The organism is Bacillus coahuilensis m4-4 (assembly GCF_000171615.1).
In the GTDB taxonomy this organism is placed as follows: Bacteria; Bacillota; Bacilli; order Bacillales; family Bacillaceae_K; genus Bacillus_T; species Bacillus_T coahuilensis.
Window position 1 is genome coordinate 1 of record NZ_ABFU01000065.3, and the last position, 48,603, is coordinate 48,603.

Here is a 48,603-nt window from a genome sequence, read left to right on the forward strand (position 1 = left end):
TTCATGTCCAGCTCCGCCTCCTAGGGGCTAATGGACTTCCGGTCTTGTCATCTTCAATAAGTCAACATCGAATCGCTAGCGCTCTCCGTGTTTCCTTTATTTTGATGCCAAGCCCTCCAGTCCATCCGCCCCTAACCAGTCGGCTCCGCTTTTCTTTATGTCCAGCTCCGCCTCCTAGGGGCTAACAGGCTTCGGTCTTTTCCCCATCAATAAGTCAACATCCAATCGCTGACGCTCTTGGTGTTTCCTATATTTCTGGGGAGAAGCCCTCCACCCTGTACGCCCCTGAACAGTCGGCTCCGCTTTTCTTCATGTCCAGCTCCAGCGGCTAGTCCCTCGAGAGTAGTGGGACCTCCCAAAAGGCAAAGAGCGCCTTCCGGGATGCCCCCACTACTCTTGTCGGGCCTAAGCGAGCCGCTTCCGCTTTTCTTTATGTCCAGCTCCGCCTCCTAGGGGCTAATGGACTTCCGGTCTTGTCATCTTCAATAAGTCAACATCGAATCGCTAGCGCTCTCCGTGTTTCCTTTATTTTGATGCCAAGCCCTCCAGTCCATTCGCCCCTAACCAGTCGGCTCCGCTTTTCTATTCAAACGGTGTCTCACTTATTTCCAGTGCTACGGCGAGTTTGCCGTCGTGGTCGTGGCCGGCCATGAGGAGGCGACCTTTGGTGTCAAGCTCGTAGTGAGTGAGGCCTTCGGCGTAGATCCAGCCAATCGCTAGCTTTAACCCCACACGAAATGGTCCATCGCCCATAATTTTTCCGAGTTCGTATTGCACTTGTGCGTTGCGAATATAGGCTCCAGCTGAGAAAAAGCCTTCGTTGAAGTGGGAAGCGTACGCTCCGTTCGTTGTTTCTAAGTGAATGTAGACAGATTTATGTTCAAAGGAATGTATTAATTGTTCTACTTCAAGTTTTTTAATCGGTTCCATATGTTCCTCCTATTATGGCAATACATCTACCCTTATCTTACTAAAAACAGAAAGAGAAAGCGAAAGGTCTGTTTATCGTCTATCATTCCAAAAATTGAAACTTTTTTTCTAGCTTGTCCGTATGGAAAAGAAGAGAGAGAAGGAGTGGTTAAATGGAAATCATCGTCATGTTACTCGTCATAGCAGGTATTATAGGAATCATCTTTTTAAACGTGTACTTTTTAGGGACAACGTATAAAACGTCGGATGAGGGTGTGATGATACGTTCGGGTTTGGCAAAAATTGAAATTCTTTATAATGATATTATTGAAGTAAGAGAATCTGAAGCATTTGCTGGGGAGAAAGGAAGTCAGATGATTGGTCTTCCGATGGGAAATCCAGATCGACTGGTCATTAAAACAAACGAAAAAAAGCTATGTAGTGTCAATGTCTGGTTCTAAAACCCTTGCCAGAAAGATAAAGGAGAACAATCCAAAAGTAGAAGTGGTAGGGTCATTTTAGTAAACAAAAAGAGCAACGGCTAGTTCCGTTGCTCTTTCCTTACCTTAATAGGTTTTTGTATTGTTTAATTCGCCGACTTCTTTAGAAGCCACGACGACTAGCTTTCCTTTATCAAGTTCTTCCTCATATTGTTCTGCCTCTGTTTGAGTCATTCCAACCGCGCGCATTTTTGAACGAAGCTCGTCACCGCGCTTTTTGAAGTAGTTGCCGAACGTTTCAAAGAAGCCTTGTTCTTTAATACCGATGTCTTGTGTGTGAGTTGCTTCTGTTAAATGACTAGAGCGATTGCTATCGTGAGCAAAGATATAAACTTGCTCGCGCGTATATCCTTCCATTTCTAATTGATTAACTAGCTCTTGTGCTTGTACACCATTTTCTACTACATCAATTTTATACATGAACAGTTCCTCCTTTAAATTGTAAAAAGTTCTACACTCCTTTTTTACCCGATCTAACGTCTAGTAAACTACTACCTTTATTTCCCATAGAATTAAAATAAGAATATTTTACTTTGCTACCTTATAATAGAAATAGAAGGGATGTGTCTGTATGAAAGAAGAAAAAATAATAGAGTTAGAGAAAAAAATAGATGAATTACAAGCAGCTTTAGAGCAAACAGCAGCGACCACCATGATGGATAGAAGATTACCTAAAGCAGGAGTGGGGAAATGGCTTCAATCTTTTGTTAAATGGAAAATCATCCTTCCTTTTATTCTAGCTATAGCGGTTATATGGAGTATTCCTCTAGCATGGTCCTTTATATTCTCAGGTTCTACTTTTAAAGAGAATTCTACGGGTATTGTCGAACAAATTCGTGATCTACAGTCTCTTGCCACAGCTGAGGCCACTTCAAAAGCAGTGATAGGTCAGGAAGACAATCAGCTGTTTGGAAAAGACATAGGACTTGATATTCCAGGGACGAAACGTGAATTCCTTGTCATTTTTACCGGTACTGTCCTAGCTGGAGTTGATTTAAATAAAATGAATCAGAATGACATCACCATAGATGAAAAAGAGAAAACATTAGATATTCGATTACCAAAGGCAGAAATTTTAGAGACACCTAGTATCAATTATGATGATGTTCAAACCTTTTCAGTGGAAGGGTTATTCCGAAGTGAAGTAAACTGGGAAGAAGGATATGAACTTGCTGAAAAAGCTCAAGCTAAAATAGAACAAGAAGCTATAGAACAAGGCGTGTTAGAAACAGCCGAAGATAATGCGATTAAAACATTTACTCAGTTTTTTAACGAGCTCGGCTATGAGACCACAGTAGTAATAGAGGACTAGGAGGGATTCGCCATATTCCATCAAGTTAACAATGACTGGACGCCTTTTCTAAAAGAAGAAGCAAGAAAAAAAGTACTTTCAAACACTTCAACAATTTGTACAAGAAGAATATGAACACCAGACTATTTATCCAGCCTATGAGGATATATGGAATGCTTTTCTCCTAACTCCTTACCACCAGGTAAAAGCAGTGATCATAGGTCAAGACCCCTATCATGGTGCTGGACAAGCGGAAGGATTAAGCTTTTCTGTAAGGGATGGAGTGAAAATCCCACCATCCCTTCGAAATATTTTCAAAGAACTAAGAGAAGATATGGGTTATGCTCCACCTCGTAACGGTTCTCTTGTAAAATGGGCAAAAGAAGGYSTCCTTCTGTTAAACACGGTATTGACGGTTAGAGAAGGACAAGCTCATTCCCATAAAGGGAAAGGGTGGGAAATACTAACAGACCATGTGATAGGGCATTTAAATAGTAGGGATGAGCATATTGTCTTTATTTTATGGGGAAAGCCTGCTGAGAAAAAGGCAACACTTATTGATGAGACGAAGCATACGATCAGTACCTCTCCCCATCCAAGCCCACTTTCAGCGAGGAGAGGCTTCTTTGGCAGCCGTCCTTTCTCCAAAGTGAATGAGGCGCTACAAAAGCATGGCCAACATCCGATTGACTGGCGATTGGAGGAACATGGATGGAAAAGCCGATAAATTGCTTACAATGTCAGTACTTCTATGTTACTTGGGAACAGCATCATTCAAGAGGGTGTAAAGCTCACGGGTTTAAATCGAAGCAGCTACCTTCCTTGGTGGTAAAAAAAGCATCAGGACAAGCGTGCCATGCGTTTACAAAAAAGAATACGGTGAGGTCCTAATTATGTTAAATCATCGTTTGATGGAAAAGGAAGAAAACGCCTATCGCAGAAGCATGCGGTACCATCATTTAGTACGTAGTATTGTTCTCATGAACCTCATTATTGTCGCCGGAACAGTAGGGTTTATGATAATTGAAGAACTGAATATATTTGATGCTCTGTGGCTTACAATGATAACGGTCTTAACCGTTGGATATGGGGACGCGGTTCCAGAGAGTGGAACTGGTAAATTATTTGCTCTCATTATTATACCGGTTGCCATCGGCATTGTTTCCTATGCCATGGGTTCTATTGCCTCCCTTCTTTTAGAGGGAGAGTTTTCTGAATCAGTGAGGCTGAAACGAATGAAAACAAAAATTCAAAAGCTAGAAGATCATATTATTGTGTGTGGGGTAGGTCGAGTCGGGGAGCAAGTGCTTGAACATTTTAGAGAAAAGGGTGTAAATGCGGTATACATAGACGAAAATGTGGATCAGTTAAAATCCATTATGCGCGATGAGGAAGTCTATCTAGTTGGGGATGCAACGGATGATAAGATGCTTGTTATGGCAGGTCTTGAGAAGGCAAAAGGAGTTATCGCAACCTTACCAAGCGATGCGGATAATGTATTTATTACGTTAACCGCAAAAGGAATCATGCCAGACATTCATGTTGTGGCTCGAGCAGAAAAGCCATCCTCCGTTGATACACTAAGAAGGGCTGGGGCAGACAAGGTCATCAATCCATCTTCTTTAGGTGGAAAGCAAATGGTCCTTTCCATGTTAAAGCCCGTTAGTGTAGAATATGTAGACATGATGTTTCACTCAAGCGACCATGACTTTGGGTTTGAAGAAATTATTATTAAAGAAGGTTCAACATTAGAGGGAACTACATTAGGCGAGGCAGACATTCGCGCGAAATACGGGGTGACGGTAGTGGCTATTCACCGAGAAGCTAACTTGATTACAAACCCCCAAGCAGATGTACAACTAAAATCAGGAGATAAGCTCGTGGTCTTCGCCTCAGATGAAGACCTCACCCAGTTTGAACATCTCTGTAGCGGACCGGAGGATAGATAAAATGAATATTAGTCACCATGGAATATTACAGCAAGTTGAAAAAGAGCTTCAAGCTGCCAGGCAACAGGACGGCCCTGCTTTAAAATCTCATATTTATGCGATAAAAGCACTATGCGAAGTGCTTTTACAAGAAGAGGGTTCTCCTATTACGACATCTCCGTCACCACAATACACTAAACGAACAGTGCTTGAAGCACCTCCAGTTACGGCTTCAAAGCAGCAAAGTACGATTGTGAACGAGGCACAAAAAATACCAACAGATGATGGAGCCAATGGAAGCTCGTTATTTGATTTTTAAAAGGGAGTGGAACACATGAAAGTTTTATCTTACTAGGTGCCATTAACGCCTTTCTTTCCGTTGCTTTTGGGGCATTCGGCGCTCATGCATTAGAAGGAAAGCTAGAAGCAAAATACATAGAAACTTGGCAAAAGGCAGTTCAATATCAAATGTTTCATGCTGGTGGTCTCTTTGTTGTTGGCCTTCTAGGCCTGCATGTAACGGGCAACAGCCTATTAAACTGGGCAGGCTGGCTATTGTTCGCTGGTATTCTTTTCTTCTCAGGCAGTTTATATATTTTAAGCTTAACCAAAATAAGCGTTCTTGGCGCCATTACACCGATTGGTGGAGTACTCTTCCTAGCCGGCTGGGTATTAATTGGAATTGCTAGCTTAAAATGGTTGTAAATCAGATAGAATTTTAGAAGGCACCCCATTTGGTGGGGTGTCTTTTTTGATCGGTGGAATGTGGTTAGGGACGCGGTGGAGGTAGAAGGGAGGAGTGCACGCAAAAGCTGAAGAGCCGCACGTAAAGCCCCGGAAACCGCACGCAAAAGCCCAGAGCCGCACGCAAAACCCCGGTAACCGCACGCAAAAAAGAGAAGTGCACGCAATCCCCAGTCCCCCCACGTCCCCCCACGATATAACCCTCCCCTCTCCCCAACAAAAAAAACCCCTCACCGCCCCGTCAAAACGAGGCAATCAGAGGTTTTATCATCATTCTTTAAGGCCTAGGTGAATACATAGCCATTTGTCCACCGCCGAACTGAGGTAAATACTCAATCTCTTCGTCAAATGTAATATAGTTTAAGTAAATCATTGGTAATAAGTAGCGCATGCCTGTTTGAGGATCACTCAAGATTAAGTGGTCACGGCCAGCAGCTTCAATGATACCTTTAAACACTTTGGCATTCCATTGCGTATTATTTTCAAATGTCATATACACCGTAGCGAGTTTGCCTTTGTTCAATCGTAAAATATTTTCAATGTAGGACTCTTCAATCGGTAACTGACCAGGAACATTTTGTGATGGAGCCGGTACATTGGTTGGAGCAGGAACCTGTAAGCCCTGACCGTAATAAGGAATTTGCCCAGCTTGCTGCTGCCCCCCGTACATTTGTTGACCATATCCATATGGATTTCCATACTGTGAATAATTCATTACCTTTTTCCCCCTTAAGCAATCATTTTAAAATACAGATGCACAATTTGAGCGTGTTGGCGAAAAGAAACAATGAGATTTGTAGCGACCAGAATTGTATTGATTAAACCACTGAGCAGGGCAGTTGCCTTCTGGTCGAAAGAACCATAGTGAATATTGAGCAGGATGATAGCGTCCACCTTTAATGGCCTTTCTAGCTAAATCAATATCCTTCTGCCTTGCTGCTTGATAGAAATAACCTTTTTGCGTAGCCTCAAAACCACCGGGACTTTGATACACCATGTCACGAATACTTCTAATATTCTTGAAATCAAGGCAATCTGCTCGTGCGCGGTTTACTCCAACATTTCCAACCATTAGCATCCCAAGCTGCCCGTCACCTTCTGCTTCTGCTCTCATTAATCGAGCTAGAAGCTTTACATCTTCTTCTGTATACGGAACTACTCCCATCATCTCACCTCTTTTGGTGTACTGATTACTTTAGTTTGTACAGATGATTCTTCCCGCTGTTAAAAACATATGAAGGTACAGGAGGGGATATGCCTAGACATTCTCTACAGCTTAATCCGAAAGGCGAGAGTGGGATGCAGTTGTGTCGAATGTTAAGGATATTTGTCGATACAATCAATCTAGTATTTTTAGAAAATTCTGCTAAACTATTCTAGTCGATAGAAAAAAATGACAATTAATTAGTGAAGCGAGGGAAATGCATGGGGAAGATGAATAAGGTAGCTCAATCTGTTCTACCAATTACCCTATCAATGCTGTTAGTTACTCCACCGGTTGTTGGGTCTGCGCAAAGCTCTAATCAAGCAAACATCACGTATAAGGACTGGACGAATTTACTTTCAAAGGAAAAACAACAAGAGATTTCTTTTACCAACATAAAGCAAGAGAAAGAACAAACGACAAAGAATGAATACATTATTAAGACAGATAAACCGATTGCCTCTTCTGTCCATAAAAAAGCGGGGGCGACGGTTGTTAAAAGCTATTCAAAGCTTGGATTTGACGTCATTCGTGTAACAGATGAGAAGAAGTTAGAAGCTGCGATTAAAGTTTATGAAAAACCGCGGGTGTTCGTTCTATTTCAAAAAGTGTTTCATATGAGAAGCTAGCAGTAAATGATCCTAAAGTGGACAAGCAATATCATGTAGAACAGTTAGGGTTGCTTCAAGCTCAGGATCAAGCTTCAGATTCAGAAGTAACGGTAGCCGTCATAGATGGTGGTGTGGATTTAAAGCATAAAGATTTGAAGAATAATATAGTTGGAGCAATCAACATTTTAGATCCTATGAAAAAACCGGTGGCTGATGCTCATGGAACTCACGTTGCAGGAATTATTGCGGCTGAGAAGAACAATGGGATAGGTGGAATTGGTGTAAATCCTTCTGCAAATCTATTAGCCATTGATGTGTTTAATGGTACTCCTTTTACTAGTGATTACCATATTGCTGAAGGAATCATTTATGCGGTGGATAACGGTGCGAATGTCATTAATATGAGTCTTGGTGGAGGTTTTCCTTCAGATATTTTAGATTCTGCTATTCAATATGCAGTAGAATCTGGTGTAGTGGTGGTAGCAGCTGCAGGGAATACTGGGTCTAATCAAAAGGAATATCCAGCTAGCTATGATTCTGTTATTTCTGTAGGTGCAACCAATGCAGATGAGGAGCTTGCGAACTTTTCAACCTACGGACCATCAGTCGATGTGGTAGCTCCTGGTCAGGACATTTATAGTACAGGTTATTGGAATAAATCGACGTATATGAATATGAGTGGAACATCCATGGCATCCCCTGTTGTAGCGGGAGTGGTATCGTTACTGCTTGCGGATAATCCAGATCTTACGCCAAGTGAAATTGAGTATATCCTAAAGAATACGAGCAAAGACCTTGGAGAAAGTGGCTATGATTTAAAATATGCACACGGCCTAGTAGATCCAGGTGAGGCTCTAAGCTTTGAAGGAGACATTCCTGTAAGCTATGAATTATATCCAGAAGAGGGACTAGAAGTAGCAGAATCCTTAACATTAAAGGATGATCAGGGGTCGGCAAATGGCTTGTTGACATTGGAAGAGTCCCAACGCTTCTATACCGTTGATGTAAAAGAGGGAGAATACGTCCAAACTCTTTTACAAGGAGATAAAAATGTGGATTATAAACTAGGAATCTATTTCTTTGACCAAGATGGTGAATGGATGGATATGCTAGAGCTTGATGACGCAAGAGAGGGAAGCAAGGAAGGGTACCTATATCAAGCTATGACGGATGGGACAATTTTACTTGAAGTTAAAGATTCAAATAAGAATTTAGGGGTCAACGGGAAGGCTTCTTTTACCCTTGATGTAATGGTAACGGAGGAGCTTCTTGATGAAGGGAATTCTGAGAGTACGCCAACGTTAGTCGAAGAACTTCCTTATGTGTTAGAAGAACCAGCATATTTAGCTGGAGAGGATGGAGATTCTGATTTTTATACGTTCTCTGTTAGCGAAGAACAAACAGTAAAGGTAGAGCTTGATGGCGTTCCTGGAATTGATCCAGCCATCAAACTTTGGATAACTGAAGATGGCACAGAAGAGAAGTTTGAAATGTTATGGGAAGATCTCGGATACTCCGGTGAGGGAGAGACGCTTATTTTTGATGCGATTCCGGGTTATACCTATACAGCTGAACTGATGAGCGCTCCTTATTTAAGTGAAGATGAGGAAATCTTTGAAGATGAGTTCTTTGAGATTGATTTTGGTTTCTACGGTGGCATGTCCTCTTTGCTTCCGTATACAGTAACAATTGACGGAAAAGTAATTCCAGAGGATGCTGATGGGTTTCCAGAGGAATATATGGAAGAGGAAGAACTATTATTAAGCGGGAACTTGAGCTTAAAAGAATATGCTAAGAAGTCTATTTCCAAACACGATGAAGAAGATGAATACATGGATGAAGAAGAGTACGAAGAAGAGCTGTACAATCCGTTTAGTGGAGCACATCCTATCACACTTGGAGATGACGTGACAGATTACCTGCAATTTGGTGGAGATGTCGATATCTTTTCTTTTACAGCAACTGATAACGTATCAGCAAAGCTTGCTGTAACATCTAAAGGGAAGATAAACCCGTTAGTAGAGTTGTATGCGTTTGATGAGCAGTTTGGTGAGTGGGCTGTTGTTCAAATGAACATAGGTCTATACTCGATGTCAGATCAAATTATGGCTAACTTAGTTGAAGGCACCGACTATGTAGTAGCAGTAAGTGACTTGGACTGGACGCCTTCATTTGATAGCTACACGGTTTCAACAGAAATCATGGGATCATATGAACAGGATGAATTCGAGCCGAACAATTTAGATGTGCATGCGTATGATCTAGGAGAGGAAACGGTTAGTGGTAACCTAACAGCAAGTGGAGATATGGATTTATTTTATTTACCTCCTGGTGAAAGCGGCGTGTGGGGCTTCCATACTTCTGTTACTCCAGATCCAAGCTCTAAGCTCCCACTTGACCCAGTTGTTATCGTGCTAGCTGATATAAATGGTGACAAGGTTCTTGATTGGGAAGAATTCGAATCACAACAGATGTATGATACAGGGTTTGAAAATGAGAGTGAATCCGGTTCCTTTATGAGAAAAGAAGAAGCGGGACAGTTTATCGTAGTGCTTAACTACTTCGGTGGAGCGAACGTGAACAGCACGTCTACGTATGAGTTAACAACAAGTCCAATCGCTACAGAGGATGAGGATGAAAATTCAGTTGTAAAAGGAAATGTTCCAAGTCATCCACTTGCTCTAAAGAAGCAAGGTCAAACATGGAGTGCCAAAGGCTACTTTAACAGCAAGTCACTGAGTGATGATATGGATTGGTACGTGTTACCAACATGGGAAAATACACGAGCAACCCTTTCGTTAAAAGCACCTGGTACAGATGCAACTATGAAGGTATATGATAGCAAAGGTCAACAAATAGCATCGGTAGATGACTACGGAAAAGATGATCATGAAGTTCGAGCCTTCACACTTGGGAAAGGTCCTTACTATGTGTCTGTTACAACGTATGATGGAAACGGAAGTCTTTTACCATACGAATTAAACGTAACTTCAAACGTAACTCCTAAAAATGGAAAAGAACGCATTTCAGGAAATACACGATATGAAACGTCCTTAGCCTTCGCAAAGAAAATAGCGGATCATTCATTAGATACCGTAATCCTTGCTTCTGGTGAGAACTATCCAGATGCATTAGCGGGTGGTCCTTTAGCAGAAAGCTTAAATGGTACCGTTATTCTGGTGAATGAAAAACTTCCGTGTTGGAGGCGGCATCTAAAGAAGCGCAGAGACTTCTAAAATCAAATGGTAAAATTGTGATTTTAGGTGGAACGAAAGCCGTATCAAAAGAGGTTGAATCTCATTTGAAGAAGAAATTTACGGTGACGAGAATCAGTGGGTCCGATCGAACGGACACTAGCCTTCAAATTGCTTCAAAAGTGAATAAGGCACCGACTGAGTTATTTCTAACGTCGGGCTCTAGTTTCGCGGATGCTCTAAGCGTTTCTAGTTATGCCACAACCAAACAAATTCCTATTTTGCTTAACTCAAGCAAAGATCAGCTTCACAAGGACATTAAAGAGTATGTAAAGATGAGCAAGGTGAAAACTGTCACCATCGTTGGTGGAACCTCAGTTGTTAGCGACCAAGTGAAAAAGGAATTACAGTCACTTGGCGTAACAGTGAATAGAATTGCAGGTAAGGATCGTATTGAAACATCCATTAAAGTAGCAGAAACTTACTATCCAAACGCAACATCCATTGCGGTAACAAATGGTTGGAAATTCCCAGATGCTCTTAGTGGAAGCCACTTTGCATCGGTAACGGGCTCTCCGGTTGTATTAACAGATGGTAAAAAGCTAGGAAGCCAAGTAGAAGCTTATGTGAAGAAAAATAAAATTTCTTTCTACTATATTTACGGCGGAACGGCTGTTATGTCAGATACGGTTGTGAAGTAAAGAAAAATCCTTAAGGCCTTGGCCTTAAGGATTTTTTACTTCCTTACTGAACATGTAAAAATGTCGCAATTCTTTCTTCTTCCAGTAAGTTTCCTACATAGAATGCACCAAACTCACCGTAACGAGCACTTACTTCGTCAAAGCGCATTTCGTATACAAGCTTCTTGAATTGAAGTACATCATCAGCAAATAAAGTGACGCCCCACTCATAATCGTCAAAGCCCACAGAACCTGTGATGACTTGCTTCACTTTTCCAGCGTATTGGCGACCAATCATACCATGGCTGCGCATCATTTCTTTACGATCTTCCATAGGTAGCATATACCAGTTGTCATTCCCTTGACGGCGCTTGTCCATTGGATAGAAACACACATGCTTGGCTTTCGGAAGTGTTGGGTATAGTCGTGCAATAACGTGAGGGTTTGAATAAGGATCCTCTCCGCCAGGTAAGTAGTTACTTAACTCTACAACAGACACGTAGGAGAATGTTGGAATCATGTACTCTGTGATCTTTAGCTTGTTGAACTCTGTTTCAAGCTCGTTTAACTCTTCCATCGTTTCACGTAAAATCATCAGCATGATGTCAGCTTTTTGACCAACAATGGTATAGAGAGCGTGGCTCCCTTTTTCTTCTTCTTGAGTTTGATTTAGCTTATTTAAAAATTGGTGGTATTCTTGGATAGCTGCAGCACGTTCTTCGCTCGGAAGCATCTTCCACGTCGTCCAGTCAATTGCACGGAAATCATGAAGAGAATACCAACCATCTAATGTTTGAGCCGGTTCACTCATGGGAATCACTCCTTTATGTAATATCCATTTTACTATATCACAGTTTTGCCATAACTTTCTCCTTTAAGCCATTTGTCGTTTTATTGTCATTTGAATAGCAAAGAACGGGAAGGATACAATAAAAGTGAAATAGTAGGGTGATTTTTCAGAAAAGAAAAACTTTAAGTTTGTAAACGGATACAAGAGGGATTATCCTTGAAAATCAGTGGGATAAGAGTATGCTGAAAATTAGTAGTACATAAAGGAGGAACAAAAATGAGCGATTTATTTCAGTCATTAAAAGACAAAGTGTCTGGACAAAACTTGAAGATAGTTTTTCCAGAAGGCTTAGATGAGCGTATTTTAACAGCGGCCAGCCGTCTAGCTGCCGATAAAATAGTGACACCTATTTTAGTTGGAGCAAAAGAAGATGTTGAGAAGAAAGCAAAAGAATTAAATGTCATAGTAGATGGGTGTGAAATTTACGACCCTGCTACATATGAAAAAATGCCAGAACTGGTAGCAGCTTTTGTAGAACGGCGTAAAGGAAAAGCAAGTGAGGAAGATGCAAAGCGTATTCTCCAAGATGAAAACTATTTTGGAACGATGCTTGTGTACACGAAGCTTGCTCACGGTCTTGTGAGTGGTGCTGCACATTCAACTGCTGACACTGTTCGTCCAGCACTTCAAATTATTAAAACAAAAGAAGGCGTACGCAAAACGTCTGGTGTCTTCATTATGGTACGTGAAGAGGAGAAGTACGTATTTGCAGATTGTGCCATCAACATTTCTCCAGACAGCCAAGACCTTGCTGAAATTGCTATTGAAAGCGCAAAAACAGCGGAAATGTTTGATATTGACCCACGCGTTGCGATGCTAAGTTTCTCAACGGCTGGTTCAGCAAAATCTCCAGAAACAGAAAAAGTAGTAGAAGCAGTGAAAGTAGCACACGAGCGGGCTCCTCACTTAACATTAGATGGAGAGTTCCAGTTTGATGCTGCATTTGTTCCATCTGTTGCAGCGAAAAAGGCACCAAATTCAGTCATCCAAGGGGACGCAAACGTATTCGTATTCCCAAGCCTAGAAGCAGGGAACATTGGATACAAAATCGCCCAACGCTTAGGTAACTTTGAAGCAGTGGGACCCATCCTTCAAGGATTAAATGCTCCCGTGAATGATCTTTCTCGTGGCTGTAACGAAGAAGATGTGTACAAGCTTGCGCTCATTACAGCAGCACAGGCACTATAATAGTTAAAAACTCGGGGGATTAGTTTCTCTCCGAGTTTTTTTATAAAAATGGATGATTCCAAATAAGTTGTATGGGAAGCAGCGTTGTTTATCTAGTTTCTCTATACTTAACTAATAGTGTTGCTAGAATGTTTGAGAGAAAGAATATAGGGTTCCCTTGCGCGTTGGAGTGAAGCATAAATTCGCCTGCATTCATATCATCATACATTTTGCTTTGAATGTTCCCTTCAGCTCGAACTGTGTTCTCGTGTGCTTTTAAGCTTACTAATAACCGATATTGAAAAGGTAGAATGAATAGTGAGATGGCTATGTATACACAAAAAAGAATGATAAGAAGTTCCATGTGCTGTACCTCCACTCGTTTTAATTGATTATAGCATATTTTTCCTACTACCACCACTAATATTCAGAAAAATTAAAATAACAAGGGGTATAATCTCCACCTCACTTTGGTGATTGCTGTTCTTCTTTATGGGTATCAAATTTGGCAAGACACTATCTATCAAGTGCAGGAAACATCAAAGTATTCATAACAGGTGTGCTATAATAGGAAAGCGATTTTACTATAGAGGAGTGCCTTCCTATGAATCAATCATTATTACAACAGGATAAGTGGCGCATTATTGATCAATCAAGTCTTGGTCCAGGCTTTAAAGCGCTACAATCATTTGCTATGGACGATACGCTATGTACAAGTGTAGGAGCGAAAGCATCTTCACCTGTTGCTCGGTCGTGGGTTCACCACAATACAATTGTTCTTGGCATTACGGATACAAAGCTTCCGTTTTTGCAAGAGGGTCTTGATATTCTACACAAGCATGGCTATCAATATATTGTACGGAACTCCGGTGGGTTAGCCGTTGTATTAGATGAAGGAGTATTAAACCTATCACTAATTTTCCCAGATAGTGAAAAGGGAATTGATATAAATAGAGGCTATGATGCCATGTATGAACTCATTCAAATGATGTTTAAAGACTATGATGTTCAAATAGAAGCCAAAGAAATAGTGGGTTCTTATTGCCCAGGAAGCTATGACTTAAGTATAAAAAATCAAAAGTTTGCGGGGATTTCTCAGCGTCGAATTAAAAATGGGGTAGCGGTCCAAATCTATCTTTGCATAAACGGTAGTGGAAGTGATAGAGCCCGTGTCATTCAAGAATTTTATAATGTAGGAATAAAAGGAAACCCAACAAAGTTTGAGTATCCGAAGATCGTACCTGAGGTCATGGCATCTTTATCAGAGCTCCTAGGAGAAAACCTAACCATTTCAGACGTTATGATGAAGTTTTTAATGGTGTTAAAAGATCACAGCCAAAACATCTTTTCTTCTCAATTAGAGGGAAAAGAGATTGGTTTGTATCAAGAATACTTTAATAGGGTAGTCAAACGAAATGAGAAAGTGTTAGCCGAATAATAAATTCTGTAGATTCTGTCAGCATTGGCAGAATCTATTTCAATATAATTCTATCGCAAATATGGTAAATGTTAACTATATTTGCTTCTAGAAATTTCTTGTACTTCTTCCTTGATATAGTAAAATATTTACTTGTGTTAAAGGAAAGAGAGGTTAATCAAATGATACGAGTAATATTAGCGGATGATAACGAAGATGCTTTAGAAATTCTTTCAGAATATATCAGTAAATTTCCTGGTTATGAAGTTGTAGCTCAATGCAAAAACGGAGATGAACTTGTAAATCAATCGATTAGCTTAATGCCTGACCTAATAATAACTGATATTCAAATGCCAAAGTTAAGCGGATTAGAAGCGGTTAGAGAAATTTCATCCATGTTAGAAAATTCATGCTTTATCTTTATTACAGCATATGACCAGTTTGCAGTTGATGCTTTTGATATAGCAGCTGTTGATTACGTTATTAAGCCGGTTAAGCGCCAAAGACTATTTATAGCTATGGAAAAAGACAAAAAAAGTGATACTTCAAAATGAAATGGTGGGTATGAACAATTCTCCAGAACGATTTTCAGTTAAAAATGGAAAATCACTATACTTAGTCAATAAATCCTCCGTTATAATGGTTGAACGCTATGGTAGAAAAACATTTATCCATTTGAAAGATAAGATTATTGAAACCTCAGAAACGCTAGAAAGTCTTGAGGAAATTCTTTTTGAAGAAAATTACATACGTTCACATCGATCTTTTATTATTAATATTAATTTTGTTCTTCATATTGAAGCGATCGGAAGTGTATACCAAGTCCATTTTGAAGGATATGAGAAAGTGGCGAACATTAGCAAACAAAAGTTTGATTTTATAAAAAAGGTAAGTTAATAAGTTTTCAACCTAAGAGGCAAGTAGATGAATAGCCTCTTTGATCAGATCAGCAATACATCATTACTCTACCAAGAACTTTGTGGGTTTATTGTAACGAATGCTATGTGGACTAGTGTAATAGGAAATTTGATTATATCATTATCTTATTTTTCCATCCCAATTGTTATTCAACAATTTGTCAGGAAGAGACAGTCGGATATTCCGTTTAAAGGTGTCTACTATTTATTTATGGTGTTTATTTTTCTCTGTGGAGCTATGCATTTCATGAGTGTAGTTTCCATTCTTCGCCCTTTCCAATATGAGAAAGTACATCTTGTGCTACTCGTACTAACTGCAGTCACTTCCTTTCTTTCTGCTGCAGTACTATGGCCACTTCTTCCAAAGGCATTAAGTATACCAAGTCCAGCTGAACTTAGAAGAACGAATGCTAATTTAGTGCGTGAGATCGAACGTAGGGTAGCTGCAGAACGATCCCTTCAAGACTTGAACCTGTCATTGGAACAAACAATTAAGGAACGAACCGCTGATTTACAGAGGGAAATTGAGATCAAGGAAAAAATTAGAATTGCAGCTCATTCATGAGAAATCCAAATCAGAACGGGCAAATGATGCAAAAGCTATGTTTTTAGCTAATATGAGTCATGAGCTCAGAACTCCGCTAAATAATATTATAGGATATTCTCAATTGTTAGAAGATAACCTTCATTCTTTCTCTGAAAAGAAAAAAATAAGACAAAATAATCAAATCTAGTGATCATTTACTTCATATGATTAATGATATCTTAGCCATGACGAAAGTAGAACAATTAAGACTACACTATACGATTAAGCCGATAAAATTATTGAAATCTTTAAAGGATGCCGTTTCCTTATCAAAAGAAAAAGCTAGGGATTATAAAGTGGAAATCGAACTAGATGAAAAATCATTAGCGTATATAAATGTCTTAGCAGATGAAACAAAGCTAAATCAAATCTTCATTAATCTTATTTCAAATGGGATTAAATATAATACGCCAGGAAATCGTTTGTACATTTTTGGAAAGGTAATGAATGGACGAGTCATCGTATCGTTTAAAGATGAAGGAGAAGGGATCGATGCAGAAGATGCGGAAAAAATATTTTTACCATTTTACCGTTCACCTAAGTCAGATAAAAAAGCAAGTGGTACTGGCGTGGGACTATCGATTGTAAAACAGTTAGTATACGGTATGAATGGAACGATAGAGGTTGAAAGCCTACCCAATCAAGGGTCTACCTTTCACATCAATTTACCAATAAGCTTAAAAGATTCAAATAGGTAAATTCATAGTAAAGATATGCTTCTCAGGTAATGAATATAATAGTTTGCTCTGTTTATAGGAGGACTGTGTGGAATCATGGTTGATTCCTCACTGCACGAAGGAAACTTGAGTATTTTCAGAGGAGGCAGTAGCAACTCCCTGCGATAAGCGTGCAGCTTAGTTTAGTAGAGCCTTTAAAAAAGAAGAGGGTGTCCCAAAAGTATAATCTTTTGGGACACCCTTTTCTTTTTTCAATAAATGATCATCTTTATAATAAGCCTGGTTGATTGCGCGAAAGGTACTCCATTCTCCGGGGCGGAGGTGAGCCTCCCTTTAGAAATGTTGGAGTATCAACGTTTAAAGTAGTTCTTAGTTTCTATAAAAAATTTTTTGCGATATTATCAAACAGTGATTTCTAAATATATAAAAATCTGTAAAATGTACAAAACGCTTCGCTAGAGCTAATTGGAAATCAATAACTCTCATTACCTATGTGATGCACTTCACATTAAATAGTGAAGAAGGTAATGGAACAAACGTATCAATTCAGTTATCAACAAGAAAATAAAGCAATATATCTTGAATAGACCATAACTAAGTTAGCCGACAATTAAAAAAAATAATAAATTACAGTCGAAAAATGAATAAGTGAGTATAAATTCCTATTAGGCTGTTTTGTGTTTTAAAACAAACTGTTTATATAAACACATTTTGTGGTTAAATACATCAGAATATAAGTCGAAAGTAGCATAAAAACGTCTGAAATCCAAGAAATGAGTTAGCCAGATTGCTTTTCTAAATAGTAAAATTATCATAGGTATTTAAAATGAGGAGAGGAAAAGCGTATGCAAGTTTTAAGGCACATAAATTTAAATAATTGGCTAGTCAATTTCTATAAATTTCTATCACGCTATCAAGGGAAATCACTTGATAAAATGAGTTCAGAAAGAAAAGCAGCCTTATCAAGTAATCTAGAAGAAGTAGAAAGAACAGGTAGCATAGGGGTAGAGGATGGAAAGTCGAAAATGGAGAATTTACCTAGTTCTAAGCTACGCATAACACCGACGTCTAAAGTGAATTTTTTGAAAAATGTTCATATTCAAACGGATACATTTTCTGTAAAAAATAGTGATGAGATCGAAGTAAGGGAAACTGAAGGTGGAGTAACGAAAGAAGAGTGGGAAATTAAACTAAATGATGATTTCACAGAAGCTATTTTAGAAATTGTACCGAGCATAAAATATATCCAACATTTAGAGGATCACCCTAAAACCAAACATCTTAAACCAATTGTTAAAGAAGAAAAGGATTATCCAGACGCTGAACTAACTGAAGTACAAGTAATAAATGAGCTGAATAGATTAGGAGTGACATACGGAATACAGTATGAAAAAATCCGATTAGCATTAAAGAACTAAAAAGAAAGAAAGTATAGTAGTAGCCAAAGGGAGAAAGCCTATTCCTCCTGTAGATAGTAAAATAGATTATCTAGTAGATGTAGGAATAAATTTTAATCAGTGCCACCATTCAATAGAAGAAGGGATTGCCAATCAAAAAAAAATGTTTGTTAGAAAATTTCAGAAACTAGGTTATTTCAGAAAAAGTATTGAAGGAGTTGATGGAATTTCCTTGCATATGAGAACTATTAAAGTTCCTAAACCAATTGAAATAAATGTTCACATAGGAGATGGAGTAGAAGTAGATTCAAAAAATGATATGCTCTATTCCACTAAAGAGGGTAGACTTCGGGTCAATAAACGTGGGAATCATGAAGACATATCAATTGTCGAGCAAAATAATATAAATTATGATATAAGAAATGTGAATGACCCCTTATCAATCAACGGAGATTTAGAAGTCAATGGACAAATTGAAAATAGTCAACTAATTGAAACAACAGGGCAAATTATTGTCCAAGGAAATGTAACGGAGAGCACAGTGAAAGGGAAGGAATCCATATGGATTACAGAAAATATTGCCTCAAGTACAATTATAGCGGGTAGAGGGAATATGATAAACCATCAAATATCTTTTTATCTCGAGAATATACTAGAGCTTTTACCTTCATTTATTCAAACGTGTATTACGGTTTTAAATACCTCTCAGAATAGAAATATCAACCTACAACTTAGTCAATTAGTAAATCACCTACTAACTGGAAAAGAAGAAAAATTAAAAGAACAGATACTCGTGTTTATCGATTATACTAATGAAAATTATCTTGACTTATCTTCTATATGTATAAATGTAATAGAAAATCTTATAAGACTATTAAACGCCGATACGTTAAAGTCTATAGAAGAGATTGAGAAGATTCAAGAAATAACAGGAGAATTATACAAGTTATCGCTACTTGAATCTGTAACTACCGATAGTATTTTAGCTAAAGCAGCGTCCTATAGTACATTAATATGCCCTGGGAAAATTATATTAACTGGAAAAGGGTGTGTGAGTACAAAGATTCATACGGAATCCGTTTTTATTTGTAAAGGATCAGTACGGGGTGGGAACTTATTTGCAAAAAAAAGGATAGAAGTCAATGAGGCGGGATCCGTAAGTGAAACACACACGATTATGAGAACGAGTAATGAAGGTGTAGTAATTATTCACAAAGCACATCCTGGAACGGAGGTTTTTATTGGAGAACATTCTTATATGGTAAGAGTAGAAAAAATAAATGTCATGTTTAGGAAAAATCAATTCGATCTAATTGAATTGATGAATGTAGTAAGGTAGGTGATTTTTAATGACTCATCAGAGAAGCAGTGGTAATGCAAATCAGACGTTTTTTAACGAAGGGGATAAGAATCATCAGTCTTTATCACCATTACATTCAACTTGGGTGACTGCTTTTTTAAAAGAGGAGGATACTCTATCTATTTTGCATCAAATTTATCTTTCTTTATTTATAAATAATTACACTCCAACCGTTTTAATCGATTTACAAGGTCAGATCATTCAAGTGAATCAATCGGCTCTAGAATTTTTACAGTATAGTTCTGCAGATTTAAATCTTTCACCATACTCTAACTTATTACGTATCAACAAAAAAAGTCCAGATGATATGTTTATAAAAAAGATAAACGAATCCAATCCTTTTAAAGTGGAATGTCAAGTGTTGAATGGAATAGGTGAGCTTATACCTGTGTTACTATCAGCCACCCCATTCGTAATAGGGGAAGAATTAATAGGTACATTTGGGGTCATCCATGATATGAGTGAAGGATATCGTCTCAATGAAATAACAGCAAGTAAAGATCCGTTAACATCATTACCGAACAGACTATCTTTTCTTAAAGAATTAACAAAAATGGCATACGAACGGAGAATCATTTGACGTTTTAAGAGTAGATATTGAAAATTTAAAAGATATTAATTCTGTATATGGATACGAAATAGGAGATAGCATACTAAAAAACGTGAGTGAAAGATTGATAACTTTTTTGGGTAAACAGACTTTTATTAGTAGGTTTGGGGATGCTTCATTTGTGTGCATGGCAACGGATGAGCTTAAAATCAGCAAAAATCAATTGCTAAAGAGAATTAGTAAGCCTATTAAAGTGGATAAAGAAGAAATTTTTTTTAGAGTACTAATCGGTAAAGTGTACTTTCCACAAGATGGATTAGAAGTAAAAGATATCATCAAATCTCTTGACCTATCTATTCAACTGAACAAATGCAGAAAGCGATTTCCCTCTCAAAAAGAAATAGGAGAACAAGAACTCATTCAAAGAGTCAAACTAGAGAACGAAATAACCATGGCGTTGAAAAAGAACCAATTTGAGCTATTTCTCCAGCCTAAGGTTCTATGGAAAGAAAAGAAAATCAAGGGTGCGGAAGCATTATTGAGATGGACACATCCAAGATATGGAGCAGTATCCCCTGTGGATTTTATTCCTATTGCAGAAGAAACAGGTCTTATCATCGAAATGGGGGAATGGGTATTTGAAGAAGTGTGTAAAGTACTCCAAAAATGGAAAAATAACAAACATTCCAGATAAGACAATTAGTGTTAACATTTCAATACAACAATTATATCGTAAGGGGTTTTTGGATACATTAGTAACATTAGTAAATCAGTATGGTATTAACCCTAATTTAATTGAGTTAGAAATGACAGAGTCCACATTTAGTTATGATACAAAAAAAGCTCAGCGAATCTTAGTTGATTGTCAACAAGCAGGGTTTCATGTATCAATGGATGACTTTGGAACGGACTATAGCTCTTTAAACTTACTAGCTGAATTTCCATTAGACACATTAAAGATAGATAAGCGGTTTATACAGAGCTATAATAGAAATGAAAGAAGTCAAGTAATTCTTAAATCTATTATCTCTTTGTCTAAAGGCCTTCATCTCCAAAGTGTAGTGGAAGGGGTAGAGACTCTTTTAGAGTTTGAAGCAGCAAAAAAACTAGACTGTGATATTATTCAAGGATATTACTTTTCAAAACCTTTACCCATCCAGAAGTTCGAAGAGTACGCCAACCAATTTGATTATAGCATTTACATTAACACATAATTTAGTGGAAATTCAAGGAGGAGCCTATGGAAAGGTTCATTAAATTTATTGATTCTTTAAAAACAAATTTTGATACCCATGAGCATAAAAGCTCTAATCAGGCGTATGAATTGTTAAGCTCCTTTTTAATTCATTCTGAAGATGCCATATTAATTATTAATCCTAATGGTATTGTCATGCAAGTAAATCCAGCTTTTGAAAAACTGTATGGTTGGACGCAGGAGGAACTAGCTGGAAAAGAGGTTCCGTTTGAGTGTCATATGGAAGAAGTAAGGGATCTCATTACTCGCATTAAAAATGGGGAAAAGATTAGTTCATATAAAACCACAAGAAAGAATAAGTATGCTCAATCTTTAGACGTATCAATAACGTTATCCGCAATACGAAATGAGCAGGGAGATATTGTTGCCATAAGCTCGTTTATTCGTGACATAGGTGAGCAGGTGAAAGCACAAAGTAAGTTAAATGAGAGTCGTTCTAAATATCGTTCCTTATTCAAATATTGTCCCGATGCAATCTTCTCGTTGGATAATAAAGGGAAAATATTAGAAGTGAATCCCATAACTGAAAGTCTGTGTGAGACCTCAAAAGAATTTTTAATCCATAGCAATTTTTTAGAATGGGTCCATAATGAGGATATCGACTATTTTATTGAACAGTATCAAGAAACGTTAAAAGGTCAATCCAATACGTATGATTTAAAAATTATTACTAGAATGGGTTCAGAAAAAAACATAACAGTATCGAGCATCCCAATTATTATAAACGGAATTGTTTCAGGCATCTATTGTATTGCACAGGATATGACTGAATCGATTAAAGCATTAGAAAAATTAGAAGAGAGTGAGGGGCGATATCGACTTATTGCTGAACAATCACGAGACTTAATTGCTCTTTTAGACCGTAATGGAGTCTGCACCTATGCCTCACCTTCCCACTTTTATTTATTGGGCTATCATGTAGAAGATGTGATAGGAAAAAAAATACAAAGAGAATATTTATCAAGATGATAGAAAATATTTTCAGGATAAGCTGTTTGAGAGTATCCTATTAGGTCAGTCTTTTAAAGGCAGAGTGAGGGTTAAAACATTTGAACATGGGTATATATGGTGTGATATTCAGGGTACACCAGTTTATGAAGAGCATGTATTCAAACATATTATTCTAACTTCCCGTGATGTCACCCAACAAGTTAAATATGAAGAGGAATTAAAGCAGTTAGCATTTTATGATGAATTGACAGGTCTACCAAATAGAAGGTTGTTTGTTGACCGGGCAGAGCACAATCTTGCAAGGTGTGAAAGAAATCATTTGAAATTTGCCTTATTATTTTTAGATGGAGATGGGTTCAAAAGCATTAATGACCAGTATGGACACGATGTAGGAGATGAATTCTTAAAAGAGTGTGCTGCTAGATTAAAGAATGTGGTTCGGAAAGAAGATACAATTTCTCGATTTGGTGGGGATGAATTTGTCATATTGTTAACTTCCGTAGATAATGAAGACGAAATTGAAGAAGCAGCAACTAGATATGTTTCTACGATGGATAAACCACTGATCATTAAAGGAAATGAAATACAGGCTACATTCAGTGTAGGAATATCAGTTTTCCCCAAAAATGGATCAACCATTGAAGAACTTATGAAGCAGGCAGATGAAGCGTTATATATGGCAAAGGAAAGAGGTAAAAATCAGTTTGTATTTTACAATGAATGGTAAGAACGTAAAAAGAGAATGCCATTTTTAGTGCATTCTCTTTTTACGTTCATTCTATTATTCAGCCATCTTCTCAAGATTTCCGTTACGGTCCATCTTGAAAGAAGGAGAACTGTTTTCTTCTTCAAATAGTACTAGCTTACGAGCGCGGTTCATGATTTGCATAAGCGTTTCATAATCCTCTTGCATAGTGATAGAATTCTTCTCAAGTTGAGATACTTTCTTTTGAAGCTCTATATTTTCACGACGTAGGTCCGTGATTTCATGCTTTAATCTTTGATTCTCTGATTTTAAGATATCGGTTTGATACGTAGATGATCCCATTTGCTGTAGGTACGCAATCACTTTTTCCAGATTCATATGACTAGGCATAGGTTTTGTCTCCGCTGTAGCCGTAAGAGGGCTCGAATAAGTTGGTTCTACTGTTCTTTCAGGCAGAGGTGAATACGCTCCGACCATCGGTTCAGTCTGTTCTTCTTTTTGCTCGACCATTTCTTTTGGAACAACAGGTGAATCTAGTACATACTCTTCTCCCAATTCAGCTTCCATTGCTTCTAAATCCTCGAATGAAGGTGTAGGAGGTTGATAGAGTAGCTTCTTCTTGCCACCCTGATCTTTTCCTAAAATTCGCTGACGCTGCTTTCGCTGCTTTTTAGCAAGCTGGAGTGCTTTCTCATACTGATGACGAACGACAGCGTTCCATCTAAATCCACAAGCTGCAGAAGTGCGGTTTAGTTTGTCTCCAACTTCTTCAAATGCATTTAATTGAGTGCTTCCTTCTCTCACATGACGTAAAACTGTTTCAGCTAATAGTAAATCATTTTCTTCTGTCCAAGCATCTTGTCTTGTTTTCATACACTCATCTCCCATTCCGTGTTCGACTTCCTCGCTTTTATCATGGGCAAGTTGAAACGGTTTTATACCAAAATGGGAAATATATTTTTCTAATAGTTTTGCTCTACTTGTGTGAGAAATCCACAAGATGGAAGTGGAATAAGCCTTGCATTGAGAAGGGATACACTGTAAAATCTCTTAAGATGCCTAAAAAGGTGAAAATTTCATAGAGAAAGGGTTGTTGTCATATGTCAAACGAATTTCGTGTTTGCGATGACTGTCAAGCCGTCAATATAAAAACGTTAATTCCAAAGTTAAAGCAATTAGACCCAGAGGCACCAGTCGAAGTTGGGTGTCAGTCTTACTGCGGACCTGGCCGGAAAAAGACGTTTGCTTTCGTAAATAACCGTCCAGTAGCGGCATTGACAGAAGACGAATTAATGGAAAAAGTACAAAAGAAAATGAAGTAATAGTAGTAGAATAGACGACATTTTTTTCGAAGATGAATAGCTAGAGGTCTTACGGACTTAAACTATGTATCCAAAAAGGGGAAGCATGGTTTTAAGGGTGTTAGACCTTTTTGTTTTGATTGGTCAATACAGGGAGTAGTAGAAGTTTGTCGAAAAAAATTTCATATCGTCGTTCAACCTTGGAATAATAAGGGTATTACCCTATTAAACGTGCTAATTCGACAAGTTCTTAGGATGTACGAAAGAAAAAAAAGTCGTTATAATAGAAGGAAGATTCGTAGGAAGAGGGGACGCTTGGTGGATTACGCAAACGAAAAACTCCATGAAGAAAAAGTATTTAAAGACCCCGTTCATCGGTATGTACATGTACGAGATCGTGTGATATGGGATTTAATTGGAACAAGAGAGTTTCAAAGATTACGCCGAATTAAGCAACTTGGAACAACCTACCTAACCTTCCACGGGGCGGAGCATAGCCGATTTAACCATTCCCTTGGTGTGTATGAAATCGTTAGAAGAATTGTGGATGACGTGTTTAGTGGACGCCCAGAATGGAAAGAAGGCGAGCGGTTACTTGTCCTTTGTGCGGCACTTCTACATGATTTAGGACATGGACCATTCTCGCATTCTTTTGAGAAGGTATTTGATTTAGACCACGAACAGTTTACGCAACGAATTATTTTAGGAGATACAGAGGTCCACGATGTATTAGTCAAGGTCTCTCCAGATTTTCCGAAGCATGTTGCTGAGGTCATTGCGAAGACGTATAAGGATAAGCAAGTGGTTAGTCTTATTTCGAGCCAAATCGATGCGGACCGTATGGATTACCTACAGCGAGATGCCTATTTTACAGGAGTCAGCTATGGTCACTTTGATATGGAACGAATTCTTCGAGTGATGAGACCGAAAGAAGACCAGGTTGTGATTAAACAAAGTGGTATGCATGCCGTAGAGGACTATATTATGAGTCGTTACCAAATGTATTGGCAAGTGTATTTTCATCCTGTAACACGTAGTGCAGAAGTGATTTTAACGAAAATTCTTCACCGTGCAAAAGCTCTATACAAACAAGAGTATCCGTTCAAACAGGACCCCATTCACTTCTATTCACTTTTTGAGACCAATCTCACCTTAGAAGATTACCTCAAGCTAGACGAATCCGTCATCCTGTATTACTTCCAAATGTGGCAAGATGAAGAGGATCCTATTTTACGAGATTTATCTAAAAGATTCTTGAATCGTCAGCTATTCAAATACGTTGAGTTTGATCCAGCGAAAGAATATAAAAAGCATAGTGAGCTAGAGGCTCTCTTTAAAAAAGCAGGCATCGATCCAGACTATTATTTAGTCGTGGATTCGTCCTCTGACTTACCGTATGACTTCTATAGGCCAGGTGAAGAGGAAGAGCGCCTTCCTATCCATCTTGTGACGCCTTCTGGCGATATCAGAGAGCTCTCACGGGAATCTCATATCGTCAATGGCATTTCTGGTAAAAGGAGAACGGACCACAAGCTGTACTTTCCTGCTGACCTATTAGAGGATGAGCGAACAAAGAAAACGACCAAACGCCAAATAAAAAAACTATTAGACTTATGATATAGGAGATGAAGAAGTGTGTTGAAAGATCATGTGAAGCTAATGAGCGCTTTTGTAGCTTCTGGTGAAATCATTGGCCGTAAAAAGCTTCAAAAAATGATATTCATTGCGAAGAAGTTATCCTTCCCGTTCCAAGAAAAATTTCAATTTCACTTTTACGGACCGTACTCTGAAGAACTAACTCTTCGCGTCGAAGAGTTATGCGATATGGGATTTATCGAAGAAGTATGGGAGAAAAAAGGTGGCTATTATCAATACCGATATACCGTTACGGAAGAGGGGCAAAACTTTTTAAACGTGTATGAAGAAAAGATGCCTACTCTTGATACATGCCTTGTCAATATGAACGAAAAGCCGTCTCGTTTCCTTGAGTTGGTATCTACGGTATTATTTTTCGATGACCTGGACAAGGAAGACGTGATTGAGAAGGTATTCACGTTAAAATCTAAACAGAAATATACATTAGAAGAGATAGAGGAAGCCTATCACTATATTGAAAGCTTGCAGAAGACGATCGCCCAGTGAGGTGGTCGTTTTTTGAGTGTGGGTGTCATAGGTTTGGGGAAAGATAGAAGAGAGAGCAATGAATTCGGTCTTTATAAATTGATGGGAGGAATTCTATATGTTCATTGATTTTCTAGAATTAAACTATTTGGCTATTCTAGCTGGAGCCTTCGCTTATATGATCTTTGGGGCTGTGTACTATTCTCCGCTTCTCTTTGGCGATGTTTGGATGCAGCTTCATCAAAAGCAGGCAAGTGACCCGGTAAAATTTGCGGGATCGGCCATAGTAGCTATCGTCAGCTCGTTCTTTATTGCGATTCTGATTCAATTAACAGGCGCCGCTACATTCTCTGAAGGTATCACAGTAGGTCTTATTATCGGTGTATTCGTGACCGTATCGTATGCGAAGAATATGCTGTTTGGGATGACGTCAAGAAAAGTATTTGGGATTGCGATAGCAGACCATATTATCATCTATAGTATTCTTGGTATATTGCATGCGCTATGGCAATAGAATAGAAAGAAAAAGCAATGGACGACTGTCCATTGCTTTTTTCCTTACTCGCTATCACTTAAACGCTTACCGCCAACAGCATAATGTTGCTTGGACATTTCTTCAATAAAGACAACAATTTTATCCTTCGGAGCCCCAGATGTTTCACTTACGGCCTCGGTTACCTTCTCAACCATTGCTTGTTTTTGTTCTTCTGAGCGACCCTCTAGCATTTTTACTGTTACATAAGGCATTATGCATTCCTCCGTCACGGGTTATTTGATACAATACGTATAACGTTTACTTCTTTTAGAATAGTATGTTCTACAGGATAAATGCAAATAAAAAAGAAGAGAGAGGAGTGTGATCACTTGAGTATTTTTAGTGGCGATTTTTTAGCGAATCTTCCATTTCTCGTGATTGCTCTAGTAATAGGCTTCACGGTTCATGAGTATGCTCATGCCTATGTAGCCTATAAATTTGGAGACTCAACCGCAGCAAAACAAGGAAGACTAACCTTAAATCCAGCATCTCACTTGGATCCAATCGGAACCATTTTAATCTTAATTGCAGGCTTTGGTTGGGCTAGGCCAGTTCCTGTTAACCGTTTTAATTTGAGAAGACCGCGATTACATAGTATTTTAGTATCTGTAGCAGGACCGCTAAGTAACTTTGTTGTCGCATTTATTGCGACGCCGTTTGCGATATTGTTTATGTATTTTCTAGGAGATTCAGCAGTTACAACGTTCTTTGCTCAATTGTTTCAAACCATCGTCTATTTGAATGTATTATTGTTTGTCTTTAACTTAATTCCTCTACCACCACTAGATGGATACAGAATTATTGAAGATCTAGTTTCTCCAGATATACGAGCAAAAATGTCACAATACGAAATTTATGGTCCGATTATTTTTATCGTACTGATCGTAACACCAATTGGCGATTATACAATTTGGCCATTTTTACAAGGTGGAATTAGAACGATTTCTGTAGCATTCTACACATTCTACGACTCGATCTTTTTACTCTTTTTATAAAATAAAGGAGGAACACAAATGGAATCAGAAAAAAAGAAAAAAGTGGGCTTTAATATCATCAAGAACGACCCAACAGACGGCCACGGTGGATACGGGGTCGGTGCTTTAAGCTTGGAAAATATCTCGCCTGTCTTCGTAGACGTTGAAGAAAAGGATGCATTTGTCGACATCGGTGCGATGCATGCTCGCAGCAGCGTAGAAAAAGGAATCAAATTCACAACAAACCGAGAGGATTCAGAAGGTGGGAAACCTTTTTGGCTTGTATGGGTAACCATTGATCGAAAAGAAACAGGACCATACTACGCAGGAGTAACGGCCTGTGAATTAGTCGTCAACCGTGAAAAACGCCGAGGCTATAAGGTATTACCAGACCATGTAAACAAAATGGACAAAAGCCTAAAACGAAAAATAATGGTAGGCGAGATGGATGAAAGCTCCAAAACGGTGCTTAAAGAATTTCTGATCAACCACAATGAAGAATTCTGGAACAATTCCTCTGAAGAACTCAAGCAAAGTCTTTCAGTTTAGGAAAGAAACTGGGAAAACTGTGAATAATTTATGACAGTTTTTTGAAAATTTTCTTCACATATTGCTCTTATGAGCGAATGGGAGTAAACTAAAGTCACATCTCGCACAAGATGGAACTAGGACATGAAAGAACTCGGGCTCTGGACAAGCTCGAGTTTTTTCATGTCTATTTTTAGGTAAGGAACCGTCGATTGAAATTTTTAAACATCAGCGGTCAAAAAACCCTCAAATAAAAAGAGGAAAGGCCCCAAGCCTTCCCGCTCACATGTATTAAAAAATCCAATCCACAACTCGATCAAATAGTGATTTTCCACTATCTGAGCCACTGTCACCGTCGTTCTTTTTACCAGGAAGAAGGTCGCGAATAGATCGATCCTCGCCAATATGGGTTTGGCAAAACTCTGTTGGCTCGGTCCCAGCGACAAAATACATTTCGCGGGTCACAGGACAATCCTTCGTTGCAACCTTTCCTGTGTGTGGATCTACTTCCACTTTGATCACATTTTCAGTAGGGACAAACTCGGCCACTTCTTCATCTTCAAGGGCAGCTTCCATAAACCCAACCCACAGTTCTTTTGCGACAGTATTGTCATAGGCAAGCGTCATTTCAGAATTGTCGTCATAACCAGTCCACACGCCAGATACGAGCTGAGGGGAATACCCAATCATCCATCGGTCCCATAAAGTAGAACCCGTTTTCGCTGCATACGGGCGAGTAACCGAATCTAAAACGCTCGATCCAGTTACAGACGAATGATCGTTTAAAGCAGGATCAAATGTCCCAGTGAGCATATCGGTCATTACAAAGGCTTGGTCAGGATCTAATACCTGAACCCCTTCATTTTCATATTCATAGAGAATAGTCCCATTTGGGTCTTCAATCTTGGTGATAAATACTGGTGCAATGTCACGACCTCCGTTAGCAAACATGCTATAAGCTTTCACCATGTCGATCACTCGAACTTCACTTGTACCAAGAGGTGCTGAAGGCTCCGAGCCAATAGGTGTGGAAAGACCGAACTGCTTTCCCGCATCTATTAACGCATCAAAGCCTAAGAAAAAGTGTGTTTTGACTGCAAATACGTTATCCGATATGCCTATCGCTTGAGCTAGTGTAATTTCATCATTGCTGTACCGATTGTTGAAATTATGCGGAGCGTACACATCCTCTCCGTCATTATACCGGAAGCTTGTGAGCTCACTTTTCATCGTGGTCGCAGGATCAAATCCTGACTCTAACGCAGCATAATACAATAACGGCTTAATCGTCGAACCAGGCTGTCGTATCGCTTGTGTAGCACGGTTAAAAGGACTTTTCACATAGTCGGTTCCTCCCACCATCGCGGTCACATATCCCGTTTCTGGATCCATTGAAGTAAGTGCAACCTGAAGCTTAGACCCTTCATTGACAATCAATTCTTTTACTAATCTCTCAGCGGCTTCCTGATGCTTCACATTGAGCGTCGTGTGAATACGCAAGCCACCAAGTTCAATTTGGCGGTCTGTCATGCCTAACTGATTTTGTAAAATATAGTGCACTCGGTCTTGGAAATAAGGAGCCGTTTGCGTCACTTCTAGGTTATGTTTCCAATAATTACAGGCTTCTCCGCTAGTGCTGTGCTTTTCTGAGACTCTGTGATCTTTCCGTCTTCTATCATTTCATCTAATACAACGGTTTGCCGAGTTGTGGATTTCTCTAAATCTGCGACAGGGGAGTAGGAGCTAGGCGCTTTTGGAATTCCTGCTAAAATTGTCGCTTCCCCTAACGTCAACTCACTCGCCGATTTGCCAAAATAATACTGACTGGCGGCTTCCACTCCGTAAGCTCCGTGACCATAATAGATGGTATTTAAGTAACCTTCTAAAATATCATTTTACTATAAAATAGCTCAAGCCTTATGCTATACATGGCTTCAGATAATTTTCTCGACCACGTTTTATCATGGGTTAAATACAAATTACGAGCATACTGCTGTGTAATGGTACTGGCTCCTTGAACTTTAGACATCGCTTTAATGTCCGCAACAGCTGCCCCGGCAATCCGCTTTAAATCAAAGCCAAGATGGTCGTAGAACTTTTTGTCTTCTACTGATATGGTCGCATCGATTAAAGCGGGTGATATGTCCTCAAGGTTGACCCAATAGCGTTTTTCCCCATTATGCGTTTCTCCGAATATCTTCCCATCAGAGGAATAGTAGAGATTGGACTGGGGAACAGCTAGAGTAGGAGCCCCTTGGATTTTCGCATACGTCAAAATGCCAAGCACGGTAATAGAGAGAAGCAACCCCACTATAATTGAAAGAATCACAAGTGCTCGCAGCCATTTCAGCGTTTTAGAAAAATTCATTCCCTTAAAATTCGGCATAATCTCCATTCTCTCACCCCTTTTTTCACAAAAATCTATCATACTATTATAGCCTCTAGTATGGGGGCCAAATCTATATTTTATACAAGAACTGAAAAATAGTAGAAAATTTTTCTTGATATTTCCCGTCATTCGACTATACTTTTCTCATGTTTGTATTTACAGTGTTAGGGAAAGCTACAAACGATGCAATCATTTGACGGCTCCTCTTTCAACTGATACGTTCAATTACGAAAGACTTCTTTCGTTCCAATACATTTAAACGTGGAAAGGATTGATTTTAGTGGGTGGATTCTGGTTTACAGAAAAGCAAACAGAGAACTTTGGGATTACGATGAAAATTAATCGTACATTACATACGGAGACAACAGAGTTTCAACATTTAGAAATGGCTGAAACAGCAGAGTGGGGCAACATGCTATTCCTTGATGGAATGGTCATGACAAGCCAAAGAGATGAGTGGGTCTATCACGAAATGGTCGCACACGTTCCATTATTTACGCACCCTAACCCTGAGAAGGTATTAGTCGTAGGTGGAGGAGACGGCGGTGTAATCCGTGAAGTGTTAAAACACCCAAGCGTGAAGAAAGCCGTGTTAGTTGAAATTGACGGAAAAGTTATTGAGTACTCTAAAAAGTACCTTCCTGAGATTGCGGGAGAGCTTGAAAATGAGCGTGTAGAAGTGATTGTCGGCGATGGCTTCATGCACATCGCTGAATCACAAAACGAATACGATGTAATCATGGTAGATTCTACTGAGCCAGTTGGACCAGCTGTGAACCTATTCACGAAAGGCTTCTATGCAGGGATTTCTAAAGCACTAAAGGAAGATGGAATCTTTGTTGCGCAAACGGACAACCCTTGGTTTAAAGCAGATTTAATCCAACAAGTACAGCGTGATGTAAAAGAAATTTTCCCAATTACAACGTTATATATTGCCAACATCCCTACGTACCCATCTGGTATGTGGACCTTCACAATGGGTTCAAAAAAGCACAATCCACTTGAAGTAGCGGAAGATCGCTTCCATGAAATCGATACAAAGTACTACACAAAAGAGCTTCACAACGCAGCATTCGTTCTGCCGAAGTTCGTTAAAGACTTAACAGAATAAGGAGGCACCACTATGCGCTTTGATGAAGCTTATTCAGGGAATGTATTTATTAAAAGTCATCCTTCGTACGAGGAGAGTTCGGTCGTTCTATATGGTATGCCAATGGACTGGACGGTAAGCTACCGACCAGGTTCTCGCTTTGGCCCAACTCGTATTCGTGAAGTATCGATCGGTCTTGAAGAATACAGCGCGTATTTAGACCGTGAGCTAGAAGAAGTCAAATACTTTGACGCAGGTGATATTCCTTTACCATTCGGAAACGCAGGGCGAAGCTTAGAGATGATTGAAGACTATATTGATGGTCTTTTAGCAGACGGAAAAACGCCACTTGGTATGGGCGGAGAGCATTTAGTTTCGTGGCCAGTGATGAAAGCCATGGCGAAGAAATACCCTGACCTTGCGATTATTCATTTCGATGCTCACACAGACCTACGTGAAGAGTATGAAGGAGAGCCACTTTCTCACTCTACACCTATTCGTAAAATTGCGGAGCATATTGGTCCTAAAAATGTGTACTCCTTTGGAATCCGTTCTGGTATGAAGGAAGAGTTCCAATGGGCAAAAAGAAAAATGGCATGCACATCTCAAAGTTTGAGGTACATGAACCACTGAAGAAAATCCTTCCACAGCTAGCTGGACGTCCAGTATACGTTACGATTGATATTGACGTCCTAGACCCAGCTCATGCACCAGGAACAGGAACGGTGGACGCAGGTGGAATAACATCTCGTGAACTACTAGCATCCATCCATGAAATCGCTCGCTCAGAAGTGAAAGTAGTTGGAGCAGATTTAGTTGAAGTGGCACCAATTTATGATAACTCCGAGCAAACAGCCAATACAGCAAGTAAACTCATCCGCGAAATGATTCTTGGTTGGATGTAAGATAAAGGGACAGCACCTATGTTCAGTAGGTGCTGTTTTTTCATGAGGAACGATAAAAATTCTTCTTAGCAAAAGCACCTAGGTACTATAGGACAAAGGCAGATTTAGAAGGATGAAAAATACTTCGAGTAGCTGGTCTTGTATGACTGCACGGAAGAAAGTGCTCTCATGATTGTTCTTTTAAAACTCCCTTCATCCGTTGCATTTTCCCTTCATTATTCTTATACTTAATTAGTTATAAGGAACTTTTAATTAAAGGAAGTGTCGGAGCGTGGCGACTACAGAAATCACGGTGCGTGTGGATCTATCCACGACGATCACTCAAGGCGAGGAAAACGAAACGATTTCATTTACAACATTTGGTCGATACTATGAGAAGGCAGGAAGCGCATATCTCCGGTATGACGAGGTGTTAGAAGAAGGAACAGTAAAGACCACCGTTAAATTATCGAACGAGCAGGGACTCATCCTGCGCGGGGGAGCGGTGAAAATGAGACTAGCGTTTAACCGAGAAGATCGGATGAACGGGTCCTATGAAAGTCCCCACGGTACGTTTATACTTCAAACCCATACAAAAGAACTTTCCCATACAGAAACAACTGAAGGAGAAGGCACCCTACGAATTCGCTATGAACTTCGTATGCAAGGGAGCTCTGTCGGTGATTATGATATGAAGATTACATACAAGGAGGAGCTGAACCAATGAATATAGTGGATCAGGTACAAAGTAAGCTAAAAGAAGAAATTAAACAAGCCGTTATCAAGGCAGGACTTGCGACAGAGGAGCAAATTCCAGACGTTATTTTAGAAACACCAAAGGAAAAAGCTCATGGAGATTACTCTACAAACATGGCGATGCAGCTAGCGCGCGTTGCAAAAAAAGCACCTCGTATGATTGCAGAGGAATTAACAGCCAACTTCGACCGCACGAAAGCTTCGATTGAGAAAATCGAAATCGCTGGTCCTGGTTTTATTAACTTTTATATGGACAACAGCTACCTAACAGATTTAATTCCAGTGGTGCTTAAAGCAGGCGAAGCTTACGGAGAGTCAGATGCTGGTGAAGGGCAAAAGATTAATGTCGAGTTCGTATCAGCAAACCCAACAGGAGATCTTCACCTAGGGCATGCGCGCGGGGCTGCAGTGGGTGATTCACTATGTAACATTTTGGACAAAGCAGGTTTTGCTGTTACACGCGAGTACTATATTAACGATGCAGGGAACCAAATCCACAATCTAGCAATGAGTGTAGAAGCTCGTTACTTCCAAGCTCTTGGACAGGAAAAGCCAATGCCAGAAGACGGCTACCACGGGGCAGATATTATCGGAATTGCAAAGCAGCTTGTAGACGAGTTTGGGGACAAATACGTGGAAGTTGATGAGAAAGAGCGCTACGACTTCTTCCGTTCATACGGGTTAAAATATGAGCTTGAAAAACTAAAAGAAGGACCTTGAAATGTTCCGTGTCCCATTTAACGTGTGGTACTCGGAAACTTCTCTCTATGAAAATGGAAAAATTGATGAGGCTCTTGATGTATTAAAAGAGAACGGACATGTATATGAGGAAGAGGGAGCAACTTGGTTCCGCTCCACAACATTTGGTGACGACAAGGACCGTGTATTAATCAAAAATGATGGCTCTTACACTTATTTGACACCAGATATTTCGTACCACGAGGATAAACTAAAACGCGGACATGATATTTTAATCAACATTTGGGGAGCAGACCATCACGGATATATTCCTAGAATGAGAGCAGCCATTGAAGCACTTGGATATTCTCCTGAAACTTTGGAAGTAGAAATTATTCAAATGGTTCAGCTCTATAAAAACGGTAGAAAAAATGAAGATGAGTAAGCGTACCGGTAAAGCCGTTACGATGCGTGATCTCGTAGACGAAGTAGGACTTGACGCAACTCGCTATTTCTTTGCAATGCGTTCAGCCGACTCACATATGGACTTCGACCTAGACTTAGCGGTTTCTCAGTCCAATGAAAACCCTGTCTATTACGCCCAATACGCACACGCTCGCATTTGCTCCATTCTACGTCAAGCAGATGAGCAAGGAGTAACATTTAACGAAAGTGCCAACATTTCACTCATTAAGGAAGAGAAAGAAATCGACCTTCTGAAAAAAGTAGGAGAATTCACAGGAGTGGTAGCTGATTCTGCTAAGAAACGTTCCCCACACCGTGTGGTGACGTACATCAACGAGTTAGCATCTGCTTTCCACAGCTTCTATAATGCTGCGAAAGTGCTAGACGATTCGAACCGTGAGCTTTCAGAAGCTCGTCTCCTACTCGTTCGCTCTGTACAGATCACCCTACAAAATGCATTGAAATTAATTGGAGTATCTTCTCCAGAGAAAATGTAATAGTTGAAAGCGCCGATTTCCACTAGGAAACCGGCGCTTATTTATATTTCTTCATTAAATGGGAACACTATCTTCAACAAGCAATGAAGGGGGCCAGTTTTTCATGGGCATAAAAGATGTACTACTATCACTCATCACAGGAATGATCGTTGGATTTCTCTTTGCCGTGTTCAGACTACCAATACCTGCTCCTCCCGCATTCGCAGGAATCATGGGGATTGTGGGGATTTACTTGGGATTTAAATTGTTTGAGTACGTACAACCAATTATTTTTAAGTGAATGATAGAGGAGTGTAACCAAACGGGAATCCTTCTTTTTAGTTTTTGAGCTCTCTTTCAAAGGGCAAGCGATCTAAATGGAATTTTTCTTGGAGTCAAGGGCCCAAGAGGAGTTGGCAAAATGAATCAAAGCACTACTTTAAGTTATTCGAGCACTTCGCCCAAGAATTCGAGCACTCCGCAGCACAAACCGAGCACATCTCCTACGCATTCGACTACTCCACTCCACACGCCCACTTCATCACCTGATCTAAAAAAAGTAATCTAAAACTAAGCCCCCTACTCCAATAGAGTGGGGGGCAGCTTCATTTCCTTATTTGACTAATCCGTCCTCTTCCATCTGATCCACCTGATCGACAAACGTTGCTTCAATTGCCCGGTACGTCATGCCAAGCTCCTGTTTACTCTTCGTTGTATCAAAAGCAATACGATATCCTGCATTTTCTTTGACATACTTACGAGTCAAGCCAACGCTTGGCGCAATAAGCCAGATTAAAGCCTTTGGAACCTCTCGCTTAGGAAGCGGATACTTACCAGGGAAGTTCTTTTCAATGATCTTAGCAATTTCAAGGAAGGTCACTTCACCACTTGAGACAATATAGCGCCCATGTGCCTCAGGCTTGAACGCTGCAAGGATATGAGCTTTGGCTACATCCCGCACATCTACAATACCAGAATAGAGCTTTGGTACGCCTGTTTTAAAACCACCTGTTAAAAATTGCTGAATAGTAGAAATACTCGTAGAGTCACTGCGACCAGATAGAGTAGGTCCCATGATGAAGCTCGGGTTAATCGTGACCAAATCATATTGATTTTGACTCTTCACCATTTTCCAGGCCTCTTGCTCAGCAAGTGTTTTGGAGTATGGATAAGGTTGGTGGTCACTTGTGCTCGTTGTATTCCAATCATTCTCCGTGAATGCCTCACGCCCTGCCATTTCTTTGTTATCTCCCATAATGGCAACAATGCTGCTCGTTAAGACCACGCGTTTAACAGTGGGGGCTTTTTCAACTGAAGTCAGCACATTTTTAGTTCCTTGTTTTGCAGGTTGTATTAAATCTTTTTCGGGATTATCTGAACTGATGAGGAAAGGAGAAGCTGTATGAATAACGACCTCCGCTCCTTGGACGGCCTCATCAAAGCTTCCTTCTTGTAAAAGGTCCGCTTCAAAAACGGAAAGAGATCCTTTATATTCTTTTTCAAACTCAACTAAGTATTGATATTTTTCTACTTTATCTTTGTTTCGGACAGTAATACGTACATCGTGTCCTTCTTTTAAAAGGTCACGAACAATCCAAGAGGCAAGATAGCCTGTTCCACCTGTTACGGTAACGGTTGACATTGTCATCCCTACTTTCTTTTTTATTCATCGTACCACAGCTGACGTTATTTTTCTTTTGTTTAAGCTTTTGAACATTCACTTCCACTCGATTTCTGCACCATCTATTCGTTTCACGCCTCGAATTCCAGCCACATCTTCCACTAATTGGAGCATAGCAAAGTCTTTCTCCTTTGCCTCGATCATAAAGTCCACATCCTGTTGAACCTTCTTTAGCTCTTTCAATAAAGGAAGGATAAAGTCGAGGTCGACGTAATCGGCGTGTGCTCGAATATTTCCTTCTTCCTTATTCTTAGGTGAAGAAATATGAATTTTTGGGGGAAGGTCACGGTGCTTCCACGTCTCAAAAATACGAGGTAAAAACGATTCAACAGGTGCTTCCGTTGGATTCGCGATGTGATGGTGAATATCTAACACCATCGGAATGCTCTCCTTCTCACACACTTCTAGAGTTTCTTCTACGGTATACGTTTTATCATCGTTTTCAAGGGTCATGATTTCTTTAATTGGGAAAGGGAGACCTTTTAAATTTTCGTGAAAACGACCTATAGCTGCCTCTCGGTCACCATAGGTTCCCCCGATATGAATATTGATGACTCCTTGATCAACGATTCTCATCGCTTCAAGCATTTTATAATGATAGTCCATATCTTTGATCGCATTGGCGGTTACTTCTTCTCTTGGACTTGTAAATAACGTGAATTGATTAGGGTGAAAACTTGCACGAATGCGTAATTCTTTTACGAGGCGCCCTAATTCCTCCCACTCCTGTTTAAAAGGAGTGACAAAATCCCACATAACATCGGGATGGGTAGCGAGGGGGACGAGAGAGCTCGACATTCTATACACATGTGCATCATGAGCGCCTAAATAATAGAGAATTCGCTTCGTGTTTCGTAAATTTTTTGCGGTCACTTCAAGGAGCTTTTCCGTTCCTTTTTCTTGTCCTAGTTCAGTAAATCGTTTGTACGTCACGGTCTGAGCTGGGCTTGCATCCCAAAGAGCATTCGCGTTCGACACAAACCCAAAGCGAATTCGCATCAGAACCACCTCCTGTTGTTAAAGAAAATACTTTACAAGACGAGCGATCATTTCTTTTACTCGGTCGAGGAACGACAGAGAATTCAGTTCATCTAACGTTAGTCTCGTACTACTAGACATATCCTGTTCAATTACAGATTGAACCTCGTTAATGAACGTTTTATCATAAATCAGCGTGTTTAACTCGAAATTCAAGAAAAAGCTTCGATAATCGAAATTAGCTGTCCCAACATCGCAAAGTTCATCATCTAAAATAAACACTTTCCCGTGAAAAAATCCTTTGTTGAACTGATAGACCTCAGCTCCTAGCGGCAATAGCTTTCGAAAATGAGGATACGCAGCCTCTTTCACTAGCATATGATCTTTCATTTCAGGAACAAGAATTTGAACACGTACCCCTCTTTTTAAGGCATGCACTAAGGCCGTTTCAATCTCTTCTGTTGGAATAAAATAAGGCGTACATATGACAATGGAACGGTATGCGCGCTGAATAAAGGATAGAAAGAGCTGATCTAATCCATTCCCATCAGAAGGATAATATTGTAGTACGTGTCTGCCTTCTTTTAACGGAGGATAGTATGTTTCGTTCTCTACCAAATTGTCTACAGTCGCTCGTTTCCAATCAAGCAGGAACTCTCTTTGTAGATCCTTCACTCCTTCTCCCTGAACCTTTAGTTGATAATCACGCCAAGGATTCAATCTGCAATCCTGATTTACATATTGCTTTCCAATGTTATACCCTCCAATGTAGCCAGTTGTTCCGTCCATTACCATAATTTTTCTGTGATTGCGCTGCTGGGAAGTGTAAAAGAAAAAGGGAAAATGAGGGAGTTGTGAGATGGCAACGTAAACCCCGTGCTCTCGCAAGTGACGTACATGTTTCTTCTTCATCTTTAAGCTACCAAATCGATCAAATAATAATCTGACTTCTAATCCTTCTTTTGCTTTCTCGATTAACCTTTCCATAAACTCCTGACCGAATTCATCGGGTTCAAACGTATAGCTAAGTATGTGAATGCTTGAGGTAGCCTGTTTCATTTCATCAAAAACATCATCATAAAGCTCTGGGCCATTTGCAATAAACTGCAAATCAGAAGCTCTCTTCGGATAATCTCGGTGAGTGGTATGACGCTTATGAAAGGCTCGCCCGCTTATAAAATCTAAACGAATCCAAGTAAAAAATAGAACGAACAATAATAAGATCCACAGCATAAAGGACTCCTTTCTTTCACCTCGAGTAAATATAGTGTGCCCAAAATAGGCATTATTCAATTTCCCTAATCTCTCTAAATCAAACAATATGTAGGAAATCGGATAAACATATTGACTGAATGCTCATTCATTATATAATGGAGGTAGAAACATTCTGAATATTGTAAGTTTTGCTATACGCAAAGGGGGAAAAAGCATGACAACTTTGAGGGGAGTGTACGGTTAACATGGCAAACATTTTATTGATTAGTAACTGGATTTTATTTCTACTTGTAACCGCTTACGCATTCAGTCTTTTTGTATATGTAGTGCGTACAAGAATGGAATATATCAAGCTTGGAAAAAAACCAGAGTTTGATAACAATGTAAAAGAACGTATGAATAAAATTTGGGTGAACGTATTTGGCCAAAAGAAACTTTTAAAGGATAAGAAGAGTGGTATTATCCACGTTATGTTCTTCTATGGCTTTATATTGGTTCAATTTGGGGCCATTGATTTCATTTGGAAGGGACTAGCACCTGGTTCACATCTTCCATTAGGGCCACTGTATCCTGCGTTTACCTTTTTCCAAGAGATTGTCACTCTGATTATTCTAATCGCAGTAGTGTGGGCATTTTATCGCCGTTATGTGGAAAAGCTTGTTCGCTTGAAAAGGGGATTTAAGAGTGGACTTGTTCTGATCTTTATCGGAGGCTTAATGTTATCCGTACTAGTAGGGAACGGCATGGGGTTAATCTGGCATGGTGAAGAGCTGGCGTGGACAGAGCCTATTGCATCCGGAATCGCAGCTGCATTTGGTTGGGTAGGAGAAACAGCAAGTATTGTAGTGTTCTATATCTCCTGGTGGATTCACCTCTTATTCTTACTGGCATTCTTAGTGTATGTACCACAATCTAAGCACGCTCACTTAATTGCAGGACCAGTGAACGTATATTTCAATCGAATAGACAATCCTGGTAAATTAAAATCAATCGACTTTGAAGACGAGTCACAAGAATCCTTTGGAGTCGGCAAGATAACAGATTTTGATCAACTTCAAATGATCGACTTCTACGCATGCGTGGAGTGTGGTCGGTGTACAAATATGTGCCCAGCAACGGGTACAGGTAAAATGCTATCACCTATGGATTTAATCACAAAACTTCGCGATCACCTAACCATGCACGGTGCTGCGGTTACATCTAAGCAGCCATGGGTTCCAACGTTTGCCTTCTCAGGAACAAAGGGGAACCAAATTGCTCTAGCATCTGCAGGGGCAGGAGCGAACGAAGCAGCAGCTGCTATTGAATACGCACCAAGCCTAATCGGTGACGTGATCACAGAAGAAGAAATCTGGGCATGTACAACTTGCCGTAACTGTGAGGACCAGTGTCCTGTTATGAACGAGCACGTAGACAAAATTATCGACCTACGTCGTTACTTAGTTTTAACAGAAGGTAAAATGGATGCAGATGCACAGCGCGCAATGCAAAACATCGAGCGTCAAGGAAACCCTTGGGGTCTAAACCGTAAAGAAAAAGAAGCGTGGAGAGATCTCAGAGACGATGTTCATATCCCTACTGTGAAAGAAATGAAAAAAGCAGGCGAGGAATTTGATTACTTATTCTGGGTAGGCTCAATGGGCTCTTTCGATAACCGGAGCCAAAAAATCGCCTTATCCTTCGCTAAACTTCTTAACGAAGCGGGCGTGAAGTTTGCCATCTTAGGAAACAAAGAAAAGAACTCAGGAGACACACCTCGTCGTCTCGGAAATGAATTTTTATTCCAAGAGCTTGCGGCCAACAACATTGCTGAATTCGAAAAAAATGAAGTAAAGAAAATCGTCACCATCGATCCACATGCCTACAACATTTTTAAAAATGAATACAGCGACTTTGGCTTTGAAGGAGAAGTGTATCACCATACAGAACTTCTTGCGAAGCTTGTGAAAGAAGGGCGACTGCAGCCTACTCACGAAGTGAATGAAACCATCACCTTCCATGACTCCTGCTACTTAGGACGATATAACGAAGTGTACTCACCGCCTCGAGATATCTTAAATGCTATTAGCGGAGTGAAGTTGGTTGAAATGGAACGTAATCGTGAAAAAGGAATGTGCTGTGGAGCCGGTGGGGGACTAATGTGGATGGAAGAAGACACAGGTCACCGCGTGAACGTAGCACGAACTGAGCAAGCACTGGCTGTTAGCCCAACCGTGATCTCTTCTGGCTGTCCATTCTGCTTAACCATGTTATCTGATGGAACGAAAGCAAAAGAAGTGGAAGAAACGGTGGCTACTTATGATGTAGCAGAACTATTAGAAAAAGCAATATTTGGAGAAGGACCGGCGGAAACGTTAGTGTCATAATCCATTGAGTTATTTTTAATTAAAGGCGCGATCACTATTTAGGTGATCGTGCCTTTTTTTGCTGATTAAATGAATAGCATTTCTGAAAGATAAGCGAGGTGCGCGAGCCTGGCGCGGTGCAGAAAAGAGGAGAAGGAAGAGAGAACAGCCCCGCGCGAGCCGGGCGCGGTGCAGAAAAGAGGAGAAGGAAGGGAGAAGAGCGCCGCGCGAGCCGAGCGCGGTGCAGAAAAGGGGGGGAGGAAGGGAGAACAGCCCCGCGCGAGCCCGGCGCGGTGCAGAAAAGAGGAGAAGGAAGAGAGAACAGCCCCGCGCGAGCCGGGCGCGGTGCAGAAAAGAGGAGAAGGAAGAGAGAACAGCCCCGCGCGAGCCGGGCGCGGTGCAGAAAAGAGGGAGAGGAAGCAAGAAGAGCTCCCGCCTTATGATTAAAACCTAATCCATCATTAAATAAAGGTAAAGAACACACATTTTCCAAGGAGTTAAATATGTTTAGATAGCCAAATAATTAACATTGAGCGACCGTAGCAGTCGAGCCCCTTGCTAAATCCAACGTGGTCAAAACATTTAAAGCCAAATCAATTAAGGGTGTTAAGGCTAAAAAGATTAATCCGAGCGATTTCTTACCCAAAGAATACCGAATATAAAATCCGAGCAAAATGACAATCTAGAAACTAAATTCACAGGTAACAATGAACCAGGCAATCGTATTCAAATAATCACCCATCTTCATAATATTACCATCCATTTAACTGGAAGAGGATTATTTTAGGGAGAGGCTCATCGTAAACATACTAAAAAATTATATTACTACTGATTTACTAATTTTTCATATTTTATATAAGAAATCGTAGCGGACAAGAAAAAGATCACAATGGCAATAGGGAAGAGCAACCAAGCGAAACCTCTGAAAAATGCGTATGGCGTTTCAAATAAAAATGCTCTCCAAAAATCAGCACCCTCCTTCTCCCACAATCCAGGTGTATAATACAATGACTTTGGCTGGAGCATTTCTTGCAGATGAAGGACGTCTGCGCTCATTAACCCAATTAATAAAATAAAATATGTGAATAGTAAACTTGCGGACGTTTGCGCATACCTCTTATAGCGTTCAGCCTTTGAATGAGAGTCGGAGAAAATATCCCCTGTTGCCTCGTTAGAAACACGCTGAAAATATTGGACTCCAGAACGTTTACTCCCTGCTATGTGCTTCCAACCAGAATCTTCAAAAAGGGCTATATAGTCTTCGAAATCTTCTCTATGCTTGAACGTTCGGTAATCGAGTTTCACAGTGGGATCTTTCTCTGTCGTGGCCTTAAAGTGATAGAAGAATGATTTTTGATAGAGTACATTGCCTTCTTTTGCCTTTTCATTCAACCACTCTTCTTCTTTATCTAAATCCATAAAATAACGTAACCGTTGCATCATGATCACTCCTATTGTTTTAATGCGTTCTCTGCCAATAAAACCATGTGTGACATTCTTTGTTGATCTGCTTTTAAAACCTCTAAACCTAAATGGGTAATAACATACACCTTTCTTCTCTTGTCTCCTGATTCAACCGGCTCGATGAACCCTAACTTTACTAAATTCTCAATAGCACCATAAAGCGTGCCAGCTGCCATCCGTACGCTGCCTTCGCTTAACTCTTCTACTTTCTGAAGAATAAGATAGCCATGACTTGGTTCAAGTAGGGACAATAAAACGTAGAACACCGTCTCGGTTAATGGTAAATGCTTAGTTCTTTTCATATTAATCTCCTTTATACAGTTGAACTATATAGTTGAAGTTTATACAGTTCAACTGAGTAAGTCAATCCTAAATTAGAAAAAAGTGTAAAAAGAAAATAGGATTCCACAACGTGTGATCCAAAGAGTGAAATAGTATTATAAAATAATTTCTTAAAATTCTGTAAAAACCCAAGAACTTTCCTTATAATGGAGGTGGGAAGGTTTTTCTTTTTTTATTTGCTACAAAAATGAGCGAGCGTTCAGTCAACGTCATTTTTGAAAGCGTTTACGAACAAAAGAGAGGGGAGAAACAGTATGACAAAAACTGTGATTATTGCGGGGGCAAGAACTCCATTTGGGAAGCTTGGAGGAGCTCTTAGTAGCTTTACTGCATCCGAATTAGGGGGTAAAGCAATTAGCGCAGCACTCGAAAGAGCAGGGGTTGCAAAAGATCAAATTGACGAAGTAATAATGGGGAATGTGTTACAAAGTGGTCAAGGCCAAATACCTTCTCGCCAAGCAGCAAGACATGCAGGTATTCCGTGGGAAGTAAAGACAGAAACCATTAATAAAGTATGTGCTTCGGGCATGCGAAGTATATCTCTAGGAGACCAGATCATTCGTGCTGGAGATGAGAGCATCATTGTAGCCGGTGGAATGGAGAGTATGTCAAATGCTCCGTATGCTATTCCGAAAGCAAGATGGGGTCTAAAGATGGGCGATCATCAAGTAAAGGATTTGATGCTTCACGATGGATTAATGTGTTGCTTTAACGATGTGCACATGGGGACATACGGAAACAGAACAGCAACCAAATTTGAAATCACACGAGAAGAGCAGGATCGCTGGTCCTTCAGAAGCCATGAGCGTGCTGTCATCGCCATGGACAACGGAACATTTGCTGAGGAAATTGTTTCAGTCGAAGTGCCACAGCGAAGAGGCGAGCCGGTGGTCGTGGATCATGATGAAGCTCCTCGAAAAGATACGTCGTATGAAAAGCTATCAGCCCTTCGCCCAGTGTTCGATCACGATGGCACCATTACGGCAGGTAACGCACCTGGAGTGAACGACGGAGCGTGTGCCCTTGTTTTAATGAGTGATGAAAAGGCAGAAGAGTTAGGAAAGACACCGCTTGCGACCATTTTAGCTCATGCAGAGATTGGGGTGCCAGCAGAAGAGTTTCCAGAAACGCCTGGTTTAGTGATCAATAAACTTTTACAAAAAACAGGAAAGTCCTTAGACGACATTGACCTGTTTGAGATAAATGAAGCCTTTGCAGCTGTGGCGTTAACGAGCGGGAGAATTGCAGAGTTGGATCATGACAAAGTGAACGTGAACGGCGGAGCAGTAGCACTTGGTCATCCCATCGGAGCAAGTGGGGCGAGAATTGTCTTAACTCTCGCGCTAGAACTGAAGCGTCGAGGTGGAGGAATAGGAGTGGCAGCGATCTGTAGTGGTACCGGTCAAGGGGATGCCATTATGATTGAGGTTCCAAAAGCGTAAGAGAAAAGCAAAGGGGGAGAAGGTATGGCAATCAAACGTGTAATGGTCATAGGAGCAGGACAAATGGGCTCGGGGATAGCCCAGGTTTGTGCTCGAGGGGGATATGACGTCGTTTTAAACGACGTTAAACAAGAGTTTGCGGAAAAAGGGTTAGCAAGTATTACAAAGAACATAGCGCGCTCAGTGGATAAAGGAAAAATGACAGAGGAGGAGAAAGAAGGGGTTCTCTCCCGTCTCACGTTATCAACAAATCTTGAGGACGCGAAAAACGTAGATATCGTCATTGAAGCAGCTGTAGAAAATATGACGATTAAAAAAGATATATTTTCAAAGCTTGATAGCATTGCGCCAGAGCACACGATTTTAGCGACCAACACCTCTTCACTCCCCATCACGGAGATTGCGGCTGTGACAAAGCGTCCTGAAAAGGTAATTGGGATGCATTTTATGAATCCCGTGCCAGTGATGAAGCTAGTTGAGATTATTCGTGGATTAGCGACGGCAGATGAGGTGTATCAAGCCGTTGAAGATATGAGTAAGTCTCTTTCAAAAGTGCCAGTTGAAGTGAATGACTTCCCTGGGTTCGTGTCAAATCGTGTGCTTATGCCCATGATTAACGAGGCGATTTACACCTTATACGAAGGGGTGGCATCAAAAGAAGCGATTGATGACGTCATGAAGCTTGGGATGAATCATCCGATGGGACCACTTACGCTTGCGGATTTTATTGGACTTGATACATGTCTCTATATTATGGAAACGCTGCATGAGGGCTTTGGTGACGATAAGTACCGCCCATGTCCTCTACTTAGAAAATATGTGAAGGCAGGCTGGTTGGGAAAGAAAACGGGCCGTGGTTTTTACGAATACAGCTAAGGGGGATTAGGGGATGAACTTTTTATTCACTGAAGAGCAAGAAATGGTCCGTAATATGGTGCGAGACTTCGCACGCGAAGAAGTAGCACCGTTTGTAGAAAGGATGGAAGCAGGAGAGTTTCCACGCCTTATTTTATCGAAAATGGCGGAGCTTGGCTTAATGGGAATGACCATTCCAGAAGAATACGGCGGGGCAGGAATGGACTTCACGTCCTATATTATCGCAATTCACGAGCTATCAAAGGTCAGTGCAACCCTTGGTGTCGTCCTATCGGTTCATACATCGGTTGGCACCAACCCGATCCTTTATTTCGGTTCAGAGGAGCAAAAGCAAAAGTACGTGACGAAGCTTGCGAGTGGACAGTACTTAGGGGCGTTCTGTTTAACGGAACCAAGCTCAGGATCTGACGCAGGAAGTCTACGAACTCGTGCCGTGCTAGAAGGAGATCAGTACCGACTGAATGGTAGTAAAATCTTTATCACTAACGGCGGAGAAGCTGATACGTATGTGGTCTTTGCTTCAACGGACCCTGAAAAGGGAACACGCGGCATTTCAGCGTTTATCGTGGAAAAGGATACGCCTGGCCTTGTCATTGGGAAAGACGAAGAAAAAATGGGTCTTCACGGCTCTCGCACCGTTCAATTAACCTTTGAGGATATGTTGGTTCCAGCTTCCAATCTTTTAGGTGCGGAAGGGGAAGGGTTTAAAATAGCGATGGCAAACCTTGATGTAGGACGAATCGGAATCGCTGCCCAAGCTCTAGGGATAGCAGAAGCAGCATTTGATGAGGCGGTTGAGTATGCGAAGGAGCGCGTTCAGTTTGGAAAGCCAATCGCTGCCCAACAAGGCCTAGCCTTCAAGTTAGCCGATATGGGAACTGCTATTGAAGCATCGAAGCTACTAGTCTATCAAGGAGCAAACCTCCGTACAGAAGGGCGCCCATGTGGAAAAGAAGCCTCCATGGCGAAGCTGTTTGCGTCTAAAACAGCCGTTCATGTCACAACAGAAGCCATCCAAGTATTCGGAGGCTATGGCTACACAGAAGACTATCCAGTAGAACGCTACTTCCGCGATGCGAAGGTAACCGAAATCTACGAAGGCACAAGCGAAATTCAACGCGTCGTATTAGGAAAGCATTTATTAAAATAGAGGAAAAAAGAGGGATGGGACATGAATTTCAAATTAAGTGAAGAGCATGAAATGATTCGTAAAATGGTCCGCGATTTTGCGGTCAACGAAGTAGCGCCAACCGCTGCAGAGCGAGATGAAGAAGAACGCTTCGACCGAGACATTTTCGATAAAATGGCAGAGTTAGGCTTAACAGGAATTCCGTGGCCAGAGGAGTACGGTGGAATTGGCAGCGACTACTTAGCCTACTGTATCGCAGTGGAGGAGCTATCACGCGTGTGTGCCTCAACTGGGGTAACGCTATCTGCCCATACGTCACTTGCGGGCTGGCCAGTCTATAAATTTGGTACAGAAGAGCAAAAGCAAAAATACCTTCGTCCAATGGCACAAGGAGAGAAAATCGGTGCTTACGGGTTAACGGAGCCAGGCTCTGGTTCTGATGCAGGGGGAATGCGAACAACGGCTCGCCTCGAGGGAGATCATTATATTTTAAATGGAAGTAAAATCTTTATCACAAACGGTGGCATTGCAGACATCTATGTAGTATTTGCGTTAACAGATTCAGAAAAGAAACAACGTGGTGGCACAACTGCTTTTATCGTAGAGAGCGGATTTGAAGGCTTCTCGGTTGGAAAGAAAGAGAAAAAACTAGGCATTCGTTCCTCTCCAACCACGGAAATTATTTTTGAAGAGTGTAAAGTACCAAAAGAAAATATGCTAGGAAACCTTGGAGAAGGATTCAAAATCGCCATGATGACGCTAGACGGCGGACGAAACGGAATCGCTGCGCAAGCAGTGGGAATCGCCCAAGGTGCACTGGATGAAAGTATTCGCTATGCAAAAGAACGGGAACAATTCGGGAAGCCGATTGCGAGCCAGCAAGGCATTTCGTTTAAAATCGCCGATATGGCAACAAGCATCGAAGCGTCAAGACTATTAACCTATCAAGCAGCTTGGTTAGAATCTGAAGGACTGCCATACGGCAAAGAGTCCGCGATGTCGAAGCTCATGGCAGGAGACACAGCCATGAACGTCACAACGGATGCCGTCCAAATCTTTGGTGGATATGGTTACACAAAAGACTATCCAGTCGAACGCTTTATGCGTGATGCAAAGATTACTCAAATCTACGAAGGAACGCAGGAAATCCAACGTTTAGTTATTTCTAGGATGTTGACGAAGTAAGACTATTTGGTAGGGGTGGATTGGGAGGAAGTTAGGGTAATGGATGGAATGGATGGGGAGTTGGTGAGGGCGTGTTAAATAGCAGCCGCGGAAAAAGAGCGGGTGCACGCAAAAGGCTTAAACCTGCACGCAAGCGGCGGAAATCCGCACGCAAGTGGCAGAAAAGTGCACGCAAAGAGCCCGTAGCCGCACGGAAAAAGAGCAGGTGCACGCAAAAGTCCGAAATCCGCACGCAAGCGGCGGAAAAGTGCACGCAAAAGGGTAAAAAGCGCACGCAAAGAGCTCGTAGCCGCACGGAAAAAGAGCAGGTGCACGCAAAAGTCCGAAATCCGCACGCAAGCGGCGGAAAAGTGCACGCAAAAGGGTAAAAAGCGCACGCAAAGAGCTCGTAGCCGCACGGAAAAAGAGCAGGTGCACGCAAAAGTCCGAAATCCGCACGCAAGCGGGGGAAAAGTGCACGCAACGGGGTGAAAAGCGCACGCAAAGAGCCCGTAGCCGCACGGAAAAGGAGCAGGTGCACGCAAAAGTCCGAAATCCGCACGCAAGTGGCAGAAAAGTGCACGCAACGGGGTAAAAAGCGCACGCAAAGAGCCCGTAGCCGCACGGAAAAAGAGCAGGTGCACGCAAAAGTCCGCAATCCGCACGCAAGTGGCAGAAAAGTGCACGCAACAGGGAGAAAAGCGCACGAAAAAAGCCCACAGCCGCACGGAAAAAGAGCAGACGCACGCAAAAAAAGGACCAACTCACCAAAACCCATGCCACCCCAACCCCCCCAAAAGCGCCAACCCGCCCAAAATCTCATCCATTCCTTTCAACTCCTCGCGCTCTTTATGAACAAAGGGAATAGGGTAAAAA

47 protein-coding genes and 6 pseudogenes are annotated in these 48,603 nt (G+C 40.6%); 39 read left to right on the plus strand and 14 right to left on the minus strand.

Annotation, left to right across the window (positions count from 1 at the left end; translation table 11 throughout):
* Window positions 1–582 precede the first annotated feature (582 nt).
* On the minus strand, window positions 583–930 hold the full coding sequence (locus tag M44_RS17385) for a YojF family protein (RefSeq protein ID WP_010175638.1): 348 nt from the start codon (window positions 928–930) through the stop codon (window positions 583–585).
* Window positions 931–1,082: 152 nt separating this feature from the next.
* On the opposite strand from M44_RS17385, the gene M44_RS24030 reads away from it, so the two are divergent.
* Window positions 1,083–1,370, plus strand: a complete 288-nt coding sequence (locus M44_RS24030) for a SunI/YnzG family protein (protein ID WP_010175640.1) — start codon at window positions 1,083–1,085, stop codon at window positions 1,368–1,370.
* Between the two features lie 105 nt (window positions 1,371–1,475).
* Here M44_RS24030 and M44_RS17395 read toward each other — a convergent pair whose 3' ends face one another.
* On the minus strand, window positions 1,476–1,829 hold the full coding sequence (locus M44_RS17395) for a YflT domain-containing protein (protein WP_010175642.1): 354 nt from the start codon (window positions 1,827–1,829) through the stop codon (window positions 1,476–1,478).
* A 151-nt stretch (window positions 1,830–1,980) separates the two neighbouring features.
* Here M44_RS17395 and M44_RS24035 point away from each other — a divergent pair, with 151 nt between their 5' ends.
* From M44_RS24035 to M44_RS26495, 6 genes and pseudogenes are all read left to right on the plus strand, one after another.
* Window positions 1,981–2,721 carry a DUF4230 domain-containing protein gene (locus M44_RS24035; protein ID WP_010175643.1) on the plus strand — a complete coding sequence of 247 codons (741 nt, stop codon included), beginning with the start codon at window positions 1,981–1,983 and terminating at the stop codon, window positions 2,719–2,721.
* 12 nt (window positions 2,722–2,733) lie between these two features.
* Window positions 2,734–3,427 (plus strand): annotated as a pseudogene (locus M44_RS24040) (uracil-DNA glycosylase).
* Window positions 3,412–3,591: a hypothetical protein gene (locus M44_RS17410; protein ID WP_010175647.1), complete on the plus strand. Its 180-nt coding sequence runs from the start codon at window positions 3,412–3,414 to the stop codon at window positions 3,589–3,591. Before M44_RS24040 ends, M44_RS17410 begins: the two are co-directional and overlap by 16 nt.
* Before the next feature lie 2 nt (window positions 3,592–3,593).
* Window positions 3,594–4,649, plus strand: coding sequence for a potassium channel family protein (locus tag M44_RS17415; RefSeq protein WP_010175650.1), 1,056 nt, complete (start codon window positions 3,594–3,596; stop codon window positions 4,647–4,649).
* Window position 4,650: 1 nt separating this feature from the next.
* Window positions 4,651–4,947 (plus strand): YwdI family protein, encoded by a 297-nt coding sequence (locus M44_RS24045; protein ID WP_010175652.1) that lies wholly within the window; start codon window positions 4,651–4,653, stop codon window positions 4,945–4,947.
* A gap of 26 nt (window positions 4,948–4,973) precedes the next feature.
* Window positions 4,974–5,333 carry a DUF423 domain-containing protein gene (locus M44_RS26495; RefSeq protein WP_081447571.1) on the plus strand — a complete coding sequence of 120 codons (360 nt, stop codon included), beginning with the start codon at window positions 4,974–4,976 and terminating at the stop codon, window positions 5,331–5,333.
* 316 nt (window positions 5,334–5,649) lie between these two features.
* Here M44_RS26495 and gerQ read toward each other — a convergent pair whose 3' ends face one another.
* Window positions 5,650–6,087 carry a spore coat protein GerQ gene (gene gerQ, locus M44_RS17430; protein ID WP_010175655.1) on the minus strand — a complete coding sequence of 146 codons (438 nt, stop codon included), beginning with the start codon at window positions 6,085–6,087 and terminating at the stop codon, window positions 5,650–5,652.
* 27 nt (window positions 6,088–6,114) lie between these two features.
* Window positions 6,115–6,537 (minus strand): cell wall hydrolase, encoded by a 423-nt coding sequence (locus M44_RS17435; RefSeq protein WP_010175657.1) that lies wholly within the window; start codon window positions 6,535–6,537, stop codon window positions 6,115–6,117.
* Between the two features lie 260 nt (window positions 6,538–6,797).
* On the opposite strand from M44_RS17435, the gene M44_RS17445 reads away from it, so the two are divergent.
* The 3 genes from M44_RS17445 to M44_RS17455 are packed head-to-tail and all read left to right on the plus strand — an operon-like array spanning window position 6,798 to window position 11,082.
* Window positions 6,798–7,205, plus strand: coding sequence for a S8 family serine peptidase (locus M44_RS17445; protein ID WP_010175661.1), 408 nt, complete (start codon window positions 6,798–6,800; stop codon window positions 7,203–7,205).
* Between the two features lie 17 nt (window positions 7,206–7,222).
* Entirely contained in the window at window positions 7,223–10,423 is a 3,201-nt protein-coding gene (locus M44_RS17450; protein WP_010175663.1) for a S8 family serine peptidase, read from the plus strand.
* Window positions 10,424–10,440: 17 nt separating this feature from the next.
* On the plus strand, window positions 10,441–11,082 hold the full coding sequence (locus M44_RS17455) for a cell wall-binding repeat-containing protein (RefSeq protein ID WP_237705331.1): 642 nt from the start codon (window positions 10,441–10,443) through the stop codon (window positions 11,080–11,082).
* Between the two features lie 43 nt (window positions 11,083–11,125).
* On the opposite strand, the gene hemQ is transcribed toward M44_RS17455, so the two are convergent.
* On the minus strand, window positions 11,126–11,872 hold the full coding sequence (hemQ, locus tag M44_RS17460; protein WP_010175666.1) for a hydrogen peroxide-dependent heme synthase: 747 nt from the start codon (window positions 11,870–11,872) through the stop codon (window positions 11,126–11,128).
* Window positions 11,873–12,127: 255 nt separating this feature from the next.
* Between hemQ and pta the strand changes: the two genes are divergently transcribed.
* Window positions 12,128–13,099 (plus strand): phosphate acetyltransferase, encoded by a 972-nt coding sequence (pta, locus tag M44_RS17465; RefSeq protein WP_010175668.1) that lies wholly within the window; start codon window positions 12,128–12,130, stop codon window positions 13,097–13,099.
* An 88-nt stretch (window positions 13,100–13,187) separates the two neighbouring features.
* Here the strand turns inward: pta and M44_RS17470 are convergent, their stop codons facing one another.
* Window positions 13,188–13,442, minus strand: coding sequence for a DUF3949 domain-containing protein (locus tag M44_RS17470; RefSeq protein ID WP_010175670.1), 255 nt, complete (start codon window positions 13,440–13,442; stop codon window positions 13,188–13,190).
* A 240-nt stretch (window positions 13,443–13,682) separates the two neighbouring features.
* Here M44_RS17470 and lipL point away from each other — a divergent pair, with 240 nt between their 5' ends.
* From lipL to M44_RS24050, 12 genes and pseudogenes are all read left to right on the plus strand, one after another.
* Window positions 13,683–14,516, plus strand: a complete 834-nt coding sequence (lipL, locus tag M44_RS17475) for an octanoyl-[GcvH]:protein N-octanoyltransferase (RefSeq protein WP_010175672.1) — start codon at window positions 13,683–13,685, stop codon at window positions 14,514–14,516.
* A gap of 161 nt (window positions 14,517–14,677) precedes the next feature.
* Window positions 14,678–15,049, plus strand: a complete 372-nt coding sequence (locus tag M44_RS17480) for a LytR/AlgR family response regulator transcription factor (protein ID WP_010175674.1) — start codon at window positions 14,678–14,680, stop codon at window positions 15,047–15,049.
* A gap of 10 nt (window positions 15,050–15,059) precedes the next feature.
* Window positions 15,060–15,392, plus strand: coding sequence for a LytR/AlgR family response regulator transcription factor (locus tag M44_RS17485; RefSeq protein ID WP_162013691.1), 333 nt, complete (start codon window positions 15,060–15,062; stop codon window positions 15,390–15,392).
* A 27-nt stretch (window positions 15,393–15,419) separates the two neighbouring features.
* Window positions 15,420–15,977, plus strand: coding sequence for a hypothetical protein (locus M44_RS17490; RefSeq protein WP_010175678.1), 558 nt, complete (start codon window positions 15,420–15,422; stop codon window positions 15,975–15,977).
* Between the two features lie 37 nt (window positions 15,978–16,014).
* A complete protein-coding gene (locus M44_RS30110; RefSeq protein ID WP_155815000.1) occupies window positions 16,015–16,146 on the plus strand; it encodes a histidine kinase dimerization/phospho-acceptor domain-containing protein in 132 nt (43 codons plus the stop codon).
* Window positions 16,147–16,162: 16 nt separating this feature from the next.
* The gene (locus tag M44_RS17500; RefSeq protein ID WP_010175682.1) at window positions 16,163–16,696 is read left to right on the plus strand and encodes a sensor histidine kinase; all 534 of its coding nucleotides are present in this window, start codon (window positions 16,163–16,165) and stop codon (window positions 16,694–16,696) included.
* Window positions 16,697–17,520: 824 nt separating this feature from the next.
* A complete protein-coding gene (locus tag M44_RS17505) occupies window positions 17,521–18,093 on the plus strand; it encodes a hypothetical protein (protein ID WP_010175684.1) in 573 nt (190 codons plus the stop codon).
* 10 nt (window positions 18,094–18,103) lie between these two features.
* A pseudogene (locus M44_RS17510) lies at window positions 18,104–19,411 on the plus strand (flagellar assembly protein A); the annotation flags it as partial.
* A gap of 10 nt (window positions 19,412–19,421) precedes the next feature.
* Window positions 19,422–20,012, plus strand: a complete 591-nt coding sequence (locus tag M44_RS17515; protein ID WP_010175688.1) for a PAS domain-containing protein — start codon at window positions 19,422–19,424, stop codon at window positions 20,010–20,012.
* Window positions 20,013–20,046: 34 nt separating this feature from the next.
* Window positions 20,047–21,196 (plus strand): annotated as a pseudogene (locus M44_RS29635) (putative bifunctional diguanylate cyclase/phosphodiesterase).
* A 26-nt stretch (window positions 21,197–21,222) separates the two neighbouring features.
* Entirely contained in the window at window positions 21,223–22,206 is a 984-nt protein-coding gene (locus M44_RS17530; protein ID WP_010175693.1) for a PAS domain-containing protein, read from the plus strand.
* A 64-nt stretch (window positions 22,207–22,270) separates the two neighbouring features.
* Window positions 22,271–22,915 (plus strand): GGDEF domain-containing protein, encoded by a 645-nt coding sequence (locus tag M44_RS24050; protein ID WP_010175695.1) that lies wholly within the window; start codon window positions 22,271–22,273, stop codon window positions 22,913–22,915.
* A gap of 54 nt (window positions 22,916–22,969) precedes the next feature.
* Here the strand turns inward: M44_RS24050 and M44_RS17540 are convergent, their stop codons facing one another.
* Window positions 22,970–23,767 (minus strand): RsfA family transcriptional regulator, encoded by a 798-nt coding sequence (locus M44_RS17540; RefSeq protein WP_029326960.1) that lies wholly within the window; start codon window positions 23,765–23,767, stop codon window positions 22,970–22,972.
* A 227-nt stretch (window positions 23,768–23,994) separates the two neighbouring features.
* Here M44_RS17540 and M44_RS17545 point away from each other — a divergent pair, with 227 nt between their 5' ends.
* From M44_RS17545 to M44_RS17565, 4 genes are all read left to right on the plus strand, one after another.
* Window positions 23,995–24,216: a YuzB family protein gene (locus M44_RS17545; protein WP_010175699.1), complete on the plus strand. Its 222-nt coding sequence runs from the start codon at window positions 23,995–23,997 to the stop codon at window positions 24,214–24,216.
* A gap of 297 nt (window positions 24,217–24,513) precedes the next feature.
* Window positions 24,514–25,812, plus strand: coding sequence for an HD domain-containing protein (locus M44_RS17550; protein ID WP_010175701.1), 1,299 nt, complete (start codon window positions 24,514–24,516; stop codon window positions 25,810–25,812).
* A gap of 18 nt (window positions 25,813–25,830) precedes the next feature.
* Window positions 25,831–26,337 carry a YwgA family protein gene (locus M44_RS17555; protein WP_010175703.1) on the plus strand — a complete coding sequence of 169 codons (507 nt, stop codon included), beginning with the start codon at window positions 25,831–25,833 and terminating at the stop codon, window positions 26,335–26,337.
* Between the two features lie 97 nt (window positions 26,338–26,434).
* The gene (locus M44_RS17565; RefSeq protein ID WP_010175707.1) at window positions 26,435–26,830 is read left to right on the plus strand and encodes a DUF1761 domain-containing protein; all 396 of its coding nucleotides are present in this window, start codon (window positions 26,435–26,437) and stop codon (window positions 26,828–26,830) included.
* A gap of 44 nt (window positions 26,831–26,874) precedes the next feature.
* On the opposite strand, the gene M44_RS17570 is transcribed toward M44_RS17565, so the two are convergent.
* On the minus strand, window positions 26,875–27,063 hold the full coding sequence (locus M44_RS17570) for a 2-hydroxymuconate tautomerase (RefSeq protein ID WP_010175709.1): 189 nt from the start codon (window positions 27,061–27,063) through the stop codon (window positions 26,875–26,877).
* An 81-nt stretch (window positions 27,064–27,144) separates the two neighbouring features.
* On the opposite strand from M44_RS17570, the gene M44_RS17575 reads away from it, so the two are divergent.
* Both M44_RS17575 and M44_RS17580 read left to right on the plus strand, forming a co-directional pair.
* Entirely contained in the window at window positions 27,145–27,846 is a 702-nt protein-coding gene (locus M44_RS17575; RefSeq protein WP_050771012.1) for a site-2 protease family protein, read from the plus strand.
* A gap of 18 nt (window positions 27,847–27,864) precedes the next feature.
* Complete coding sequence (locus M44_RS17580) at window positions 27,865–28,374, plus strand: YwhD family protein (protein ID WP_010175713.1); 510 nt, start codon at window positions 27,865–27,867, stop codon at window positions 28,372–28,374.
* Window positions 28,375–28,644: 270 nt separating this feature from the next.
* Here M44_RS17580 and M44_RS30115 read toward each other — a convergent pair.
* Window positions 28,645–30,748, minus strand: a pseudogene (locus M44_RS30115) (transglycosylase domain-containing protein).
* Between the two features lie 274 nt (window positions 30,749–31,022).
* On the opposite strand from M44_RS30115, the gene speE reads away from it, so the two are divergent.
* The 5 genes and pseudogenes from speE to M44_RS24070 all read left to right on the plus strand — a co-directional run bounded on the left by speE (window position 31,023) and on the right by M44_RS24070 (window position 35,392).
* Window positions 31,023–31,853 carry a spermidine synthase gene (gene speE, locus M44_RS17590; RefSeq protein WP_010175717.1) on the plus strand — a complete coding sequence of 277 codons (831 nt, stop codon included), beginning with the start codon at window positions 31,023–31,025 and terminating at the stop codon, window positions 31,851–31,853.
* A gap of 102 nt (window positions 31,854–31,955) precedes the next feature.
* Window positions 31,956–32,737 (plus strand): annotated as a pseudogene (gene speB / locus M44_RS24060) (agmatinase).
* A 271-nt stretch (window positions 32,738–33,008) separates the two neighbouring features.
* Complete coding sequence (locus M44_RS17600; RefSeq protein WP_010175723.1) at window positions 33,009–33,443, plus strand: YwiB family protein; 435 nt, start codon at window positions 33,009–33,011, stop codon at window positions 33,441–33,443.
* A pseudogene (gene argS, locus M44_RS24065) lies at window positions 33,440–35,112 on the plus strand (arginine--tRNA ligase). The gene M44_RS17600 and the pseudogene argS overlap by 4 nt, the downstream one beginning before the upstream one ends.
* Window positions 35,113–35,221: 109 nt before the next feature.
* Window positions 35,222–35,392, plus strand: coding sequence for a XapX domain-containing protein (locus M44_RS24070; RefSeq protein ID WP_040365511.1), 171 nt, complete (start codon window positions 35,222–35,224; stop codon window positions 35,390–35,392).
* A 312-nt stretch (window positions 35,393–35,704) separates the two neighbouring features.
* Here M44_RS24070 and M44_RS17615 read toward each other — a convergent pair whose 3' ends face one another.
* The 3 genes from M44_RS17615 to cls form a co-directional block, all read right to left on the minus strand.
* Window positions 35,705–36,733 (minus strand): SDR family oxidoreductase, encoded by a 1,029-nt coding sequence (locus M44_RS17615; protein ID WP_010175728.1) that lies wholly within the window; start codon window positions 36,731–36,733, stop codon window positions 35,705–35,707.
* A gap of 75 nt (window positions 36,734–36,808) precedes the next feature.
* Window positions 36,809–37,771 (minus strand): UV DNA damage repair endonuclease UvsE, encoded by a 963-nt coding sequence (gene uvsE / locus M44_RS27180; RefSeq protein ID WP_010175730.1) that lies wholly within the window; start codon window positions 37,769–37,771, stop codon window positions 36,809–36,811.
* Window positions 37,772–37,789: 18 nt separating this feature from the next.
* Window positions 37,790–38,983 (minus strand): cardiolipin synthase, encoded by a 1,194-nt coding sequence (gene cls, locus M44_RS27185; RefSeq protein ID WP_010175732.1) that lies wholly within the window; start codon window positions 38,981–38,983, stop codon window positions 37,790–37,792.
* Window positions 38,984–39,210: 227 nt separating this feature from the next.
* Here cls and M44_RS17630 point away from each other — a divergent pair, with 227 nt between their 5' ends.
* Window positions 39,211–41,331: a 4Fe-4S dicluster domain-containing protein gene (locus M44_RS17630; RefSeq protein ID WP_010175733.1), complete on the plus strand. Its 2,121-nt coding sequence runs from the start codon at window positions 39,211–39,213 to the stop codon at window positions 41,329–41,331.
* Between the two features lie 804 nt (window positions 41,332–42,135).
* On the opposite strand, the gene M44_RS17640 is transcribed toward M44_RS17630, so the two are convergent.
* Both M44_RS17640 and M44_RS17645 read right to left on the minus strand, forming a co-directional pair.
* A complete protein-coding gene (locus M44_RS17640; RefSeq protein ID WP_237705328.1) occupies window positions 42,136–42,753 on the minus strand; it encodes a DUF2812 domain-containing protein in 618 nt (205 codons plus the stop codon).
* Between the two features lie 8 nt (window positions 42,754–42,761).
* Window positions 42,762–43,076 carry a PadR family transcriptional regulator gene (locus M44_RS17645; RefSeq protein ID WP_010175552.1) on the minus strand — a complete coding sequence of 105 codons (315 nt, stop codon included), beginning with the start codon at window positions 43,074–43,076 and terminating at the stop codon, window positions 42,762–42,764.
* A gap of 294 nt (window positions 43,077–43,370) precedes the next feature.
* Between M44_RS17645 and M44_RS17650 the strand changes: the two genes are divergently transcribed.
* From M44_RS17650 to M44_RS17665, 4 genes are read left to right on the plus strand one after another with little or no spacing between them, the layout of a single operon-like run.
* The gene (locus M44_RS17650; RefSeq protein WP_010175736.1) at window positions 43,371–44,558 is read left to right on the plus strand and encodes an acetyl-CoA C-acetyltransferase; all 1,188 of its coding nucleotides are present in this window, start codon (window positions 43,371–43,373) and stop codon (window positions 44,556–44,558) included.
* A 24-nt stretch (window positions 44,559–44,582) separates the two neighbouring features.
* Entirely contained in the window at window positions 44,583–45,434 is an 852-nt protein-coding gene (locus M44_RS17655; protein ID WP_010175737.1) for a 3-hydroxybutyryl-CoA dehydrogenase, read from the plus strand.
* A 13-nt stretch (window positions 45,435–45,447) separates the two neighbouring features.
* Window positions 45,448–46,584 (plus strand): acyl-CoA dehydrogenase, encoded by a 1,137-nt coding sequence (locus M44_RS17660; RefSeq protein ID WP_010175557.1) that lies wholly within the window; start codon window positions 45,448–45,450, stop codon window positions 46,582–46,584.
* A gap of 21 nt (window positions 46,585–46,605) precedes the next feature.
* A complete protein-coding gene (locus tag M44_RS17665) occupies window positions 46,606–47,748 on the plus strand; it encodes an acyl-CoA dehydrogenase (protein WP_010175558.1) in 1,143 nt (380 codons plus the stop codon).
* Window positions 47,749–48,603: the final 855 nt, after the last annotated feature.

Excerpts from the sequence above, each read along its gene's own strand:
- M44_RS17645 (WP_010175552.1), bottom strand. The coding sequence starts at position 43,076 with ATGAAAAGAACTAAGCATTTACCATTAACCGAGACGGTGTTCTACGTT.
- M44_RS24030 (WP_010175640.1), top strand. The coding sequence starts at position 1,083 with ATGGAAATCATCGTCATGTTACTCGTCATAGCAGGTATTATAGGAATC.
- gerQ (WP_010175655.1), bottom strand. The coding sequence starts at position 6,087 with ATGAATTATTCACAGTATGGAAATCCATATGGATATGGTCAACAAATG.
- M44_RS17485 (WP_162013691.1), top strand. The coding sequence starts at position 15,060 with ATGAACAATTCTCCAGAACGATTTTCAGTTAAAAATGGAAAATCACTA.
- M44_RS17385 (WP_010175638.1), bottom strand. The coding sequence starts at position 930 with ATGGAACCGATTAAAAAACTTGAAGTAGAACAATTAATACATTCCTTT.
- M44_RS17415 (WP_010175650.1), top strand. The coding sequence starts at position 3,594 with ATGTTAAATCATCGTTTGATGGAAAAGGAAGAAAACGCCTATCGCAGA.
- hemQ (WP_010175666.1), bottom strand. The coding sequence starts at position 11,872 with ATGAGTGAACCGGCTCAAACATTAGATGGTTGGTATTCTCTTCATGAT.
- M44_RS17565 (WP_010175707.1), top strand. The coding sequence starts at position 26,435 with ATGTTCATTGATTTTCTAGAATTAAACTATTTGGCTATTCTAGCTGGA.
- M44_RS17500 (WP_010175682.1), top strand. The coding sequence starts at position 16,163 with ATGATTAATGATATCTTAGCCATGACGAAAGTAGAACAATTAAGACTA.
- lipL (WP_010175672.1), top strand. The coding sequence starts at position 13,683 with ATGAATCAATCATTATTACAACAGGATAAGTGGCGCATTATTGATCAA.
- M44_RS17575 (WP_050771012.1), top strand. The coding sequence starts at position 27,145 with ATGCAAATAAAAAAGAAGAGAGAGGAGTGTGATCACTTGAGTATTTTT.
- M44_RS17615 (WP_010175728.1), bottom strand. The coding sequence starts at position 36,733 with ATGTCAACCGTTACCGTAACAGGTGGAACAGGCTATCTTGCCTCTTGG.
- M44_RS30110 (WP_155815000.1), top strand. The coding sequence starts at position 16,015 with ATGTTTTTAGCTAATATGAGTCATGAGCTCAGAACTCCGCTAAATAAT.
- uvsE (WP_010175730.1), bottom strand. The coding sequence starts at position 37,771 with ATGCGAATTCGCTTTGGGTTTGTGTCGAACGCGAATGCTCTTTGGGAT.
- M44_RS17410 (WP_010175647.1), top strand. The coding sequence starts at position 3,412 with ATGGAAAAGCCGATAAATTGCTTACAATGTCAGTACTTCTATGTTACT.
- M44_RS17660 (WP_010175557.1), top strand. The coding sequence starts at position 45,448 with ATGAACTTTTTATTCACTGAAGAGCAAGAAATGGTCCGTAATATGGTG.
- M44_RS17665 (WP_010175558.1), top strand. The coding sequence starts at position 46,606 with ATGAATTTCAAATTAAGTGAAGAGCATGAAATGATTCGTAAAATGGTC.
- M44_RS17540 (WP_029326960.1), bottom strand. The coding sequence starts at position 23,767 with ATGAAAACAAGACAAGATGCTTGGACAGAAGAAAATGATTTACTATTA.
- M44_RS17640 (WP_237705328.1), bottom strand. The coding sequence starts at position 42,753 with ATGATGCAACGGTTACGTTATTTTATGGATTTAGATAAAGAAGAAGAG.
- M44_RS17445 (WP_010175661.1), top strand. The coding sequence starts at position 6,798 with ATGGGGAAGATGAATAAGGTAGCTCAATCTGTTCTACCAATTACCCTA.
- M44_RS24035 (WP_010175643.1), top strand. The coding sequence starts at position 1,981 with ATGAAAGAAGAAAAAATAATAGAGTTAGAGAAAAAAATAGATGAATTA.
- M44_RS17470 (WP_010175670.1), bottom strand. The coding sequence starts at position 13,442 with ATGGAACTTCTTATCATTCTTTTTTGTGTATACATAGCCATCTCACTA.
- M44_RS17395 (WP_010175642.1), bottom strand. The coding sequence starts at position 1,829 with ATGTATAAAATTGATGTAGTAGAAAATGGTGTACAAGCACAAGAGCTA.
- M44_RS17490 (WP_010175678.1), top strand. The coding sequence starts at position 15,420 with ATGAATAGCCTCTTTGATCAGATCAGCAATACATCATTACTCTACCAA.
- M44_RS17435 (WP_010175657.1), bottom strand. The coding sequence starts at position 6,537 with ATGGGAGTAGTTCCGTATACAGAAGAAGATGTAAAGCTTCTAGCTCGA.
- M44_RS17630 (WP_010175733.1), top strand. The coding sequence starts at position 39,211 with ATGGCAAACATTTTATTGATTAGTAACTGGATTTTATTTCTACTTGTA.
- pta (WP_010175668.1), top strand. The coding sequence starts at position 12,128 with ATGAGCGATTTATTTCAGTCATTAAAAGACAAAGTGTCTGGACAAAAC.
- cls (WP_010175732.1), bottom strand. The coding sequence starts at position 38,983 with ATGCTGTGGATCTTATTATTGTTCGTTCTATTTTTTACTTGGATTCGT.
- M44_RS17650 (WP_010175736.1), top strand. The coding sequence starts at position 43,371 with ATGACAAAAACTGTGATTATTGCGGGGGCAAGAACTCCATTTGGGAAG.
- M44_RS17655 (WP_010175737.1), top strand. The coding sequence starts at position 44,583 with ATGGCAATCAAACGTGTAATGGTCATAGGAGCAGGACAAATGGGCTCG.
- M44_RS17580 (WP_010175713.1), top strand. The coding sequence starts at position 27,865 with ATGGAATCAGAAAAAAAGAAAAAAGTGGGCTTTAATATCATCAAGAAC.
- M44_RS17515 (WP_010175688.1), top strand. The coding sequence starts at position 19,422 with ATGACTCATCAGAGAAGCAGTGGTAATGCAAATCAGACGTTTTTTAAC.
- M44_RS17570 (WP_010175709.1), bottom strand. The coding sequence starts at position 27,063 with ATGCCTTATGTAACAGTAAAAATGCTAGAGGGTCGCTCAGAAGAACAA.
- M44_RS17480 (WP_010175674.1), top strand. The coding sequence starts at position 14,678 with ATGATACGAGTAATATTAGCGGATGATAACGAAGATGCTTTAGAAATT.
- M44_RS17545 (WP_010175699.1), top strand. The coding sequence starts at position 23,995 with ATGTCAAACGAATTTCGTGTTTGCGATGACTGTCAAGCCGTCAATATA.
- M44_RS17505 (WP_010175684.1), top strand. The coding sequence starts at position 17,521 with ATGCAAGTTTTAAGGCACATAAATTTAAATAATTGGCTAGTCAATTTC.
- M44_RS17530 (WP_010175693.1), top strand. The coding sequence starts at position 21,223 with ATGGAAAGGTTCATTAAATTTATTGATTCTTTAAAAACAAATTTTGAT.
- M44_RS24045 (WP_010175652.1), top strand. The coding sequence starts at position 4,651 with ATGAATATTAGTCACCATGGAATATTACAGCAAGTTGAAAAAGAGCTT.